The 57144-nt window shown below is 66.3% G+C and carries 50 protein-coding genes and 1 pseudogene (2 of these 51 running past the window's edge); 14 read left to right on the forward strand and 37 right to left on the reverse strand.

Annotation, left to right across the window (positions count from 1 at the left end):
• The 8 genes from D3F03_RS10355 to D3F03_RS10390 all read right to left on the reverse strand — a co-directional run.
• Window positions 1-1035, reverse strand: the 5' portion of a protein-coding gene (locus D3F03_RS10355) for an acyl-CoA dehydrogenase C-terminal domain-containing protein (protein ID WP_119109272.1). Its footprint begins 762 nt before the window's first position; only the first 1035 of its 1797 coding nucleotides appear in the window; its start codon is at window positions 1033-1035; the stop codon falls past the left edge of the window.
• A gap of 15 nt (window positions 1036-1050) precedes the next feature.
• A complete protein-coding gene (locus D3F03_RS10360) occupies window positions 1051-1743 on the reverse strand; it encodes a TetR/AcrR family transcriptional regulator (RefSeq protein ID WP_119109501.1) in 693 nt (230 codons plus the stop codon).
• Between the two features lie 98 nt (window positions 1744-1841).
• Window positions 1842-2471: a nucleoid occlusion factor SlmA gene (slmA, locus tag D3F03_RS10365; protein WP_119109273.1), complete on the reverse strand. Its 630-nt coding sequence runs from the start codon at window positions 2469-2471 to the stop codon at window positions 1842-1844.
• Entirely contained in the window at window positions 2468-3934 is a 1467-nt protein-coding gene (locus D3F03_RS10370; RefSeq protein ID WP_119109502.1) for a sensor histidine kinase, read from the reverse strand. The genes slmA and D3F03_RS10370 overlap by 4 nt, the downstream gene beginning before the upstream one ends.
• Window positions 3935-3958: 24 nt before the next feature.
• Window positions 3959-4666: a response regulator transcription factor gene (locus D3F03_RS10375; protein WP_119109274.1), complete on the reverse strand. Its 708-nt coding sequence runs from the start codon at window positions 4664-4666 to the stop codon at window positions 3959-3961.
• Between the two features lie 17 nt (window positions 4667-4683).
• A complete protein-coding gene (gene argB / locus D3F03_RS10380) occupies window positions 4684-5577 on the reverse strand; it encodes an acetylglutamate kinase (RefSeq protein ID WP_119109275.1) in 894 nt (297 codons plus the stop codon).
• Between the two features lie 73 nt (window positions 5578-5650).
• Complete coding sequence (locus D3F03_RS10385; protein WP_119109276.1) at window positions 5651-5917, reverse strand: cytochrome C oxidase subunit IV family protein; 267 nt, start codon at window positions 5915-5917, stop codon at window positions 5651-5653.
• 10 nt (window positions 5918-5927) lie between these two features.
• Window positions 5928-6560 carry a cytochrome c oxidase subunit 3 family protein gene (locus D3F03_RS10390; protein WP_119109277.1) on the reverse strand — a complete coding sequence of 211 codons (633 nt, stop codon included), beginning with the start codon at window positions 6558-6560 and terminating at the stop codon, window positions 5928-5930.
• Window positions 6561-6755: 195 nt separating this feature from the next.
• Between D3F03_RS10390 and D3F03_RS10395 the strand changes: the two genes are divergently transcribed.
• Genes D3F03_RS10395 through D3F03_RS10415 form a run of 5 tightly spaced genes read left to right on the forward strand, consistent with a single transcriptional unit; the run spans window position 6756 to window position 12468 of the window.
• Window positions 6756-7181, forward strand: a complete 426-nt coding sequence (locus D3F03_RS10395; protein WP_119109278.1) for a c-type cytochrome — start codon at window positions 6756-6758, stop codon at window positions 7179-7181.
• 47 nt (window positions 7182-7228) lie between these two features.
• Entirely contained in the window at window positions 7229-8659 is a 1431-nt protein-coding gene (locus D3F03_RS10400) for a cbb3-type cytochrome c oxidase subunit I (RefSeq protein WP_119109279.1), read from the forward strand.
• A 2-nt stretch (window positions 8660-8661) separates the two neighbouring features.
• The gene (locus D3F03_RS10405) at window positions 8662-9525 is read left to right on the forward strand and encodes a CbbQ/NirQ/NorQ/GpvN family protein (protein WP_119109280.1); all 864 of its coding nucleotides are present in this window, start codon (window positions 8662-8664) and stop codon (window positions 9523-9525) included.
• Window positions 9526-9535: 10 nt separating this feature from the next.
• Window positions 9536-10621: a 4Fe-4S binding protein gene (locus D3F03_RS10410; RefSeq protein ID WP_119109281.1), complete on the forward strand. Its 1086-nt coding sequence runs from the start codon at window positions 9536-9538 to the stop codon at window positions 10619-10621.
• Window positions 10621-12468, forward strand: a complete 1848-nt coding sequence (locus D3F03_RS10415; protein ID WP_119109282.1) for a nitric oxide reductase activation protein NorD — start codon at window positions 10621-10623, stop codon at window positions 12466-12468. The genes D3F03_RS10410 and D3F03_RS10415 overlap by 1 nt, the downstream gene beginning before the upstream one ends.
• A 221-nt stretch (window positions 12469-12689) precedes the next feature.
• Here the strand turns inward: D3F03_RS10415 and D3F03_RS10420 are convergent, their stop codons facing one another.
• Both D3F03_RS10420 and D3F03_RS10425 read right to left on the reverse strand, forming a co-directional pair.
• Window positions 12690-13790 carry an MraY family glycosyltransferase gene (locus D3F03_RS10420; RefSeq protein WP_119109283.1) on the reverse strand — a complete coding sequence of 367 codons (1101 nt, stop codon included), beginning with the start codon at window positions 13788-13790 and terminating at the stop codon, window positions 12690-12692.
• Entirely contained in the window at window positions 13787-14593 is an 807-nt protein-coding gene (locus tag D3F03_RS10425; RefSeq protein WP_245960569.1) for a glycosyltransferase family 2 protein, read from the reverse strand. The genes D3F03_RS10420 and D3F03_RS10425 overlap by 4 nt, the downstream gene beginning before the upstream one ends.
• 66 nt (window positions 14594-14659) lie before the next feature.
• On the opposite strand from D3F03_RS10425, the gene D3F03_RS10430 reads away from it, so the two are divergent.
• Window positions 14660-18454 carry a methyltransferase domain-containing protein gene (locus tag D3F03_RS10430; protein ID WP_119109284.1) on the forward strand — a complete coding sequence of 1265 codons (3795 nt, stop codon included), beginning with the start codon at window positions 14660-14662 and terminating at the stop codon, window positions 18452-18454.
• A gap of 119 nt (window positions 18455-18573) precedes the next feature.
• Here D3F03_RS10430 and D3F03_RS10435 read toward each other — a convergent pair whose 3' ends face one another.
• The 19 genes from D3F03_RS10435 to gspE form a co-directional block, all read right to left on the reverse strand.
• Entirely contained in the window at window positions 18574-19428 is an 855-nt protein-coding gene (locus D3F03_RS10435) for a class I SAM-dependent methyltransferase (protein WP_119109285.1), read from the reverse strand.
• 48 nt (window positions 19429-19476) lie between these two features.
• On the reverse strand, window positions 19477-20418 hold the full coding sequence (locus D3F03_RS10440) for a hypothetical protein (protein ID WP_119109286.1): 942 nt from the start codon (window positions 20416-20418) through the stop codon (window positions 19477-19479).
• Window positions 20419-20651: 233 nt separating this feature from the next.
• Complete coding sequence (locus D3F03_RS10445) at window positions 20652-21560, reverse strand: SAM-dependent methyltransferase (RefSeq protein ID WP_119109504.1); 909 nt, start codon at window positions 21558-21560, stop codon at window positions 20652-20654.
• Between the two features lie 87 nt (window positions 21561-21647).
• Entirely contained in the window at window positions 21648-23057 is a 1410-nt protein-coding gene (locus D3F03_RS10450) for an ABC transporter ATP-binding protein (protein ID WP_119109287.1), read from the reverse strand.
• Complete coding sequence (locus D3F03_RS10455; RefSeq protein WP_119109505.1) at window positions 23054-23854, reverse strand: ABC transporter permease; 801 nt, start codon at window positions 23852-23854, stop codon at window positions 23054-23056. The genes D3F03_RS10450 and D3F03_RS10455 overlap by 4 nt, the downstream gene beginning before the upstream one ends.
• Window positions 23855-24014: 160 nt before the next feature.
• On the reverse strand, window positions 24015-24914 hold the full coding sequence (locus tag D3F03_RS10460) for a peptidylprolyl isomerase (protein ID WP_199665440.1): 900 nt from the start codon (window positions 24912-24914) through the stop codon (window positions 24015-24017).
• 94 nt (window positions 24915-25008) lie between these two features.
• A complete protein-coding gene (locus D3F03_RS10465; RefSeq protein ID WP_119109288.1) occupies window positions 25009-26502 on the reverse strand; it encodes a cell surface protein in 1494 nt (497 codons plus the stop codon).
• A 178-nt stretch (window positions 26503-26680) separates the two neighbouring features.
• Entirely contained in the window at window positions 26681-27103 is a 423-nt protein-coding gene (locus D3F03_RS10470; protein ID WP_119109289.1) for a hypothetical protein, read from the reverse strand.
• An 11-nt stretch (window positions 27104-27114) separates the two neighbouring features.
• Complete coding sequence (gspD, locus tag D3F03_RS10475) at window positions 27115-29574, reverse strand: type II secretion system secretin GspD (RefSeq protein ID WP_245960570.1); 2460 nt, start codon at window positions 29572-29574, stop codon at window positions 27115-27117.
• Between the two features lie 114 nt (window positions 29575-29688).
• Window positions 29689-30414, reverse strand: a complete 726-nt coding sequence (locus D3F03_RS10480; RefSeq protein ID WP_119109291.1) for a hypothetical protein — start codon at window positions 30412-30414, stop codon at window positions 29689-29691.
• Complete coding sequence (gene gspM / locus D3F03_RS10485) at window positions 30411-30974, reverse strand: type II secretion system protein GspM (RefSeq protein WP_119109292.1); 564 nt, start codon at window positions 30972-30974, stop codon at window positions 30411-30413. The genes D3F03_RS10480 and gspM overlap by 4 nt, the downstream gene beginning before the upstream one ends.
• The gene (locus tag D3F03_RS10490; protein ID WP_119109293.1) at window positions 30971-32242 is read right to left on the reverse strand and encodes a PilN domain-containing protein; all 1272 of its coding nucleotides are present in this window, start codon (window positions 32240-32242) and stop codon (window positions 30971-30973) included. Before D3F03_RS10490 ends, gspM begins: the two co-directional genes overlap by 4 nt.
• 5 nt (window positions 32243-32247) lie before the next feature.
• Window positions 32248-33063, reverse strand: coding sequence for a general secretion pathway protein GspK (locus D3F03_RS10495; protein ID WP_119109507.1), 816 nt, complete (start codon window positions 33061-33063; stop codon window positions 32248-32250).
• A gap of 38 nt (window positions 33064-33101) precedes the next feature.
• Window positions 33102-33761 (reverse strand): prepilin-type N-terminal cleavage/methylation domain-containing protein, encoded by a 660-nt coding sequence (locus D3F03_RS10500; protein ID WP_119109294.1) that lies wholly within the window; start codon window positions 33759-33761, stop codon window positions 33102-33104.
• On the reverse strand, window positions 33758-34198 hold the full coding sequence (locus D3F03_RS10505) for a type IV pilus modification PilV family protein (RefSeq protein WP_119109295.1): 441 nt from the start codon (window positions 34196-34198) through the stop codon (window positions 33758-33760). The genes D3F03_RS10500 and D3F03_RS10505 overlap by 4 nt, the downstream gene beginning before the upstream one ends.
• A complete protein-coding gene (locus D3F03_RS10510) occupies window positions 34195-34671 on the reverse strand; it encodes a GspH/FimT family pseudopilin (RefSeq protein WP_245960571.1) in 477 nt (158 codons plus the stop codon). The genes D3F03_RS10505 and D3F03_RS10510 overlap by 4 nt, the downstream gene beginning before the upstream one ends.
• A 20-nt stretch (window positions 34672-34691) precedes the next feature.
• Window positions 34692-35138 carry a type II secretion system major pseudopilin GspG gene (gene gspG / locus D3F03_RS10515; RefSeq protein ID WP_119109296.1) on the reverse strand — a complete coding sequence of 149 codons (447 nt, stop codon included), beginning with the start codon at window positions 35136-35138 and terminating at the stop codon, window positions 34692-34694.
• 28 nt (window positions 35139-35166) lie between these two features.
• Window positions 35167-36420, reverse strand: coding sequence for a type II secretion system F family protein (locus D3F03_RS10520; protein WP_119109297.1), 1254 nt, complete (start codon window positions 36418-36420; stop codon window positions 35167-35169).
• Window positions 36413-38104: a type II secretion system ATPase GspE gene (gspE, locus tag D3F03_RS10525; RefSeq protein WP_425453119.1), complete on the reverse strand. Its 1692-nt coding sequence runs from the start codon at window positions 38102-38104 to the stop codon at window positions 36413-36415. Before gspE ends, D3F03_RS10520 begins: the two co-directional genes overlap by 8 nt.
• A 284-nt stretch (window positions 38105-38388) precedes the next feature.
• On the opposite strand from gspE, the gene D3F03_RS10530 reads away from it, so the two are divergent.
• A complete protein-coding gene (locus D3F03_RS10530) occupies window positions 38389-40299 on the forward strand; it encodes a hypothetical protein (protein WP_119109299.1) in 1911 nt (636 codons plus the stop codon).
• Between the two features lie 2 nt (window positions 40300-40301).
• Here D3F03_RS10530 and rfbC read toward each other — a convergent pair whose 3' ends face one another.
• From rfbC to D3F03_RS10555, 5 genes are all read right to left on the reverse strand, one after another.
• Window positions 40302-40847, reverse strand: coding sequence for a dTDP-4-dehydrorhamnose 3,5-epimerase (gene rfbC, locus D3F03_RS10535; RefSeq protein ID WP_119109300.1), 546 nt, complete (start codon window positions 40845-40847; stop codon window positions 40302-40304).
• A 5-nt stretch (window positions 40848-40852) separates the two neighbouring features.
• Window positions 40853-41743 (reverse strand): glucose-1-phosphate thymidylyltransferase RfbA, encoded by an 891-nt coding sequence (rfbA, locus tag D3F03_RS10540; RefSeq protein WP_119109301.1) that lies wholly within the window; start codon window positions 41741-41743, stop codon window positions 40853-40855.
• Window positions 41744-41753: 10 nt separating this feature from the next.
• On the reverse strand, window positions 41754-42644 hold the full coding sequence (gene rfbD / locus D3F03_RS10545) for a dTDP-4-dehydrorhamnose reductase (RefSeq protein WP_119109302.1): 891 nt from the start codon (window positions 42642-42644) through the stop codon (window positions 41754-41756).
• Complete coding sequence (gene rfbB, locus D3F03_RS10550; RefSeq protein WP_119109303.1) at window positions 42641-43720, reverse strand: dTDP-glucose 4,6-dehydratase; 1080 nt, start codon at window positions 43718-43720, stop codon at window positions 42641-42643. The genes rfbD and rfbB overlap by 4 nt, the downstream gene beginning before the upstream one ends.
• Before the next feature lie 66 nt (window positions 43721-43786).
• Window positions 43787-45772 (reverse strand): SDR family oxidoreductase, encoded by a 1986-nt coding sequence (locus D3F03_RS10555; RefSeq protein ID WP_119109304.1) that lies wholly within the window; start codon window positions 45770-45772, stop codon window positions 43787-43789.
• Between the two features lie 198 nt (window positions 45773-45970).
• On the opposite strand from D3F03_RS10555, the gene D3F03_RS10560 reads away from it, so the two are divergent.
• From D3F03_RS10560 to D3F03_RS10570, 3 genes are all read left to right on the forward strand, one after another.
• Window positions 45971-46600: a phasin family protein gene (locus D3F03_RS10560; RefSeq protein ID WP_119109305.1), complete on the forward strand. Its 630-nt coding sequence runs from the start codon at window positions 45971-45973 to the stop codon at window positions 46598-46600.
• A 193-nt stretch (window positions 46601-46793) separates the two neighbouring features.
• The gene (locus tag D3F03_RS10565; protein WP_119109306.1) at window positions 46794-47456 is read left to right on the forward strand and encodes a TetR/AcrR family transcriptional regulator; all 663 of its coding nucleotides are present in this window, start codon (window positions 46794-46796) and stop codon (window positions 47454-47456) included.
• 22 nt (window positions 47457-47478) lie between these two features.
• Window positions 47479-48252, forward strand: a complete 774-nt coding sequence (locus tag D3F03_RS10570; protein WP_119109307.1) for a tetratricopeptide repeat protein — start codon at window positions 47479-47481, stop codon at window positions 48250-48252.
• 140 nt (window positions 48253-48392) lie between these two features.
• On the opposite strand, the gene D3F03_RS10575 is transcribed toward D3F03_RS10570, so the two are convergent.
• Window positions 48393-49157 carry a type III pantothenate kinase gene (locus D3F03_RS10575; RefSeq protein ID WP_119109308.1) on the reverse strand — a complete coding sequence of 255 codons (765 nt, stop codon included), beginning with the start codon at window positions 49155-49157 and terminating at the stop codon, window positions 48393-48395.
• A gap of 190 nt (window positions 49158-49347) precedes the next feature.
• On the opposite strand from D3F03_RS10575, the gene lysM reads away from it, so the two are divergent.
• Complete coding sequence (gene lysM, locus D3F03_RS10580) at window positions 49348-49851, forward strand: peptidoglycan-binding protein LysM (RefSeq protein WP_119109309.1); 504 nt, start codon at window positions 49348-49350, stop codon at window positions 49849-49851.
• Between the two features lie 14 nt (window positions 49852-49865).
• On the opposite strand, the gene D3F03_RS17290 is transcribed toward lysM, so the two are convergent.
• Window positions 49866-50237 (reverse strand): rhodanese-like domain-containing protein, encoded by a 372-nt coding sequence (locus D3F03_RS17290; protein WP_245960590.1) that lies wholly within the window; start codon window positions 50235-50237, stop codon window positions 49866-49868.
• Between the two features lie 78 nt (window positions 50238-50315).
• Window positions 50316-51161, reverse strand: a pseudogene (locus tag D3F03_RS17295) (creatininase family protein); the annotation flags it as partial.
• A 56-nt stretch (window positions 51162-51217) separates the two neighbouring features.
• Between D3F03_RS17295 and D3F03_RS10590 the strand changes: the two are divergent.
• From D3F03_RS10590 to D3F03_RS10600, 3 genes are all read left to right on the forward strand, one after another.
• Entirely contained in the window at window positions 51218-51970 is a 753-nt protein-coding gene (locus tag D3F03_RS10590; RefSeq protein ID WP_119109311.1) for an alanyl-tRNA editing protein, read from the forward strand.
• A 180-nt stretch (window positions 51971-52150) separates the two neighbouring features.
• On the forward strand, window positions 52151-55909 hold the full coding sequence (locus D3F03_RS10595) for a DUF748 domain-containing protein (protein WP_119109312.1): 3759 nt from the start codon (window positions 52151-52153) through the stop codon (window positions 55907-55909).
• 134 nt (window positions 55910-56043) lie between these two features.
• Window positions 56044-57144, forward strand: the 5' portion of a protein-coding gene (locus D3F03_RS10600) for a protein-disulfide reductase DsbD family protein (protein WP_119109313.1). 1137 nt of this gene lie beyond the right edge of the window; 1101 of the gene's 2238 nt are visible here — the first part of the coding sequence; it begins with the start codon at window positions 56044-56046; its stop codon lies beyond the right edge, outside the window.

Raw genomic sequence — 57144 nt, forward strand, 5'->3', positions numbered from 1 at the left:
GTGCACGATGATGGGGTCGGCGGGTTTGTCCTTGGCTTTGGTGCCCGAAAGACTGCGCATCTGGATGCGGTCCTTGGCGTAGGCGAGCGCATTTTGGTAGGCCACTTCGGTCAGGCCGAGGGACTGGTTGCCCACGCCCAGGCGGGCGGCGTTCATCATGACGAACATGGCTGCCAGGCCCTTGTTGGGCTGGCCCACCAGGCTGCCAATGGCGCCGTCGATGTTGATCTGCGCCGTGGCATTGCCGTGAATGCCCATCTTGTGCTCCAGCGCGCCGCAGAAAATCGGGTTGCGCTCGCCCAAGCTGCCATCGGCATTCACCTTGAACTTCGGGACAGCAAACAGGCTGATGCCCTTGCTGCCCACCGGCGCATCGGGCAGACGCGCAAGCACCAGGTGGACGATGTTTTCCGTCATGCCGTGCTCACCGGCGCTGATGAAAATCTTGTTGCCGGTGATCTTGTAGGAACCGTCGGCCTGCGGCTCGGCCTTGGTGCGCAGCAGGCCCAGGTCGGTGCCGCAGTGCGGCTCGGTCAGGCACATGGTGCCGGTCCACTCGCCGCTGGTGAGCTTGGGCAGGTAGATTTTCTTCTGCTCGTCGGTGCCGTGCGCGTGCAGGCACTCATAAGCGCCATGCGAGAGGCCGGGGTACATGGTCCAGGCCTGGTTGGCCGAGTTCATCATCTCGTACATGCACTGGTTGAGCACGAACGGCAGGCCCTGGCCGCCGTATTCGGTGTCGCAGGAGAGTGCCGGCCAGCCCCCTTCGACGTACTTGGTGTAGGCGTCCTTGAAGCCCGTGGGGGTCTTGACTTCGTGCGTGGCCTTGTCGAGCGTGCAGCCCTCGGTGTCGCCGCTGATGTTGAGGGGGAAGATCACGTCGGTGGCGAACTTGCCCCCTTCCTCGATCACCGCGTTGATGGTGTCGGCATCCACTTCCGCGTGCGGCGGCAGGTTCTTGAATTCGTCGACAACGTTGAACACCTCGTGCATGACGAATTGCATGTCGCGCAGGGGCGGCGTGTAGGTAGGCATGTTGGCTCCTTGGGTTTACTTGTGGGTGGCAGAGGCGCCCGGCGTCGGCGCGGGGGCCGAGAAGCGGGCAAGAATGTTGTCAAAACCGGTGAGCGCCCGGCCAAGCGAGCCGGGGTTCTTCAGAAAACGTGCTTCGTAGTGCAGCGCCAGGATCAGGCCGTGGATTTCGAAAAGCATCTGGTCTTCGTTCACGTCGGCAAGCAGTTCGCCGCATTCCTTGGCCTGGACGATGGCGCGGCGCATGGCGCTGTGCCAGGTCATGACCGACTCGACCAGCGCATCGCGCACGGGGCCCGGGCGGTCGTCGAACTCAATGGCGCCGCTGATGTAGATGCAGCCAGAATCGATTTCCACCGAGGTGCGCTGCATCCAATTGGCAAACAGCGCACGCAACCGTGCGACACCGCGCGGCGCCGACAGCGCAGGGTAGAAAACTTCCTGCTCAAAGCAGTGGTGGTATTCGCGTACCACGGAAATCTGCAGTTCTTCGCGCGAGCCGAAGTGGGCGAACACGCCCGACTTGCTCATGCCCATGAGCTCGGCGAGCGCGCCAATCGACAGGCCTTCCAGCCCGATGTGGGTCGCCAGGCCCAAGGCCGCCTCGACGATGGCGGCCTTGGTCTGCTGCCCTTTTTGCAAAACGCGCGAGCCTGTGGCGCGCGGGCGTGGCGTGCGGGCAATGGGAGTGGTGGACGAAGCAGAAGGCATGGCCATAGAAAAACGAACGATCGTTCTATTCTGCAGCAAATTCTGACTGTGGTCACCTCCCCTTTAAAAAATAGAGGCGCGCACCCAAAAAAAGTAGGTCAGAGCATGTGGGCCAGGCAGGCATCGAGCTGCTCTGTCGGCAAGCGCCGAAACTGCGAGCGTGCAAAACGCTGCAAGCGGCCCTGGCAAAAGGCGATAAGGGTGCTGGCCGCGACCTGGGCATCGGCCGTAGGCGCGGCCGAGCCGCCCTGCTGCGCCGCTTCGCGCAGGCATTGGCGCAGTTGCGACTCCAGGCGCTCAAAGCATTGGCCGGCACGCGCTTGCAGGCGCTCGTGCTCCAGCAGCAGCGCATCGCCCGCCAGAACCTTCGCCAGGCCTGGGTTGCGCTCGCAAAATTGCAGCAGCAAGGTGACGATGCGCATAGCCTTGGACGCGGGCGGCTCGCCCTCTGCGGCAGCGATCTGGGCACTGCGGGTAAACAGCGCCTCTTCGATGAAATCGAGCAGCGCATCGAACATCTGCGCCTTGCTGGCGAAATGCCGGTACAGCGCCGCCTCGCTGACCGACAGGCGCGCCGCCAAGGCTGCCGTGGTGATGCGTTCGGCACCCGGCGCCTCCAGCATAGCGGCAAGCGCTTGAAGAATCTGCGCGCGCCGCTCACCGGGTTGGGGGCGGCGCTTGGGTGCAGCGGCGGCGGACTCGGGGGTATCGATCGGCATGGGGCTCATTCTCCTGGCGGTCGTGCGCCCGAAAGCGTGTCCGTGGTGAACACCAGCCGCACCCGCAAACCGCGCTGGCCGGCGCCGCTGCCAAGCTCCAGCGCAGCGCCATGGGCACGGGCGATTTCATCGGCAATCGGAAGCCCCAGGCCCGTGCCTTCCCCAGCGGTGCCGGGGACACGGTAGAAGCGTTGCAGTACCTTGTTGTATTCCGTGTGCGGCACGCCGGGGCCATCGTCTTCGACTTCCAGGTAGGGCTCCAGGGTGCCCCGGCGCATGCAGCGGCCGCAGCGAATCGTCACGCTGCCACCTGCCGGCGTGTATTTGATGGCGTTGTCCACCAGATTGGACAGCAGTTCGCGCAATAGCCAGCCGTGTCCGGTGGCATGGACGGATTCGGCCTCCAGCCCCAGGTCAATCCCCTTGGCCTCGGCTGCATCGAGGTGCAGTTCCAGGGCGGTCTCGCACAGCTGCCGGAGATCCGCGCGCTCCATGGCGGAGGCATCGACATTGCGCGCATCGGCGCGCGAGAGCGTGAGCAACTGGTGCGCGAGCTGCGAGGTGCGCCGCGTGGCAGCGCGCAGTTTCTCAATCTCTTCAACTCCTAATGTGATAGCTAGAGAGTCTTGATGAATAAGCGGTAGAGCCGAATTCTTATCAAAATTCCTGGCTCTCCCACCGGAGCGCGCAAGCAAGGCCCAGGCCTCCACCTGCGCCTGCAGCCCGGCCAGCGGCGTGCGCAGTTGGTGGGCCGCATCGGCGACGAAGCGGCGCTGGCCGTCCACCTGCGCACGGACCATGTCGAACAAATGGTTGAGTGCGTGCACCAGCGGGCGCACCTCCGCAGGCGACGTGGCCTCGTCGATCGGGTTGAGGTCGCGCGGCGAGCGGTGCTCTACCGCCGTGGCCAGGTCCACCAGCGGTTTGAAAGCATGGCCCACCGACCAGTAAATCGCCAGCCCAGCCGCTGCGATCAGCAGCAGGTTGGGCAGCAAGAGACGCATCATCAACTGCTGTAGCCACTGTTGGCGCGGATCGGACCCGTCGGCCAGTGCCACCACCAGCTCTCCGGCGTTGGTCTCCCCCCGCTGCACCGCCACCCGGTAGGTCACGCCGCCGTACTCGACGCTGTGAAACTCCGCGGCTGTCGTTGCCGGCAACGGCCCTTGCACCCAGTCGTCGCCGAGCAGCAGTTCACCATTCACCCGGCGCACGCTGAACGCCGTGTACTCGCCGCTGCGGCGCAGGAACTCCTCGACCGCCGGCGCCAGCATCAGCAGCGGCTCGGTTCCCGGCGTGGTGGCTGCCACCACCGAATCGGCCAGCCCCGGCAGCAGGCGCAGCAGGCGCTGGTCGTGCTGCACCGCGGCATCATCGGCGGAGCGAAAATCGACCCAGGCCGAGGCCAGCACCAGGGCAAAGAGGGGCAGCACCAGCAAGAGCAGCAGGCGGTTGCGCAGGTCGGACGTCAGCGCCCGCAGGCTCGGGCGTGCCATTTAGCGGGCGGTGGCTTCGACGAGTTCGAGCCGGTAGCCAAAGCCCCGAATCGAGCGCAGCGCGATGCCATGCGGTTCGAGCTTGCTGCGCAGGCGCGAGACATAGACCTCGACGGCGTTGGGCGTGATTTCCTTGTCCCAGCCGGTGAGCGCCTGCAGCAGCTTGTCCTTGCTGACGGGTTTGGGGGCATGGATCAGCAGGTATTCCAGCACTGTCCATTCGCGCGGCCCAAGCTCAATGGCCGTAGCGGCAGCGCCTTCGGTGCCGACGATGCTGGCGCGGCGGTTCGCGCTGTCGAGTTCCAGCGGGCCAAAGGAGAGCACGGCCGTAGTCGCGGCCTGCGAACGGCGCAGCAGCGCCCGCAGGCGCGCCAGCAGCTCGGGCAGCTCAAAGGGCTTGACCATGTAGTCGTCGGCGCCCAGGTCCAGCCCCTGCACCCGGTCCTGCAACGCATCGCGTGCGGTGAGGATCAGTACCGGCATGGCGGGGTTGGCCATTTCGGGCCGGCGCAGCAAACGCGTGAGTTCCAGGCCATCAATGCCCGGCAGGCCGATGTCGATCACGCCGATATCAAAGGATTCCCGCGCCAGCACCTCCTGGGCGCGCTCGCCGCTGCCCACCCAGTCCACGGCGTAGCCGGCGTCGGCGAGCCCCAGCTTGATGCCGCTGGCGACCATGACGTCATCTTCAACAAGCAGCAAGCGCATGCAGAGCCCTTTCAGCCTCAGCTGTTGCTGATCATGGTGCCGAACGCCTGGTCCGACAAAATCTCCAACAGCATGGCGTGCGGCACACGGCCGTCCACGATGTGCACCGCCTTCACGCCGGCCTTGGCAGCGTCCAGCGCGCCGGCAATCTTGGGCAACATGCCGCCCGAGATGGTGCCGTCGGCAATCAAGGCGTCGATCTCGCGCGACGTGAGGTCGGTCAGCAAGTCGCCGGCCTTGTTGAGCACGCCGGGAATGTTCGTCAGCATGATCAGCTTTTCGGCCTGGAGCACGGTGGCCAGCTTGCTGGCCACCAGGTCGGCATTGATGTTGTAGCTCTCGTTGTGTTCGCCAAAGCCGAGTGGGCTGATGACGGGGATGAAGGCGTCGTCCTGCAGCGCCTTGACCACGCTTGGGTCGATGCTGACGATCTCGCCCACCTGCCCCACATCGTGCTCCAGCGCCGGATCGGTGTGGTCCGTCATGCGCAGCTTGCGCGCCCGGATCAGGCCGCCGTCGCGTCCCGTCAGGCCCACGGCCTTGCCGCCGGCCTGGTTGATGAGGCCGACGATGTCCTGTTGCACCTCGCCCGCCAGCACCCACTCGACGACCTCCATGGTCTCGGCGTCGGTCACGCGCATGCCTTGAATGAAATGGCCCTTCTTGCCCAGGCGCGAGAGCGCCGCCTCGATCTGCGGGCCGCCGCCGTGCACCACCACCGGGTTCATGCCGACGAGCTTGAGCAGCACCACGTCTTCGGCGAAATCAGCCTGCAACTCTGGGTCGGTCATGGCATTGCCGCCGTACTTGATGACGATGGTCTTGCCGTGAAACTTTCGGATATAGGGCAGCGCCTGGGCCAGGATCTCGGCCTTGTCGCGTGGGCCAAGGTTTTGCAGCGTGTCTGTCATGGAAAAGCGCCCCGGGGCGGGTAGAGGGGAAGCGCAAATTGTGCCGCATGTGCGGCACGGCCATGGCCCAGGCTCAGGACGCGATCCAGTACGCCAGCACGACCAGCGCCAGCACCAGGGTGAGCCAGCCCAGCAGCAGCCAGCGCCACAGCCCCGGAGCCTTGCGCATCTCCAGGTATTCCAGAATGACCAGCGCGCCCTTGATGCCGGAAAACACCAGCACCAGCAGCACCGGCAGCATGGCGCCATGGCCAAAAAAACCGCCCTCGCCGAGCCCGAAGGTGAGCCCGGTCAGCAGCACCAGCAGGACCCAGGTCTTGCCAATCGTCAAGCGGAACATGGTAGGCCTTTCATCGCATCACATAGACCAGCGGGAACAGCACGATCCACAGCAGATCGACCATGTGCCAGAACGCCGCCCCGGTCTCCAGTGCGTGCAGGTCGCCACGGCCATAGTCCCCGCGCCGCACGCGCCACCACAGCCAGGCGAGCGCCAGCAAGCCGACCAGCACATGCAGGAAGTGAAAGCCCGTGAGCAGCAGGTAGAACATGTAGAAGGTGTTGGTCGATAGATCGACCCCCTCGGCCAGCTTGCCGGCGTACTCCCACAGCTTGACACCCACGAAACCACTGCCGCACGCCAGCGCGCCGAGCAGCCAGCGGGCGCAGGCCACGCGCGCATCACGCCCCATGGCTTGCACGGCGGACGCCACGCAGGCGCTGCCGGAGATCAGCAGCACGGTGTTGAGCGCGCCGGTGTGCAGGTTGAGCGTGGCCTGCGAAGCGTTGAACAGCGCCAGCTCCTGCGTGCGCGCAAAAGCGTAGCTGACGAACAGGATGGCAAAGGTCAGCAGCTCCATCAGGATCACCAGCCACACCCCCAGGTCGCCGCGCAAGCGCGGCGCTGCTCTCACGCGGGCAGTCGGTTGCGATGGGCTGGCGAGGCCAGGGAGCGGTGCAAAAACGGGGGTGGGAGACGGCATGGGTCGTAGAGGGGATAGGCACCCTCTAACAGGGAGAGCGCCTTGGAGGGCCATTCTGCAAGCGACGGAAGCAAAAACAACACGCCGAAGACAAAAGATTCACTTGAAATGAATCTTATTGATTATGATCAACAAAATCAAGGGTTAACCCGATAAGGTTTGACCCTGTAATTTCGCAACCAGAGAAGGACCACCATGAGCCAAGGCTTCACCAGCCAGACGGCGCGCAATATTTTCTACGGCGGCACGATGTTCTTCGTGCTGGTGTTTGCGGCGCTGATCTTCAATTCCGAAACCAAGATTCCAGCGCGCTCCAAGGCGCAGGAGATCACCCCGGCAGTGGTGCGCGGCAAGCACTTGTGGGAATCGCGCAACTGCATTGGCTGCCACACGCTGATGGGTGAGGGTGCTTACTTCGCGCCCGAGCTGGGCAATGTGTACGAACGCCGCGGGCCCGACTTCATCAAGGGCTGGATCAAAGCCATGCCAACGCACGCCCCCGGCCGCCGCCAGATGCCCCAGTTCAACTTCAGCGAGCAGCAGCTCGACGACCTGGTCGAGTTTCTGCGCTGGACCAACGGCATCGACGACGAGAAGTGGCCACCGAACATTGAAGGCTGAGCACCGGCACTCCCCGCTGCCACCCACCAAACCTTCACGAACTCACCATGAAAATTCCAACGCTTAAATACCAGTCGCAAGCTGTCGCCAAGCTGTACTTCGTTGCTGCGCTGTGCCTGTTCACCGGCCAGATCCTCTTCGGCCTGACGCTCGGCCTGCAGTACGTCATCGGCGACCTGTTCTTCCCCGCCATTCCGTTCAACATCGCGCGGATGGTGCACACCAACCTGCTGATCATCTGGCTGCTGTTCGGCTTCATGGGCGCCGCCTACTTCATGGTGCCCGAGGAGAGCGAGACCGAACTCTGGAGCCCGCTCTTCGCCAAGATCCTGTTCTGGGTGTTCCTCGCCGCCGCCGTGGCCACCATCCTGGGCTACCTGCTGGTGCCCTACGCCTCGCTCGCCAAATGGACCGGCAACGACTTTCTTGCCACCATGGGCCGCGAGTTCCTGGAGCAGCCGCTGCCGACCAAGCTGGGCATCGTGGTGGTCTGCCTGGGCTTTCTGTTCAACCTCACCATGACGGTACTCAAAGGCCGCAAGACCGCGATTTCGCTGGTGCTGATGATGGGCCTGTGGGGCCTGGCGATCATGTTCCTGTTCAGCTTCGTGAACCCCGACAACCTGGTGCGCGACAAGATGTACTGGTGGTTCGTGGTGCACCTGTGGGTGGAAGGCACCTGGGAGCTGATCATGGCATCCCTGCTGGCCTTCGTGCTGATCAAGACCACCGGCGTGGACCGTGAAGTGATCGACAAATGGATGTACATGATCGTTGCCTTCGCGCTGATCTCGGGCATCCTGGGCACCGGCCACCACTTCTACTTCATCGGTTTGCCTGGCTACTGGCACTGGGTCGGCGGCGTGTTCTCCGCACTCGAACCGATTCCGTTCTTCATGATGACGCTGTTCGCCTTCAACATGGTGCAGCGCCGCCGCCGCGAGCACCCCAACCAAGCCGCCGTGCTCTGGGCCGTGGGTACTTCCGTGATCGGCTTCCTGGGCGCGGGCGTCTGGGGCTTCATCCACACGCTCAGCAGCGTGAACTACTACACGCACGGCTCGCAAGTCACCGCCGCGCACGGCCACCTCGCCTTCTACGGCGCCTATGTGCTGGTGGTGCTGGCCATCATCAGCTACGCCATGCCCCTGATCCGCGGCCGCGAGGCCAACCCCATGCGCGCCCAGCGCGCCGAGATGTGGAGCTTCTGGATCATGAGCATCGGCATGGCCGTGATGGTGCTGGCGCTCAGCGGCGCCGGCATCCTGCAAGTGTGGCTGCAACGCATGCCCACGAGCGGCGCCATGGGCTTCATGGCCACACAAGACCAGCTCTCTTTCTTCTACTGGGTGCGCATCGCCGGTGGCGTGATGTTCCTGACAGGGCTCATCACCTACCTGTCGAGCTTCTTCATCGGCCCCGCTGCCGACGAGCAGGAAGTGGCCGCCATTCCCGGCAGCCGCCTGCAACGGGCCTGAGCATGGCCTACGCCGAGCACACAGGCCCATCGGCGGGCGCCCCTGCGGGGGCGCCGGGCACGGTAGCCATCCCCTCTGGCCCCTGCGTCCCCTACTACGCCGCCCAGGCAGGCGAATGCGCGCTCTTCGAGCACTGCTTCACCCAGCAACTGCCACTGCTCATCAAGGGCCCGACGGGCTGCGGCAAGACGCGCTTCGTCGAGCACATGGCGGCGCGCCTGGCGCGCCCTTTGATTACCGTCTCGTGCCACGACGACCTGAGCGCCGCCGACCTGGTCGGCCGCCACCTGATCGGCCACGGCAACACCGTCTGGGCCGACGGGCCGCTAACCCGCGCGGTGCGGGAAGGCGCCATCCTGTACCTCGACGAAGTGGTCGAAGCGCGCAAGGACACCACCGTGGTGCTGCACCCGCTGGCCGACGACCGGCGCGTGCTGCCGATCGAGCGCACCGGCGAGCTGATTGCCGCGCCGCGCGAGTTCATGCTCGTCATCTCGTACAACCCCGGCTACCAGAACCTGCTCAAGGGGCTCAAACCCAGCACCCGCCAGCGCTTCACAGCGCTCACGCTGGACTACCCCGAACCGGCGGTCGAGCGCGCCATCCTGGAGCGCGAAGGCCGCGCCACGCCCGAGATTGCCGCGCGCCTGGTGCAGCTCGCGCAGGCATTGCGGCGCCTGACCGACCACGACCTGGAAGAAACCGCCAGCACCCGCTTGCTGGTGATGGCGGCGCGCCTGGTCGCCTCGGGCCTGCCCCTGCGCGAGGCCTGCCGCGCCGCCGTGGTCGATGCCCTGAGCGACGACCACGACACGCTGCGCGCCCTCGACGAAGTGGTGCGCGCCGTGGTGGGCGACGGCGATTGACGGGCCATTCATGGGCGATTGTTCGAGCTGCGCCAGCGCTACCCACCATGGGGCTGGCACGGGCAATAGTGCAGCGCAGCCCCTGGCACGCACGCAGCAGTTGCAGCGCCGGCGCCGGTGGCTGCAGCTGTCGTTCTTTGCTGTCTTCCTGCTGGCGCCAGCGCTCAATTTGCTGCGCTTTGATCTAACCGAAACCCAACTGTGGGTGCTCGGGTTTCGCTGGTCGCTGGGCATAGACGCCTTTTTGCACGGCCAGGCCACGGCGGCGCAGACCGCCTGGTCCATCATCTGGCGCGGCATCCTGCCCGTGCTGGCCCTCATCGTGGGCTTCCTGTCGGTGGCCTACCACTACGGGCGCGTGTACTGCGGCTGGCTGTGCCCGCATTTTTCGCTGGTCGAAACCCTCAACGACCTGCTCCACCGCGCCACCGGCAAGCTGAGCGTATGGGACAAATCCCCCACGCCGCGCCCCGGCCGCCGCGCCGACAAGCGCTGGTGGCCCGTGTTCCTGGCCGCTTGCCTGGTGTTTGGCTTCTTCTGGGCGATCACCCTGCTGACTTACCTGCTGCCGCCCGCCCTGGTCTGGGGCAACCTGGTGCACGGCACGCTCTCTGCCAACCAGTTCCACTTTCTGGCCGTGGGCACGCTCGTCTTCACACTCGAATTCACGCTGGCGCGGCATCTGTTCTGCCGCTACGGCTGCGCCGTCGGCCTGTTCCAGAGCCTGGCCTGGATGGCCAACCCCAAGGCCATGGTGGTGTCGTTCACCCGCACGCGCGCCCGCGAATGCAAAACCTGTGAGGTGATGCCGGCAAGCCGCGTGCCGCTCGCACCCGCCACACCAGCGCTGGCCCGCACCGGTCCCATTGGGCGGCCCGCAATGCCCAGCGGCAGCGCTTGCGACCACGCCTGCCCCATGCGCCTGAACCCGCGCAACATCAAACGCATGATGTTTGCCTGCGTGCAGTGCGGCCAATGCCTCAGCGCCTGCGACGCCACGCAAACCCACCAGGGCCGCACCCCAACGCTGCAATGGAAGATCGGTGACGAGGCGGTGCGGGAAACCATGCGCCACAAGCGCGAGGGAGTTCACTGATGGAAGAATGGATTGGCCAATGGTGGCACCGCGCCATCACCCGCATGGCGGCGACGCCGCCCAACCCCGAGCGTGTGCTGCTCAGCGACGTGCAGCGCAGCATCGCGCTGCTCTACCGCGCCGGCGGGGGCGACGCTGCGGTGCGCGTGGCGCCCGCCGCTGCGTCGCGCCACCACGGCCCGCGCCGCTTTCTTGAGCGCGTGGCCGGCAGCAACCAGCGCTGCGCGCAAAGCCGCCTGGACCCCGAGGTGCTGGCCTTGCCGCCCGAAATCGGCGTGTTTGACCAGCGCGCCCTCAACCACGACCTGTACCTGTGGCTGGCGGCGCTGGCCGCCGTGTTTGAACCCACCGGCGACTGGATTGCCGACAACCGCGCCGCCACCAGCCGCGCCCTGCAGCGCTTTGCCGGGCTGCGCAGCCGACACGCCGCGCTGGTGCAGGCGCACCTGGCGCAGCGCCCGCCGCTGGCCAGCCTGCGCGCGGCCAGCATGCCCTTCGAGGCCGCTGTGCAGGCGGCGCTGCGCGGGCAAGACCACGGCCCGCTGTTCGTGCAGCCCGGCCACGTGGCGCCCGTATGGCTCTGGCTGGCCGCCGATGTGCCAGCGCAGGACAGTGCGGCGCCCGCGCCGGCAAGCGCTGCAGGCGCCGGCCCAGACCCCGACGCCGAGCACGACCCCAGCGCCCCCGACGAAGCCAGCGAGCGCCGCCGCCGCGCCAAGCGCGCGGACAGCGAAAGCGAACGCCCGCCCATGCTCGTCGGACCGAAGATGGAATCCGTCACCACCTGGAGCGAATTCGTGCGCCTGGCGCGCGGCAACGACGACGAGCCCGATCCCAACGCCAACGCCGCCGCCGACGACATGGACACGCTGACCCTGGCGCGCGGCAAGCAGACCACGGCGTCGCGCGTCAAGTTCGACCTCGACCTGCCCAGCGCCAGCGAGGACGACCAGCCCCTCGGCCCCGGCCGCAAGACCCCCGAATGGGACTGGCGCCGCCGCGCGCTGCTGCCCGACCACTGCGCCGTGCAGTGCCTGGTCACCCTGCCGCCAGCGCCTTTCGTGCCGGCACCGGCCTTGCGCGCCACCGCCCACCGGGTGCGCCGGCGCCTCGAAGTGCTGCGCGCCGCGCCGCGCTGCATCAAGGCCCAGCAAAGCGGCGACGAACTCGACCTCGACGCCTGGGTGCGCTTCCAGACCGAAGCGCGCGGCGGCGTGCAGCACAGCGATGCGCCCCCCATCTACAGCCGGCGCGAGCACGGCGAGCGCAGCCTCGCCACGCTGCTGCTGGCCGACCTGTCGCTCTCCACCGACGCCTACGCCACCTCGGACGCCCGCGTGATCGACGTGATCCGCGACGCGCTGTACGTGTTTGGCGAGGCGCTGTCCGGCACTGGCGACGCCTTCGAGATGCTGGGCTTCAGCTCGGTGCGCCGCCAGCATGTGCGCATCCAGCACATCAAGGGCTTTGGCGAGCGCTGGGGCGAGGCGGTGCGCGCCCGCGTCGGTGCCTTGAAACCCGGCTTCTACACCCGCATGGGCGCCGCCGTGCGCGACGCCACCCGGCGCCTCGCTGCCCGGCCCGAGCGCCAGCGCCTGCTGCTGGTGCTGACCGACGGCAAACCCAACGACCTCGACATCTACGAAGGCCGCTACGGCCTGGAAGACACGCGCCATGCCATCCAGGAAGCGCGCGAAGCCGGCCTCACCCCCTTCTGCGTCACCATCGACCACGAAGCGCACGCCTACCTGCCCCTGCTGTTTGGCAGCAACGGCTACGCCTTGGTGCGCCAGCCGCAGGAACTCACCCGCCGGCTCACGCAGGCCTGGGTGGCGCTGGCGCGCTGAAGACTATTAAAACAATAGCTTGCAGCGCATACCAGATATGCGCTAGAGGCCTAAAACACCTAAAAATTTACTTGCTTCGGGCGCGCTGTCGCAAAAGGCGGGGCCAGGCTGCAGTCGGCCGCGAACGCTGTGCCCTGTTTTCCGACCCCCCTGCCTGCGCCGCGCGCGCTGCTGACACCGTGGCCGAGCGCAGCGGTGGCCCAAGGGGCTGCTCGGCTCCCTCAGCGCCGCAGCCAGCCAGGCACCTTGAAACGCACGATGGCCAGATAGGCCGCGACGTAGCTGACGACAAACAGGCCGCAGCACACCATCAGCACCGGCGTGTTGTTCCAGAACATCACGGCCGGCGCCACCGTCAGCATGGTGAAGCCCCACAGCCACGGCGAAGTGCGGTTGTTGCGCATCAAGAGGCGGCGCGATTCGTCGTCGTGGAACACGCTGCGCACGATACGCCGGTAGATCAGTTGGTGGAAATGCAGCGCATCCGCCACGCCCGGTGAAGTGCCGCGCGCCGCCTTGCGGTAGATGGAAAACACCGTCTCCCACACCGGGTAGATCAGCAGCAGCATCGGAAACCAGGGCGAGACATCGCTGTTGCGCTGCACCAGCGACAGGCTGGCCAGCGCAATCACCACGCCCCAGATATAGGCCCCGCCATCGCCCGCAAAAAGCAGGCCGCGCGGGTAGTTCCAGACCAGAAAGCCGGCCGTCGCCGCCGCCGTGGACACCAGCAGCGCGGCCATGGCCCGGTCGCCCACCTGCATGGCGACATGGGCCAGCGCCAGGCAGACGATCAGCGCGACCATGCCGGCCAGGCCGTTGTAGCCATCGATCAGGTTGAAGGCGTGCGGCAGGCCGGCGATGGCCAGCACGGCGATGGCCATGCCCAGCCAGGGGGCGGCGAGCAGCGCCCTATCCACGTAGCCGATGCCCAGGCGGTGCACCGAGATACCCAGCAGCGCCACCGCCAGAATGCCCGACAGCGCCGTCAGCGCCAGGCGGTAGCGAACCGACAGGCGCTGGGTGACGTCTTCGGCAATGCCCCCAAGCGCAGCCGGCAACAGTGCCACGCCCCAGCCCGCCACCCAAGGCCCCAGGCGCAACGCGCCCGGGTCCCCATGCGCCGCTTGCACCGCGCCAAACGCCCAACTCCCCAAAACCCCCGCGAGCACTGCCACGCCGCCCAGGCGCGACACTTCCCCAGCGTGAAACCGCTGGGGCATGCTTTGCCCGTAGCGCCGGGCGTGGCCCGAGAGCCATCGCAGCACCAGCGCTCCGCCAACAGCCGATAACAGAAAAGCCAGCACAGACAACAAGATCATGGGGAGCCGATGCTACCTGTAGGCCCTGTGTCCGTTTGCAACAACTGGCGCGCCTGCCGGTACACCGGCGAGCGCCACAGGCGCAGCAGGCTGCGCACATGCCAGCGCAGATGCCGCCACTGGCGGCGGCTTGCGCGCGCGCCCGTGTGCAGCACCTTTGCATCGGCCCGCACCAGCGCCAGGCCGAGCAGCCGCAGCCGCAGGCACAGGTCCACGTCCTCGCAGTACATGAAATAGCGCTCATCGAAGCCGCCCAGTTGCTCCCAGGCCGCCCGCGGCAGCAGCAGGCAGGCCGCATTGACCCAATCGCGCCGGCGCTCCGTCCGCCCCAGCAGGCGGCGGCGCAGCAGCGCGCCCGGCGTCGGCAGCGCCCGCTCGCTGTCCTGAAGCTGCCCCTGTGCATCCACCTGCACGGGGTAGGCACAGCCGACACCAGCACCCGCGCCGGCACGCACCAGGGCGGCAAACGGATCGCTCCCCAACAACTGCACATCGGGGTTGAGCACGCACAACCACGGCTCGGTGGCGCCTTTCAGGGCCAGGTTGTGGTTGGCACCAAAGCCGCGCGGCCTGCTATTGCGCAGCAGCTCCAACGCAAAGGGCCAGCCCTGGGGCGGCGCCACAGGCTCGGCTTCGGGAATATTGAGCGTCAGCACCACACGGCGCACGCGCTCGGCACTGTAGTGCGCCAGTTGCTGCAGCAGCCCCTGCACACAGGCACCATGGCCATGGCTGACGATAGAGACCACCACCGCCTGCGCATCTGTGGCTGGAAAGGGCGTGTGGGCAATCGAGGGCGGCATGAAGCCGGTATTGTCACCGGTCGCTGCGGGCCATTTGCCCAACTGCGGCCAGCGATAATCCAGCGGATGACGCAATCCATCGACGACCTGCACGTCTATCTGCGCACCATTCAAGAAGGCGAACGCACCTCGCTTTCGGTGCTGGCCAGCCTTGTTCCCGAAGGGGCCCGCGTGCTCGATCTCGGCTGCGGCAGTGGCGCACTGGGCGGGTATTTGGCGCAAACACGCAAGGCCCAGTGCGACGGCCTGACCTGGAGCGAGGCCGAGGCGCAGCACGCACGCCCCCACTACGGCCGGGTGGTCGTCGACGACCTGGAGCGCTGCGACCTCACCGCCACCTTTGCCGGCGAGCGCTACGACGCCATCGTCTGCGCCGATGTGCTGGAACACCTCAGCCGCCCCGAGCGCGTACTGGCCGCCTGCCGCGATCTGCTCACACCGGGCGGCCACGTGCTGATCTCGGTGCCCAACGCCGGCTACAGCGGCCTGGTGGCCGAGCTGCTGCAAGGCGAGTTCCGCTACCGCGAAGAAGGTCTGCTCGACCGCACCCACCTGCGCTTTTTCACGCGCCGCTCGCTGCGGCGGTTTTTGCGTGGCGAACACTGGGCACTCGAATCACTGGACACCATCACGCGCGCCCTGCCCGATTCAGAGTTCAGCGTCCCCTTTGACAGCCTGCCCCCACCCGTCGCCAGCGCCCTGCTCGCCTCGCCCGATGCGCTGACCTACCAGTTCATCGCCGTGGCACGGCCGCTGGCCGTTGGCGCCATGGCGGCGGCCGATGCCGAAGCGGCCGCGGAGGAGGCAGAGGACACGCAAGACCGCGCCGCGCTCGCCGACGCCCGCTTCACCGCAGAGCTGTACCTCGGCCAAAACGGCCAGTTTGACGAGGCGCGCAAGCTCACCGCGACCGGTCGCATTGGCGCACTGGACCAGACCGTTGCCTTTGCCATTCCGGCCGGCACCGCCATCGACTGCCTGCGCCTGGACCCGGCCGACCGCCCCGGCTTTCTGCATTTGCATGGCATCGACTTGCGAAGTGCCGCTGGCGACACGCTCTGGCACTGGCAGGCCGACCCCGCAGCGCCTTCGCTGCTGGCGGGCGCGCCGCACAGCAGCATCGTCTGGCACACGCCGCTGGCGGCGCAAAGCGGGCCCAATCTGCTGCTGCTCTCGGGCGACGACCCCTGGTTCACGCTCCCCATTGCGCCCGATCTGCTCGCCCAGGCGACCGCCAGCGGCGCGGCTCTGACGCTGCGACTGGGCTGGCCCATGTCGGCCGACTACCTCGCCCTGGCGGGCGCCGTCCAGCCGCTGCATGAGATGCTGGCCCAGGAGCGCGCCGAGCATGCCCAGACCAGCCAGCAAATTGACACTCTGCGCGGCACGCTCAGCCAGGCGCAAAGCCGCAATGCGGTCCTGGAAGAAGTCGGCACGGCGGCGCAGCGGGAGCACGCGCGTTGGCAAACACAGGCCCAGCGCCTGCAGCGCGATTACGACCAACTGGCCGACCACCTGCGCACCATCGAGCAATCCACCGTCTTTCGCGCCACGCGCCCCCTCGTTCACACCAAAATGCGCATCGACCGCCTGCTGGGCCGCAACCAGACCCCTGCCCCCGCGCCTGAGCCTGTGCCGATGGCTGCCAGCCCGCACCCGGTCGATGTCATCGTGCCGGTCTACCGGGGCCTGGCCGACACCCAGCTGTGCATCGACTCTGCCCTGGCAAGCCCTTGCACCGCAGCGTGGCGGCTCATCGTCATCAACGATGCCAGCCCGGAGCCCGAAGTCACCGCCTGGCTGCGCGAACGCGCGGCCAATGAGCCGCGCATGCTGCTGCTGGAGAACGAAAACAACCTCGGCTTCGTCGGCACCGTGAACCGCGGCATGGCGCTGTCAAACGACAACGACGTGCTGCTGCTCAACAGCGACACCGAAGTCGCCAACGACTGGCTCGACCGCCTGCGCCGCGCCGCCTACAGCGACGCCAAAGTGGCCAGCGTCACGCCGTTCTCGAACAACGCCACCATCTGCAGCTACCCGCGCTTTTGCAAGGAGAACCCGCTGCCTGCGGGCATGACGACGCAAGCCCTGGACGCCCTGTGTGCCCAAACCAACGCCGGCGCCGTGGTCGATGTGCCCACCGGCATTGGCTTTTGCATGTACATCCGGCGCGACTGCCTGGCGCAGGTCGGCCTGTTCGATACCGAGAATTTCGGCAAAGGCTACGGCGAAGAGAACGACTTTTGCCAGCGTGCCTTCGAAGCCGGCTGGCGCAACCTGCACGCGCTCGACACCTTCGTGCTGCACACCGGCGGCGTCAGCTTTGGCGAGAGCAAAAGCCCGCGCGAACGCGCCGCCATGGAAACCCTGCGCCGCCTGCACCCACGCTACGAGGCGGCCGTACACCAGTTCCTGGCGCGCGACCCGGCCGCGCCCTATCGGCTGGCGCTCGATGTGGCCCGCATCGCGTCTACAGGCCTGCCTGTGGTGCTCGCCGTGCTGCACGACCGCGCCGGCGGCACCGTGCGCCACGTGCGCGAACTGGCCGCGCACCTGCACGGCCAACTGCAAATGCTCACCCTCACCCCGGCGCCCGAACGCAGCGTGCTGCTGCAAATGGCCGGCAAGGACGAAGCCTTTGCCTTGCGCTTTCGGGTGGACGACCAGTGGCCCGAGCTGCTGCAGGCGCTGCGCCAGCTCGGCGTGCGGCATGTGCACTTCCACCACCTGCTCGGCCATGACCCGCAGGTCGCTCAGTTGCCTTTGCAACTGGGCGTGGCATACGACTTCACCGCGCACGACTTCTACGCCTACTGCACCCACATCTCGCTGACCGGCAACGACAACCGCTTTGCCGGCGACCCGGCCCCCGGCACCTGCGCCTGCTGCCAGCCGGGCGACCCGGCACCAGCCGGTGGCGGCAGCGTGGCAGACTGGCGCCACCGCAACCAGCATCTGCTCACCGGCGCCCGCTGGGTACTGGCACCAAGCCGCGACGCCGCCCGGCGCATCGCCGCCTTCGCCCCTGGTGCACGGGTGCTGGCGGTACCGCACACCGACGTGCAGACTGCGCAGTTGCTGCCCACTCCCGCGCCCGCGCCCCTCGCGCCCCAAGCTCCGCTCAAGGTCGTCGTCCTTGGCGCGCTCAGCGCCATCAAGGGCGCCGACGTGCTTGAAGCCGTGGCCCTGGAAGCCGCCCGCCAGGGCGCGCCGGTGGAGTTCCACCTGCTGGGCTACGCCTACCGCAACCTGCAGACCCAGCCGCGCGCGCACCTGAGCGTGCACGGCGCTTACGAAGACGACGACCTGCCCGGCCTGCTGCAGTGGCTGCAGCCCGACCTGGTGTGGTTTCCGGCCCAATGGCCCGAGACCTACAGCTACACCTTGAGCGCCAGCCTGCAACAGGGCCTGCCGGTGGTCGCACCGGATCTCGGCGCCTTCCGCGAGCGCCTCGCTGGGCGGCCATGGAGCTGGGTCGCACCGTGGGACCAGAGCGCCCGCGACTGGCTTGCCTTTTTCACCCAGATCCGCGCGCAAAACTTCCTGCCCGGTACGCCGCCGCAAGCTCCAGCAGAACCCACCGGCCTGCCCCAGCGCGCCGACTGGCATTACGACACCCAGTACCTCGCGGGCCTGGCTGGCGCCGGCCCGCTCGGCGGTGCGGCGGCTGGCAGCCCCGCCCTGTCGCTCGCGTTCCTCGACGCGCACCGCGTGCGCAGCCAGGGCGCTGCTGCCGGCGCCCGCTCCGCGGTGCTCATGGGCGTGGTGTGGCTGCGCTCGCTGCCGGTGCTGCGTGGTGTGGCGCGGCGCATTCCGCAGCATTGGCAGACCCGGGTGAAGAACTGGCTGCGGGCCTGAGAGGGGGTTTTCGTGCCCAACATTCCGGCAGTGGGGTCAGAGCACGAGTTTCGCTGCGCGAAATCGTGATCTGACCCCACTGCCTGCGCTGAGCCCGCTGCCTGCGCCGGTCACCGGTCTCAGGCCCCGAGCAGCAGGAAGATTTCGTTGGTGCGCAGTTGCGCTTCGGGGTAACGGCCCTGCAGGGCTTCGGGAATCGGGGTGTCCACCTGCCGGCGCTCCTCGCGCAGCAACTGGAAACCGGCCTGCTGCGTGATCTCCACCAGTTCGTCGGCCGTGAGCCGGTTCAGCGCAAGGTATTCGTTGAAGACGAACTTTTTGTACCCTTCGACACCAAAATCGGCGAAACCGAAATCGGTCTCTTCCGCCGCGATGGGCCCTTGGTGCGCCTCGATGCCACGCCACAGCGCGTCTTCGGTTTCCAGCAAATGGTGCCAGGGCTGCTCGTTGTAGCGGCGCAGGTGCGAGCCGTAGGGCGAGTAGTACAGCGGCTCGATCTGCAAGAAAAACTTGCCGCCCGGTCGCAAGCAGGCGTGCAGGTCGGACAGGATAGGCAGCAACTGGTCGCGCTGCACATGCTCGAAGGTGGACCAACTGAACATGCCATCGACCTGCATGCGCCCAGCCAGCGGCGCGCTGGGCACGATGGTCTCGAAGCTCAGCGCAGCCGGCACCCGGCGCAGGCCCAACTGCTCTTTGGCAATGCGCGGCAGCTTGGCGTACTCCTGGCGAATATCCACGCCATGAATCGACGTGGCGCCGTGGCGCAGCACCAATGCAAGGTCGGTAATACCGTCGCCACAGCCGAAGTTCAGCACCTTGGCCTGCGTCAGGTCCAGCGGCTCACCCAGCCACTGGCGCACCACATCGGCCGCATAGTGGAAATGGGCGCGAAACCACTCGTCGGTGATGCGGTCGGCGTCCCACGTGGGCGTGCCAAACCGGCTTTTGAGGACTTGCAGCAGAGAGTTCATCGGGACAGTTTCAAGAGACGTGGCCGCCTGCAGCGCACAGTGCGCAAGCTACGCGGGCGGCCTGGCCCGATTGTCCACTGCCCTGACCCGCAGAAACCGGGGGGCCTGCGCCCACAGGTGCCAGGCGGCCGGCCGTGCCGCGAGCAGGCGGTCGAGCTCGGCAAACACCGCATCGCTGAGTGCCTGCGCGTCCGCGTGCACGCCCATCGGCATGATGTGCAACTGCCTGCGGCCCGTCGCCACGTCCAGGCCCATGGTGAAGACCGTCACCGGCAGGCCCAGCGCCACCGCCATGTCCGGCAGCGCCGCTGGCACGCTCACCGGAAGCTGCCGCAGGCGCGCCAGCCGCACCGGGCCGACGCGGTCTTCCGGCACGTCCATCACCACCACGAGCTGCTCGTTGCGCGCCATGGCAGCGCGCACGCCTGCCATGCCTCCCGGCACGAAGACCGTGGGGCGGCCCAGCGCGTGCTGCACCGAGCGCAGCCGGGCGCGCACGTACCAGGCGAACACACTGCGTCCGGCAAAGCCGGGGCCCTCCGGCGCCGCGAGCACCATCTGCGCCCGCATGCCAGCCTGGCGCGCGTGCAGCAGCGCCCACATTCCGGCGCCCCAATGGAAGGTCCAGAGCATGCCGGCCCGGTCGGCGTCCTGCCAGTGGCCGGTGACATCGACGTAGCGCTCCAGCCACGGACGGCCCCGGCTGCGATAGAGATAGTGATCGGCGTGGTCCACCAACTGCACCAGCCGGCGCTCCCAGGCAAACAAAGGCGCGGTTTGCGGCGTGCACAGGCCATGGGCCATGGCGTGCGCGAGCGCTTGCTCGGTGTCCACGCGGTACAGGCCGGGCCAGAGCGCCAGCCAGCGGAACACCGCGAAGGCCCACTGCCAGGGCAGTACGGCGGCGAGACCAGGCAACAGCACAAACTCCAGGGCGTCACGGCATTCGCAGGCAAGACGCCGGTACGCTGCCCTGAAGCGTGCGCGCATAGCGGCTATTCCAGGCGGTGCGGGCCATGCGCGGACCTGGGAGCAGGCTCGGACACAGGCATGCCGCGCGCCGCCCCCCATGGGGCCGGGGCGGCCAGGTGAAGCCCACCCAGGAGGGGCCCACCAATATCTGGCTGGTGCGCATTCATCGCACCGATCTTAGTGGCTTCCTGGCCTCCGGCCATGACGGAAATCATCCCGTCATGGCGCAGGACGCCGGCCGCGGCAGGGCTTCAGCTCGGCTTGACCAGCACGTAGGCGTCCTGGTGGTTCCAGAACTGCACCGGCGCCACATGAACCAGACGCTCGGCGCCCACCGTTTCGGCGATGCGTGCGCGCACGAACGCCTCGGACGTGAACGTGGTGCCGTATTCGTTGGGGTCGATCGCGTTCGATTCGCTCGATGGCGCGAAGAAGAACCCCTCGTCGTCCAGCGTCACCTTGTCGAACGCGGTCGCACGCGCACCGTGCGTGGTGAACACCAGCACGCCGCCCGGCGCCACACCGTCGTACAGACACTTGAGCCAGCGCCCCCAGGTGCTGCGCGGCAGGTGGCTGAACAGCGAGAGCACGAACACCACGTCGTAGCGCTGCGGCCAGACAAGGTCTTCTGGCGTGCTGCTGGATTGGAAGCCTGCTACGCCAAACGTGCGCCGCGAAAAATCCACCGCGTCGGGCACCACATCCGACACCGTCACCCGCTTGGCGCCCAGCGCCTTGACCAAATGCCGCGTAAAACGCCCGTGGCCGCTGGCGAATTCCAGAAAGCTGCCCGTCTTGAGCAGCGGCCGGCCCACGGCCTCCAGCAGCAGCATCAGCTCAGAGAGCGTGCGCCAGCCATCGGCCAGGTAGTCGCGCAGCGGGTTCGTGCTGGTCGGGTGCCCCTCGAAGAAATGAAAGATGTCGTCGGCCGGGGCAATTTCGCAGCGCATCGCCATCATGTCGCCGAAGGCGCCGGGCAGGTCGTTCCGCTCGATCAGGTTGTGCGCTGCCAGGCGCGTACCGGGCTCGGCCCGTGCACGCTGGAGCAGCTCGATGGCGGCGCTGCGTTGGCCCCGCTCCAGCAGCGTGGCGCCGGTTTGCAGCAGTTCGGTGGCGGGTGGGAGGGCAGAACGGTCCGTGGTGTCCTGCCATGTGTCCATGGCGAAGTCTTGCATAAAAGAAAATCCATCAAAACGCTGCGCGCACGGCCCCCATGGGACGGGCGCGCGGGGGTACGTATTGCGCCCTCAATGCCACTCATGCGGCAAGCGCACCAGGCCGGGCATCAAGGTGGGCGAAACAAAGCGGAAGTGCAGAAACTGGAACCACTGGTCGTACACCACCAGCCCGCTCTCGTCGAACAGGAAGGCGCTGACCATGTAGTCACCACTGTGCAGGGGCAGTTTCGGGAACGTTAGCACCGAGCGCCAGGTTCCGTCGGGCTGGCGCTGCGGCGCGGCACCTTCCTCGTGCGTGGCCAGCGAGGTGATGCCAACGCCCTGCGATTGCTCGATCATGAAACCGATGTTGGGCCGTTCGGCACCCCAGCCGCGCGCGCTGATGGTCACCACCAGGTCGCGGCTGTCGAGCAGGCCCGGCTCACCGTCTGACAGGCTTTCTCGCAGGTCGGCCAGCCGAACGTCCAGAATGCGCGCGCTGCCGGCGTCCTGCACGGCAGTGGCCGGCGCAGCAGAGGGCGGCGGCGCGCTGGCGCTCTCGACAGGCTCGCCCGCTGCCAGCCGGGCCGCTGCGACCGCGCCCAACGCGATCTCGCCGGCGCGGGTCTCGGCCGCCAGTTGCGCGTTGGCCGCATCGTGCGCGGCGGCGCCCTGCGCTGCTGTGGCGGTATCGGCCTGCAAGCTGCCGTCCTGCGCGTTGCGCAGGCGCGTGTGGACGTCGTAGGCGCCCAGCACGGCCTCGGTCTCGCCAAACTGCCTCACGCGGCCGCTGTCGAGCCAGAGGGCCTGGTCGCACAAGTGCCGAATGTGGTACGGGCTGTGCGAGCAAAAGAGAATCGTGCAGCCGCTGTTGCGAAACGCCAGGATGCGCTCGATGCATTTCTTCTGAAAATGCTGGTCGCCCACCGCCAGCGCTTCGTCGATGATGAGCACATCGGGCTGCACCGCCGTGACCAGCGCAAACGCCAGGCGCACCGCCATGCCCGAGGAATAGGTCTTCACCGGCCGGTCCATGGCCTCGCCCAGCTCGGAGAACTCGACGATACCGGGCTCCAGCGCCGCCATTTCCTCGCGGCCGATACCGATCAGGCTGCCGCCAAAGTACAGGTTGTCGCGCCCCGAAAAGTCGGGGTGGAACCCGGCCCCCAGCTCCAGAATGGCCGTCACCCGCCCAACGCGCTCGATGCGCCCCACACTGGGCTGCAGCGTGCCGGCCAACAATTTGAGCAGCGAGCTTTTGCCTGCGCCGTTGTCGCCAATCACCCCAATGCACTGCCCGCGCGCCAGTTCGAACGACACGCCCTGCAGCGCCCAGTGGCTGCGGTGCGTGGCCCTGCCGGTCACCAGGGCCTTCAAGCGCGCGCGCGGCGTGGGGTAGAGCTTGTATTCCTTGCCCAGGTCCAGCACGCGCAGCACCGGCGCGGCGGCAGGGGCCACCACGGCAGCCACGGCGCGGCCTTCTGGTCCAGCGCCGCTCATAGCCAGTCCACCAACTGGTCGCGGCTGCGGGCGACCAAGACGTTCAGTGCCAGTGCCAGCACGGCCAGCCACACCAGGCACACCACCCACACGCTGGCGGGGGGCCAGGCGCCCAGCAGAAACACCTGCTGGTAGCCAAGCACCAGGGCGGTCATGGGGTTGAACCACAGCACCCAGCGCCAGCGCTCGGGGAACAGGGTCAGTGGAAACAGAATGGGCGTGAGGTAAATGCCGACCGACAGCAAGAAGCCCACCAACTGCACGGTGTCGCGCAGCGCCGCCGCCAGAATGGCCAGCAGGTACGACAGCAGCAGGCACAGCACCAACTGAATGGCCAGCAGCGGGAACACCGCCAGCACCGCCGGGGCAAAGCGGTGCAGCGGCGCGTAGGCCAGCGCGACCAGCAGCATCAGCGGGCCGAAAATGACGCTGCTCGCCAGCACCGCGCGGGCAGTGAACAGCACCGGCGGCAACGGGTTCTTTTGCAGCAGGCCGCCCGAATCGATCAAGCTGTTCATGCCGCGCGAAATGGCGTCGCAAAAGGCCATCCAGGGCAAGGCGCCGACCACCAGGAAGGTGCCCACCGCATGCGTGGGCGCGCCAGCGCCCAGGCGCATGGAAAACACCACGTCGAACACGAGGTAGTAGGCCGCCACGGTGAGCAGCGGCTGCAAATAGGGCCAGAGCACGCCCACGGCGGTGCCGGCGTGGCGCGCGGCGACTTCGCGCCGGGTCAGCACCCAGACAAGCGAGCGCGCGCTCCACAAGGAACGCGCTTCTTGGAGCAAGGCAGTCATGCAATCTGCGGCACGGTGGGCCGGCTTTGGGAATTCGGTCAGGCCGGCATTGTGCCCGCCCTGGCCCATGGTGGCCTTTGGCGGAGCTTGGGCCGGCAGGGGCTTGGCGGGCCCCTGCACAACAGGGCACAGCACCTGCTCAGCCGCCCCCTGCCCCAGCCTATTTCTTGGGTGCGTAGCCCTTGGCAAAGGCCTCGATGGCCTCGGTTTGCGGCTTGGCCGCGGCGGAAATTTTCTCGGCTTCGGCGACGCGGGCATCCTGCGCTGCCTTGGCACGAATCTCGGCAATCAGCGCGTCGCGAATGTCATCAAACGGCTGCACGCCGGCGGGACGCTTGCCTTGCAGTTGCAGGATATGGTAGCCAAACTGCGATTTCACGGGCTCGCTCAGGTCGCCGACATTCTTCAAGGCAAAGGCCGCTTCCTCAAATGAAGGCACCATGCGGCCATGGGCAAAGAAGCCGAGGTCGCCTCCCTTGGCGGCGCTGCCGGTGTCGGTGGAGTACTTCTGTGCAAGCGCAGCAAAATCGCCCCCGGCACGCAGCTCTTTCAAAACTTCTTCTGCTTTGGTCTTGGCGGCCTCGTCCGTGCCGCCGATCAGGATGTGGCGAATATGCACCTGCTCGGTGGATTTGAAGCGCTCGGGGTGCGCGGTGTACATCGCGTGCGCCTGCTCCAGCGCTACAGCATCACTCAGCGTGTGCTGGCTGTCGATACGCTGCAAATACGCGTCGGACAGCACCTTGTCGCGCGCCACACGCAGCTCGGCTTGTACAGCGTCGGAGTTCTCCAGATGCAGCTTGCTGGCTTCGTCGGCCATGACGCGACGCACATACAGGTTGTTGGCAATTTGCTGCACCGATTGGGGGCGGGTCAGCACCTGCACCCGCATCTGTTCGGGCATACGCTGCGAGTCGGCATGGATATCGGCAGCGGTTATCGCCTCATTCGGCCCTTGCAGCAGCACCGGCTCGGCAGCAAACGCAGCGTGCAACGGCAGGGCTGCCATACAGGCCAGCACGGCGGCTGGCAGCGAGAAGGAAAATCGATTGGTACGCATGGGTCTAGGAGTTTTCACTAAAGTCGGAAATAAAAAAAGGCGGGATCGCTCCCGCCTTTTTTGAATCACGTTGCCGTGAAAAGTGCCGTAAGAATTACTTCTTGGCGTGGGGCCACGTGATACCGTAGGTGCCCGAGGTGCCAGCGTTGGCGTTGGGGTTGCTCAGCTTGATGAACGAAGCGCCAATGACGGGAACGCCAGGAGCCGCAAAGTTCACTTGGCCCCAACCGTTGGTGTACACGCCGGACACGTTGGAACGTGCCACCGAGCTACCCAGAACGGACATGCCAGCGTCAGCGAAGCTCAGCACGCTAACTTCACCGCACAGTTGCGTCTTGCTGATCGTGCCAGGCGAGAACACGGCACCCGAGGTCTTGCTGGTTTCTTCACGGTCATAGAACACTTGGCCCGTGGCGCTGGTGCAAATCTGACCGATGCTGTTGACCGACGTGTTGGCTACGTTGCTGAAGAACAGGGCCACATCCGAGTTGATGTAGCGGTATGCCGTAGCTGCCGTAGCACCACCGTTGTACGTAATGACACCGGCTTCCGTCGTGCTGGCGCTGGCTTGGCTGATTGGCGCAGCGTAGTTGGCGGCAATGTTGTAACGGCGGGTGGGCATGGAGAACACCCAGTCGGTCTTGGCGGTGATGGAGGCATCATTCGCGTACTGGTTGATCACGCTTTGTGCAGCCAGCGTCGTTGTCAGGGCCGTTGCCTGTGCCGAAGCGGTGGCGTACGTGGCATCGTAAGGCGTGGACAAGTCAGGCACGTCATACGCTTGCTTGACCAACACACCTGCATCGAACAGCGGGTCAGCGCTCAGCAGAGCGGTAGCGCCGGTAGCCTGGGGCGAGAACACGTTGTTGGTTGCTGCATCCGACTTGATGGCCGTCATGGCGCCAGCGTACGTGGTGGTTTCAGGCACGTTGATGATGTACCACGAACCCGTCAGACCGGTCGTAGGAGCCAACAGACCCGTCGTTGCAGCGCCAGTGGTCAACGTGCCATTCAGAACGGAGCTGGTGCAAGGAGCCACGCCATTGACGTGCTTTGTAGCAACGTACAAGGGAGCTTGCGACGTGTTCAGCGGAGGAACGTAGATCGCAGCATTGTCGATGTCAGCCATGTTGAAGATTTCAACGTAGCCTTCACGGGTGTTGTTGGCCTTGTCGGCAGCGTTCAGCGCAGGCGACAGACGGTCTTGAACGAACGAGACCGGCACGCCGCTGCTGATGGAAGGCAAGGTGCAGGTGTTGTCAGCCGTGACCAGTTGGGCAACGCCGTCGGAACCTTGGGTCACTGCAGCCGTCCACACGTCGCCAGGCGACATGAAGACTTGGAAGTCAAGCACGTCGTCGGAGTTGGAGGCACCGCGGAAGCGCACCTTCATGGCCTTGCCATGAGCGGTGTCGGTGTTGACCACGTGCAGCACGGTCATGTTGCCGTTCTGTGCGGTGTAGTAGGGCACCAACAGCATGTGACCGGCGCCGCTTTCGGCAACCGTCAGGGCTGCGGAAGCCGAACCCACAAAGCCCAGGCCACCAATCATGGCAGCAATGCTCAGGGCCAGAACATTTTTCTTCATACGAGAACTCCAGTTAAAAAAGTTGGTAAGCGCAACTACCACGATTGATTACGCTAGGGGATGGTAGCACAGGGCCCCAAGAGAAACGACGGTCAGAAACCTGCAAAAACACCGTTTGTTGAAGAAACGCAACACCGATAAAACCGGTGCCGCCCGCCAGCAAACAGCACATCAGTGCTTACGTTCCCTGGAACCGCCACCACGCCCCGTCTTCAAGCAACCAGACATCCGTCAAATAGGAAGTGACAGTGCCCAGGCCGAGTGAAGGCAGCCCCGTCTTGACACCCAGCTTGACCTGCGCTTCGCAGCGCGTGGCTTCGCAGGTGACTTTGGTCACTTCGGCGCTGGCGATGCTAGCGCCTTCACCGAATTGCTGACGGAACTGCTCGTCAGTGCGTATCTTACGGTAGGACGGCACCAACAGGGTATAGGCTTTTTTGTAATCGTTGGCCACCCGCGCCTTCCAGTACTCGGCGGCTTTGGCCTGCACCTGCTGCTCGGGCGTCTTAGGCGCCAGCATGGCACAGCCAGACATGGCCAACGAGGCCGCCAGCAACAGCCCCAGGCTGGTTCGGCGGCGGCCAGAAGCGGGATTTGTCATTAAAGGTCCTTTCATTTCGAAACAGAAGAGGCCGGCTGGTTTGCCGGAAAAACAACAGATGGTGCATCGATCACGTCGTGCGGCACTGGAATTACCGGGTGCGCACGCAGGTTTTCGCGCAGTTCAATCGCCTTGAGGCCTTGCATCTTGTTGCGCAGGTCGTCGCTGACCTGGCGGATGTCCAGGTCGGAGCGCACCACGCGCGGCGTGATGACGACGATGAGCTCGGTGCGTGCGCCCCCGTCTGTGGTGGAGCCAAACAGGTTGCCCAGCACGGGAAGGGTGTGCAGGAAGGGTATGCCCGACTTGGTGGTGGTGCTGCGGTCCTGGATAAGGCCGCCCATGACGATGGATTCGCCCGAGCGCACAGCCACCTTGCTGGAGAGCTGGCGCTGCATGAACGAAGGCTGGCCGGTGGTGGCGTCCTTGGCGCCCACATCGGTGACGGATTGGTCCACCTGCATGGTGACGACGTTGCCCGAATTGACCGACGGGGTGACCACGAGCTGCACACCGGCGTCTTTGTACTGGGTGTTGACGGTGGTGACGATGCCCGTGCCCGTGCCCGTGGTGGTTTCACCCGCCTGAATGGGCGTTTGCGTGCCGACGTTGATGGACGCTGCGTGGTTGTCCAGCACCATGAGCGACGGGCTGGCGATGACCTTGACCGAGGTTTTGGTGGACAGCGCCTTGAGCAAGGCCGTGATGTTGCCCGCCGGGTTCTTGAGCGCATACGAAAAGCCATTGGTCAGCGGCGTGAGGGCGGTGCCGCTGGCGCCAGCGGCCAGCAGGGTGCCGGCGCCGGTGTAGCCCGTTGTGGTGCGGCTGTCCTTGAAGGCCCATTCCAGTCCGTATTCAAGATCGTCGTTCAGGGTGACTTCGACAATGGAGGCCTCGATGAGCACTTGGGTAAGAGGCAGATCGAGCCGCTTCAAGGTGGATTCGATCTTGGCGTATTCGCTCTTGGTGCTCCAGACCAGCACCGAATTGTTGAGCTGGTCGGCAATGACGCGGATGCCGCCCAGGTCAACGGCAGCAGCAGACTGGGTGTTGCCAGCCTGCCCGGCGCTGTTGCCGCCCATCTGCTGATTGCTGCCGCGCAGGCCGCTGGAGGCACCAAAACCGCCCAGCGAGCTGCCAGAGCTGCCAAAGGTGTTGTTGCCGCCAAATGCGCTGGTATTGCCGAACGCGCTGACCGAGCCGAAGGCGTTGTTGTTACCGAACCCCTGGCCAAAGGACGAGCCGCTGGCGACACCCAAGCCAGGCGCGACGCCATTGTTGGCCGCAGGCGTGGCAGCGGCCTTGCCTTGCCCGCCGAAAATGCCGCCGAGCACGGTGGCCAGGTGCTGGGCGTTGACGTTCTGCACCTGGTAGATGAAGAGCTGGCGTTCGTTGCCGTTGTCGTTGGGCTGGTCGAGCCGCTCGATCCAGCGGCGGGCTTCGTCGAGGTATTCGGCACGCGGGGTGACGACGAGGATGCTATTGAGCCGCTCAATAGGCACGATTCGCAGGGCGCCGAACAGCGGGTTGCCTTCGCCCAGCCCCACGGCCGCAGCCGCCGCGGCGCCTGCCGAACCAGCGGCCTTGGAGGTGGTGCTTCCGGTGCTGCCGGTACTGCCCGTGTTAGCGCCTGCTGGCGCGCCGCCACTGACGATTTGCAAGGCCGCCTGCACTTCCTGAATCGAGGCGTATTTGAGCGGGAACACGCCGACCGACATGCCCTTGAGCAGGTCCACGTCGAAGGTGTTGACCAGTTCCATCCAGCCCTCGGCCTGGGTGCGGGTGCCGGCCAGCACCAGCAGGTTGCGGATGTTGTCCACCCGCACCAGCGCGTCGGCCGGCAGCATGGGCCGCAGGATGGTGGCCATTTCCCCGGCGCCGATGTATTGCAGCGGCACGATGATGGTGCCGTAGCCGGGTGCCAGCGGCACGCCGCTGACCGCCTGGCGCACCGCCCCGCCGATGCTGCGCAGGGCGTCGGGGCGGCCGACGTGGTAGGTGCCGCGGGCGTCGCGCATCAGGGCCAGGCCATTGGCCTGCAAGGCGCTTTCAAGCAGAAACACGGCCTGGTCGGGCGGCACCGGGGTGCGCGTGGCCAGTGTGACGGTGCCGGCGAGCGGCGGGTGCAGCACGTAGCTGACCTTGAGCAGGTCGCCCAGAACGGTGCGCACTACTTCGGCGACCGGGGCTTCCTCGAAGTTGAGCGAGACCGAGGGGCCTTCGAGCGCAGGCACCGGGGTGGGCGTCGCAATGACGCGGTTGTTGCCGCGCAGGATGCGGGGAGCGCTGGCGTCCTTTTCAGTCTTTTCGGATGCGATCGGCCCGGCGGGCTTGCCGGGGCCGCTGGATTCGCCGGCAGCTTCGCCTGCCAGGGGCAAGGGGGCGGCCCCGGTGAGGGGCGGGACGGCCTGGTCGCCTTCGGTGGCGAACGGGGCGGGCACAGTGTTGGCCGCGCCAGTGGGAACGTCCATAGCCTGGGACGGTACACGCGGCTCAGTCTGGCAACCAGCCAGCGCAAGCAGGGTAATCAAAAAGTAACGTGTAGGGATCATAGGGTCAGCCAGGTTGGCAATGAGAACCGTGCTCTAACGGCGAGTTCCACCGAATACGGCACGCGGCCCGCTGGAGGCAGCAGGTACGCCTTCACCGGCACCAGAACTGGGGCCGTTGCTGGCAGATGAAGGCACGGCAGAGGTTGCAGCCTCTGCACGTTCGGAATGAGGGGCGGGCACGGAGACAGGAGGTGGAAGAAAGGGCAATCGCCTTGCAGCAACGCCCGCCGCCGCACTTGCGGCCGGCGAACCCGGCGCTGCTTGCGAGACGTCGGCCCGCTTGAGCTGGAGCACGCGGGTCTGGCCGCCGCTGGCAAACGTGGCCTCGCGGTCGGTCAGGGACTTGAGGGTCCAGCCGTCCAGCGACTGGTGGAGCTGCACCCGCATGTCTTTGTCGCCCATGTGCATGATGAGGCCGCTGGCGCCCGCGCTATTGAAAATTCCGGTAAGTTTTGCGGTGCTGAAGTTATCGGCCTTGGCTGCCGAGGTATCTTGCGGCGTTGCGGCAGGAGGGCGGCGCGTAGGAGAAAACAGCGGTCTTTCGAGCAAGCCGACAAAGGCGGTGATGTCGGCGGGTGCAGGGCCGGGCAATGCTGGGAGCTGCGAGGCGAAATCGGTCAGACGTGGGGCGGGCGCAGCCCAGGTGGCACCGCGCAACGCGCCACTTGGCGTGACCCAGCAAGCCACCAAAATACCAAACAATACGACGTTGAGGCCTACGAGTAGCTGCAGTGCGTGGCGCTTGAGGGATACGGTCATGAAAGCTCCCGCAACACACTCAGGTTGAACTGAATGCTCAGCCGCGTGGGTTTTTTGCCGTTGTCATTCCCATTGCCAAAGTTCTGGGACTGCACGTTGATGGCGTCGAGCAGGATGGCCGGGGTCTGGCCCGAGAGGCCGACCAGCGCCGCTTGCAGCGCCAGGAGATCGCCCTCGGCCCGCACCGACAGCGGAATGCGCTCGACATCTTTTTCGGTCTTCGCCGGGAGCACCTGGCTGCTGATGATCTGCAGGCCGGCACTGCTGAAGATGTCGCGCACATGCTGCTGGGCGGCATTGCCTGTCTGGGCAGCATCGTCAGTGGCCGGGTGGACATACTCGGAGCGCTGGGCCTTGGCTTGCTCAAGGGCGGCGTCAAGTGCGGGGCGCTGCTGCTGCAGGCCAAGCATGCGGGCATAGCGCGGCTCGGTGTCGGCGAGGTACTGCTGGGCCGCCTGGTGTTTCTGGAACACGACCAGCACCACCAGGCACACAGGAAGCAGTACCGCCAGCACGGTGAGCGAGATGGCCGTTCGGTGGCGCAGCGTGATCTGGTTCATGGCTTCCCTCCGGCGCCTGGACGCGGGGCAGGCTGGGCAGGCTTGGCGCTTGTGCCACCGAAGACGGCGCCGCCGGGCGCCGGGCGAGCAACCGCAGGGGGTGCGGGCGCAGGTGCGGGGGCCGTCGTGGACGCCGGCACAGAGACTGCGGCGGGCACCGAGGGGACCTGGCTCGGCGCAGCGACCACCGGAGATGGCGCAGCAGCGGGGACACGCGAGGCGACCCGCACACCGAGTTGCGCGGGGTCTGCCGTGAATTCAATGGTGAAGGCTTCTTTCTCGGCCCCAGGAACTCGCGTAGCGGCACCGGGGGCGCGCACGTCGCGAAACCCTGGCTGGTTGCCCAGCAACTGCATGAGCGTGGAGGCGTTGGCCGTGAACCCTGTGACCGTGACCTTGGTGCCCACGAGCTGAAGGCTTTGCAGGGCGGTGTCATCCGGCAGGATGCGGGTGAGTACGTCGAGCAGGCGCAGGGGTTCGATACGGTCTGCGAGCCGCTGCTGCAGCGCGGTGGTCTGGTCGGCGGCACGCAGCAGCGCCTCGCGGCGCGCAATGGCCGGCGCCGCCGATGCGGCAAGCGCCGCGTAGGCCGCCCGGGCCTCGTTGGCACGCAATTTAAGCTGCAGCGATGGCGTCAGCGCTATCAGGCAGGCAATTGCGACAGCGCTGGCCAGCAGGACAAGCCCCGTGCGGCGGCGGCGCGCCGCGAAAGCCAGCCGCCGTGCCTCACCAAAACCGCCCAGCACCAGCGGGCGATCAGGCGCCTCAAACACCCAGAATTCAGGCACCGAGCCGGCCGGCACGCGGTTGCCCAACGTGCTTTGGTAGGCCAGCAACTGTTTGCGCGATGCCAGCACCAACGACAGCGGGCTGCCTGCCGAAGCGGGTGAGGCGGCGCCCCATACCAGGTCGTCGGAGGCAAAGGGGCTGGCGGTGCGGGCCTCCAGTGCCAGGGCGCTTGCATGGTCGGCGGCCCCCATGGCCGGCAGGCGGACGCTGCGCCGCAGCAGCAGGTCTTCAGGAACTTCAATCGCGGTGAAGGCTGCCGCCCCTGCTGAAGCCGGAGCGGTTGGAGAGGCGTAAGTGCGCTGGCCGTCTGCCCAGAGGGCATCCCGGCCATCGGCCTGGACAAGCCAGACGGGCGTGACGGGATTCAGCCAGGAAAAGACGGGCCAGGTGCTGGCGCCGTCCCACGGCTCGCGCAACTGGCGCGCCAGATCGTGCAGGTCGAGGCCGAAGAAACGGGCATCCGAGGAGAGAGATGGCATCGGTTTCAGGGGTTGGTGGGGGCCGGTACGGCCCGCTCGCTCGCATGGAATATCTGCCAGGGCGCACCACTGCGCCGGTCGGGCGTCAGGTCCACATCACGCAGAACCTCGACCGCGGAGCCGTCGGCATTGGGCACCCGGGCCACCATGCGCAACTGCCTGCCGGCGGTCTGTTGCACAAAATTACCGTCGAGGGCTGTCATGTCGATTCCTTCGCCCCCTGTGCGCCTCGCGCCGGCGATTTGGTCGACCACGCCCTGGCTGCCGTTGGCCAATACCGCTAGAACGCCGGGCGGCGCTGCCAGAGGGTTGACCCTGCCAGAGCCGCGCAGGTCGGCGGTGATAAGGCCGGCGAGTCTAGCATAGAGGTCATAGCCAAAACCGGGCACCTGGAGCAGGTCTTCCGGGGCTTCGAAACGCGCGGGAACGCCACGCGCGTCTCGGCGCTCGCGGGCTGCGACCGTGGCCTGGGCCAGGGTTTCCGCGGCGGCCGGCGGCAAGCCGCCCGCTACCATGTAGAGCTTGGCGAGCAGGGCCGGCGGCGCGGTATTGATATCAATCAAGCCCGTGAGTGGGGCTACGCTGACACCAATGGTCTGCCCCTGGAACTGCACCGGCGCCTCCCGCCACTCGCCTGCCGGCTTACCGGCGGCCACCATTTGCTGCAGTGCCAGAGCTATGGCGGCTTCTCCCAGGGCGGTGGCCTGCAGGTTGCTGCGTGCAACGCCTAGTAGCGCGGCCTCCTGCCGCACCGAGCGGGTCAGGCCTGTGACCGCAATGGACAGGGCCGCGACAATCCAGAGCACGGCGATCAACACCATGCCGGCTTGCCGATGCTGCGGCTGGCGCGCGCCCGTGCTCACCGGCTGCCCCCAAAGACCGCACCGCCCGCCGATGCCCCGCTGCTGCCGGGCAACACCCGCAGCGGCACGACCATGGTGGGCCAGGGCCTGCCGCCCTCCGACATGTTGATGCGCACGCGTGCGGGCAAGGCATCGGTTGACGCCCAGACAGGCGCCCATGCCGGGGGCTCGGGGGCGGCGTCTTCGTAGGCGAAATCGAGCGTATCCACGGACGTGGCCAGCACATGGCGGTTGGCGGATGACCAGTCGGGCACGGTGCCATCGTCCGCCCAGGGCGCATAGCGCAGCACCAAGGCACTGTGGCCGGCCTCGCCTTCAAGGGCCAGGCGCAGGAAATAACGCCCACCGGCTCCGTAGCGCGCGGGCATGACGCCAATCCAGGCGATTTCGTGGGCCTGGCCACTGAACAGGAACGGGTTTTCACCGGCCTGCAGCACACCGGGTTTTCGATGCTGCGCGACGCGGCCGAGAATACCCTGCAGGAAACTGCTGGTGACGCGCAGATCGTCGGTGCGGGTCAAGCGGGCATCGAGCCGCTCCTGGGTTTGCGCCATGGATTGCAGTGCCGAGCTGAGCGCCAGGACGATGAGCGAGAGCAGGGTCATGACGACCAGCAGCTCGACCAGGGTAAAGCCTGCGTTTGTGCGCCGCGTCATGGCGTGCGACCCGGCTCAGGCGGCTTGCGTTCGGGACGCAGGGTGTGCAGCACCAGTTCGCGCCGGGGCTCACCCCAGCCGACCACGATCTCAACCGCATGCAGCGGCGGAACATTGGGGCCGGAGAGCCCCGTGGAAAACGGGGCGCTGCTGACACGCCAGGCATAGTCGCCATCGGTACCGGCGTCGTTCCAACCAGCAGCAGGCACGGTGCTGCGCAGGTCCAGCAGCGACTGGCCCACGATGACGGCGCGCTGGTAGGCTTCGAGGTCGGCCACATTGCGCGCGCCGCTGCCGCTCGCACGGTACAAAAGACCGAGCGACATGCCCAGGATAGCAAGCGCCACCAAGACTTCGAGCAAGGTGAAGCCCTGCAGGCGCGACGGCCGGGGCGGCAGTGGGGGCGACACCCGTCGGACGCAATGCCAGCGCGTCATGGCAGGAGAGCCTCTTGCGTGACGCGACCCGAGAGCCAATCCACCCGCAATCGGATGCCGCTGCCAGGCGCGCGCAGCACTTCGATGCTGCCGCCACTCGCGCCACCGCTCGGCAGGAAACGAATACCGGCCTGCTGGCCGCTGCTGCCCGCTTCCTGAAGGCCCTCGGCCACGGTGGTGCGCAGCTCAATGCCTTCGGGGATGGCATGGGGCGGTTTTCCGGAAATACCGAAGTTGCGATCGGCCAGGCGCACGACGAACAAGATGTCGTGCCCTTCGCTTTGCGCCAGAAAACGCGCGCTGCGAAGCTCGCTCACCAGAGCACGCACCGTATCGCTGTATTTGGCGGACGCACTCAGCCGATCAAAGGCGACAGGCACCACGGCGATTAGCAGCGCCATGATTGCAAAGACAACCAGCAGTTCGATCAGGGTGAAGCCGCGAGCAAAGGCTCTTGGCCGCAGGGACGACACCACCGTGTCCAGCCGCTGCGTCAGGGCTTGTTGCGCACGTCGGCGTCTTCGCCCTCGCCGCCCGGAGCGCCATCGGCGCCCAGCGAGAGAATTTCGATCCCGCCGTTGGGGCCGGGGTTGGCGTAGCGGTATGGGTGGCCCCAAGGGTCCGAAGGAACATTGCCTTTGAGATAAGGACCGGTCCAGCCGTTGACGCTGCCTGGGCGCTTGACCAGCGCTTCGAGGCCTTCTTCGGTGGTGGGGTAGCGACCGACATCGAGCTTGAAGAGTTCAAGCGACTTGTCGAGATCGGCGATCTGCACGCCCGCCGTCTTGGACTTGGCGCCGCCGAGCTGGTTGAGCACGCGGGGGCCGACGAGGCCGGCAAGCAGTGTCAGGATGGCCAGCACCACCAGCAACTCAATGAGGGTAAAACCACGGGATGGGGAGGCGGTGCCGCGGGTGCGGCGCGCAGGGAAAGTCACCATTCGGGACGGCTCCTTGGGCAAATGAAAATTATACGGCGAGGTCATTGATGGACAGGATGCCGAGCAGGATGGAGACGATGATCGCGGCGATGACGATACCCAGGACCAGAATCAGCACCGGCTCGACCAGCGTGAGAAGGCGTTTGATGCCCGTTTCCACTTCACGGTTCAATATATCGGCCAACTCCAGCATCATCGGGCCAATGCGGCCGGTTTCTTCCCCGACGCGGATGAGGTTGATGGCCAGCGGCTCAAAGATACCCGTGGCGGCGATGGCAGAGACCACCTTGCCGCCTTCCTTGACGATAGGGGCGACGCCTGCCAACGCGCGCCGCAGCACGACGTTGCCTACGGTTTCTGTGGCGATGTGCAGCGCTGTCAGCATGGGCACGCCGTTGCCAAGCAAGGTGCCGAGCGAGCGCGAGAACAAGGTGAGCTGGTACTTGCGCGCCAGCGGCCCGACCAGCGGGGCACGCAGCAAGCGGGCCTGCCACCAGCGCTGGCCCGCTGGGGTGCGCCACCAGCGCAGCACCAGGCTGCCGATGCCAAACACCGCCACGGCAATCAGAATGCCGTAGCTGCGAAAAACATGGCCCAACGCCATGACCCAGCGGGTGGGCAATGGCAGGGCGTCGCCCATGTCGGTAAAGAGTTTTTCGAACTGCGGCACGACGAAGCCCAGCATGACGATGAGCGAGAGCACCGCCACCCCCAGCAAGATCGCGGGGTAGATGGTGGCGGAGACCACGTTCTCGCGCAGGTCGCGCTGGCGCTCCATGTGCTCGACCAGCCGGTCGAGCACGCCGGACATCTGCCCGCTGGCTTCGCCCGAGCGCACCATATTGATATAGAAGTCACCAAACAGCGCGTGGTGCGCGGTGAGCGCCCGGCTGAGCGGCGTGCCCCCCTTGACGGCGTCGAGCAGGCCTTGCACCAGCACGGCCACGCTGGGTTTGTGGCTCATGTCGATCAGCACGCGCAAGGCGTTGTCGAGCGCCAGGCCGGCGCGCAGCATGATGGCGAGCTCAGACGTCAGCGCCAGCACGTCAGCCGCGTTGACCGGGCCCCGCGCTTTGCGCCCGCCGCGCACAGGCGCCCGCACGCCGAGGGCCCCTTCGGCAGCGGCCATGCCTGCTACGCCCGATTGCGCCGCCTCAATGCTGAGCGGGGTCAGCCCGAGCGAGCGCAGATGGCGCACCACGGCCGCCTCGCCGGAGGCAGCGAAAAGCCCGGTTTCCAACTTGCCCGCGCTGTTGGCTGCGCGCCAGGCGAAATCAGGCATCGGCCTGGTCCTGCGTCACGCGGGCGAGCTCGTCGAGCGTGGTGACCCCCGCGGCGACCTTGCGCAGACCGTCTTCGTACAGCGTCAACATGCCGCTTTGTGCCGCGAGCGCGTTGAGCGCATTGGCGTCCCGCCCTTCGATGATGGCGCGGCGCATGGGTTCGTCGAGCAGCAGCAATTCGTGAATGCCCGTGCGGCCCCGGTAGCCGGACTGGCGGCATTCAGCGCAGCCCACGGCACGGTACACAGGCGTGTCGTTGCTGCAAAAACGTGCCAGGCCGGTGCGCTCGCGCACGTCGGCGCCGGGTTCGTAGGCCTCTTTGCAATGCGGGCAGAGCGTGCGCACCAGACGCTGGGCCAGTACGCCATTGACAGCCGAGGTGATGAGGTAACTTTCGACGCCCATGTCCTTCATGCGGATCACAGCGCCTGCAGCGGTGTTGGTGTGTAGCGTGGAGAGCACGAGGTGCCCCGTGAGCGCCGATTGGACGGCGATTTGCGCGGTTTCTCCGTCGCGCATCTCACCGATCATGATGATGTCTGGGTCCTGGCGCAGGATGGAGCGCAGGGCATTGGCGAAGGTGAGGTGGATCTGCGGATGCACCTGAATCTGGTTGATGCCGTCGAGCTGGTATTCCACCGGGTCTTCGACGGTGATGATTTTCTGCGCGCTGGCGTCGATCTTGGCCAGCGCCGCATACAGGGTGGTGGTCTTGCCGGAGCCGGTGGGGCCGGTGACCAACAGGATGCCGTGGGGCCGGGCGAGCAACTGGTTGAAGCGGTGAAGCGTGTCTTTCTCGAAGCCCATTTTTTCGAGTTCGAGGCGCACGCTGGCGCGGTCGAGTACCCGCATAACCACGCTCTCGCCGTGCACGGTGGGCACGGTGGAGACGCGCAGATCGAGTTCGCGCCCTTTCACGCGGGTCTTGATGCGTCCATCCTGCGGCAGGCGGCGCTCGGCGATGTCCAGATGCGCCAGGAGCTTGACCCGCGAATTGACGGCCGCGCTGAGCCTTGGCGGCACCAGTTCGCCGGCATGGATGACGCCATCCACCCGGTAGCGCACATGCAGGCCGTCGTCGAAGGGTTCAAGGTGAATGTCGGAGGCACGCAGATCGATCACGCGGCTGATGATGTTGCCAACCAGGCGAATCACCGGCGCTTCGCTGGCGAGGTCTTTGAGATGTTCGACGAAATCGCCACTGTCGGCGCCGTCGCCGAAGCCGTCGTCGGCAGCCTCCTGCGGATCGTGCTCGGGCTCGTCCAGGGCCTTTTCGATATCGGTTTCAAGCGCCAGGTGAGGGGCAATGGCCAGGCCTGTGGCCAGGTGCAGGCCTTTGAGAACGAACGCGTCCTGTGGGACAGCCATGGCCACGTGCAGCACGCCCGCTTCCTGGCGCAGCGGGTAGACCGCATTGGTTTGTAGAAAGCCCAGTTGCAAGCCTTCGATTTCGGGCATGAGATCAGGAAAATCGCTGCCGGCAACCAGGTTGACGCCGAGTTGGCGCGACAAGACCTGCGCCACGTCGATCTCCGACACCAGGCCCAAACGCACCATGACACGGCCGAGCATGTTGCCCATTTCTTCCTGCGCCGCGAGGGCCCGCTCTAGGTCACGGGCGCTAAGCTTGCCGGCCTGGACCAGAAGGTCGCCAATGCGCGGGCGTTGCACGTCGGGGTGCATGGTGGGTTCGGCCAGTGCGGGAGAAGCGTTGGAGGTCATGTCGATCGGAATGAAAGGCGGCGCGGGGTCGCGGCTGCGTTCCCGTACCACGGCTCTTGCGCTTTTGCGTTTTGCGGGGCCTTGGCGCGTAGGGGAGAAGTGTAGCGGCGTGCCTGAAGCCGCCGCAGACAGGTCCAGGCACGATTTGCAACAATGGGAACGGCAGGCGTCACGTCCAAGCCTGCGGGACCACCTGTTCGCGCTACAGTCAAAGTCGTCCCTCTGTGCCCCACTGCCCCACACGCATGTCCCTGTACCGCAATCGCCGCGCAGCCGCGCTTTTTGCTTTCAACTGCTTGGTTGCCTGTGCGCTTCTGGCTGCAGGTGCCGTCGGCGTGCAAGCTGTGCGGGCGCATACCGCCACCCTCACCGCAACCAAGGCGCCCCTGTTGTTGGCGCCTCTGGTGGGCGTCAATGACAGTTGCATCGAACAGTCCGAGGGCTCGCCGCCCTCGCCTGCCTCAGATAAGCCTGAAGATTTGGCAGCTTCCTGCAGCGGCGCACAAGGCTCGGCTGCAACGCTGATTGAATCGACACTGACGCAACTGGCGCCTGCAGGGGCGGCCGCATCGCCCTATACCCTTGGCTACACCCTGGCAGTCCCGCTGCTGACTCTCTTCAAGCGCGCACCGGATGGCTGGGAGGTTGACCACGAGCGCGTGGCCCACGTGGCCCGCACTGTGGCGCTAAGCAGCCGGCCGGCGGTGCTGTACCTGTTTTCGACCCATTTTTCGGTGGGATCGAAGCTGGAGGAAGATCTGGCGTCCAACCCCGCCAATCTGGCCCAAACCCGGGACGGACCACTTCCCACGGGCCGCTATTACGGAGCTCCCATTTACAACTGGAGCGTGGCGCGCACCGACAACACGCTGACCGCACGGCGCGAGCAGGCGCTCGCCGCCGTGCTGGCTGCGGTGTGCACGCTGCCGCAGCCAGAACGCGCGCGGATTCGCGCCGTCACGGTGCTGGGCGAGACACACCAGTTGTTTCCGGATTTTGAGGCCGGCATGGGATATGGCGGAGCCTATCGAATCACCGACTACAGCCCAGCCTCGGTGCGAGGGTTTCAAGCCTATCTGCGCCAGCAGTTTGGGTCTGTATCGCAACTCAATCGCACCTTGGGCAGCCGCTACGCAGAGTTCGGCGATGTAGCGCCGCCGTCACGCGACATCCGCACCGAAGCGCTGACGCGCTATACCGAGCATATTGACGCGTTCGCGCAGGGCAGCCTGCCGATTGCCGGCTGGGCCTTCGTTGCGCAGCCAAAGCGTCCGGGACAGGCAAGGCCCGCACCTTGGGTGCATATCTATCTCGACGGCGTTTTCATCAAGAAAGTGCGGGCAGACCGTGGTCGGCAGGACGTGGCGCAGGCCTTGCCGGAGGTACGGCATGCAGATACCGGCTGGCGAATGGACCTGGATTTTCGCCAGGTGGCGCCGGGTCTGCACCGCGTGGACGTGCTGCTGGAGCAGCGCCCCGGGGAGCTGACCTCCATCGGTTCGCGGCAAATTGCCATCATGGATGCGCGCCAGCAAACGCCGCAGCCCACGCCCCAGAAGCCCTTGCCCACCACTGCCACCAAGCGCTCTGGCGTGCTGGGGCACATCGATCAACCGCTGGAACAGGCGTCGTACTATTTCAACCCGCTGGTGCCCTACTGGCACAGGTTTCGCGGCCAGCAGGTGGCTGACTATCTGGCGCATTTTTCGCAGCAAGTGGCGCGCTCATGCCTGGCCGATGTGCCGCGCTACACGCACCAGATCGTGCCGTTCAGCAACCCTGGCTGGGACGAGAACAAATTCGCCATCGGCCGCAGTCTGCAGCCTGGCACTGGCCTGCGGTTGGGGGTCAGCCTGTATGGCGATGCAGCGTATGGCGCGCGTTTCCCCGCGTGGCTGCGAACCACCGGGCAGACCACGTATGGCGTGACGGAATTTCATCCGCTGCGCGCCATGGATGCTCAGCAGTTGAGCGATGTGCTGGCGTCACACGCGGCCCACGGCGCTCAGTTTCTGTCGTTCTTTCTGGAGCCGCGCTGGCAGGGAACGTTGGTGCCACGCGCAGTCCACAACCCCTTTTCATTTGACCCCGACAACCAGCAGTTCGGCTCGGACGTTCTGTACCGCGCCATGCAGCAGGTGCTGCACCCTGGGTGAGCTCAGGCGAACACCTCGGCGTGCGACAAGGCAAGGCCTTGTGCATCCTTCGCAGAAAGGCATGGTGTTTCGGTTAGGCGCCAATCGATGGCCAGGCTAGTGTCATTCCACGCAATGCAGCGCTCGTGCTCGGGCGCGTAGTAGTCGGTGGTTTTGTAGAGGAACTCGGCCGTTTCGCTGAGCACCACAAAACCGTGCGCAAAGCCGGGCGGCACCCACAACTGGTGGTGGTTGTCGGCACTCAGCTCCGCGCCCACCCATTGGCCGAAGGTGGCGGAGCTTTTGCGGATGTCCACGGCCACATCGAACACACAGCCCTGCACCACGCGCACCAGCTTGCCCTGGGGCTGCTGAATCTGGTAATGCAAACCCCGCAGCACCCCGCGCGCAGAGCGGCTGTGGTTGTCCTGCACAAACTGGAAGTCGGTGCCGGTGGCTTCATTGAACGCGCGCTGGTTGAAGCTCTCATAAAAGAACCCGCGTGCGTCGCCAAACACCTTGGGTTCGATCAGCAGGACGTCGGGGATGGCAAGGGGCGTGGCTTGCATGACGTTCAATACACTTTCTCTTTGAGCAGGCGCATCAGGTACTGGCCGTAGCCGTTCTTGGCCAGCGGCTGCGCCAGGCGTTCGAGCTGGGCGTCGCCGATCCAGCCGCTGCGCCAGGCGATCTCTTCGGGGCAGGCAATTTTCAGGCCCTGGCGGCGCTCCAGCGTGGCGATGAACTGGCCGGCGTCGAGCAGGCTGTCGTGCGTGCCGGTGTCAAGCCAAGCGTAGCCCCGGCCCATGATTTCCACGTGCAAGGCGTCTTGTTCGAGATAGAGGCGGTTGAGGTCGGTAATTTCCAGTTCGCCACGGGGTGAAGGCGCCAGGTGGCGCGCCAGTTCCACCACGCGCTCGTCGTAGAAGTACAGGCCGGTGACGGCGTAGTTCGACTTGGGAACCTGGGGCTTTTCTTCGATGGAGAGCACCTTGCCGGCGCCGTCGAACTCGGCGACGCCATAGCGCTCGGGGTCGTGCACGTGGTAGGCGAAGACTGTCGCTCCGCTCGTGCGCTGGCCGGCGCTGGAGAGCAGCTCGTGGATGTCGTGGCCGTAGAAAATGTTGTCGCCCAGCACCAGGGCGCTGGGGTGGCCGCCCAGGAATTCCTCGCCGATCAGAAACGCCTGCGCCAAGCCGTCGGGGCTGGGCTGCACCGCGTACTGGAGCTTGAGGCCCCATTGGCTGCCATCGCCCAGCAACTGCGCAAAGCGCGGCGTGTCCTGCGGCGTGCTGATGAGGAGGATGTCGCGGATGCCGGCGAGCATCAGGGTGGCGAGCGGGTAGTACACCATGGGCTTGTCGTACACCGGCAGGAGCTGTTTGCTGAGCGCCAGCGTGGCAGGGTGCAAGCGGGTGCCGGAGCCGCCGGCAAGCACGATGCCTTTGCGGGTGGGGGTCGTCATGTCGGGGCTTTCAAAGGATTTCGCGCAGCATGCGGGCCACGCCCTGCTGCCAGGGCGGGAGTGTGAGGCCGAAGGTATTCCGCAGGCGCGCGGTGTCCAGGCGCGAGTTGTGGGGCCGGGCGGCGGGCGTGGGGAAGGCGCTGGTGGGCACGGGCGCCACTTCGGTTGCTTTTAATTTGATAGCTGGTTGCGCAATAGCAGCCTGCGCTAGCACCTCTTTTGCATACAAATTCCAGTTCGTTTCGCCGGCTGCCACGCAGTGGTACAGGCCGCCGTCCTGGGGGCGCGCCTGTAGGTGGCGAAGGGCGTGGGCGGTGACGTCGGCGAGCAGGTCGGCGCCGGTGGGCGCGCCCCACTGGTCGTCGATGACGGTGAGGCGCTCGCGCTCCTGCGCCAGGCGCAGCATGGTCTTGGCAAAGTTGCTGCCGCGCGCCGCATAGACCCAGCTGGTGCGCAAAATCAGGTGCTTGGCGCCCGATTGCTGGATGCGCTGCTCACCTTCCCACTTGGTGCGGCCATAGACGGAGAGCGGTGCGGGCCGGTCGGTTTCCACCCAGGGGCGAGTGCCGCTGCCGTCAAAAACGTAGTCGGTGCTGTAGTGCACCAGCCAGGCGTTCAAGCGCGCGGCCTCACCCGCCAGCACGCCGGGCGTGGTGGCATTGAGCAACTGCGCCAGCGCGGGCTCGCTCTCGGCCTTGTCCACGGCCGTGTGGGCGGCGGCATTCACGATGATGTCGGGCCTGAGCGCGCGCACGGTCTGGGCGATGCCGTCCGGGTTGGCAAAGTCGCCGCAATGCTCCTGGCTGTCAAAGTCGAGTGCGGTGACCCGGCCCAGCACCGAGAGGCTGCGCTGCAGCTCCCAGCCGACCTGGCCGCTTTTGCCGAAGAGCAGGATGTTCATACCTTGCCTGCCGTGACGCCCGGTGCGTACTGCGTCTGCACCCAGTCCCGGTAAGCACCGGTCTGCACATCGGCCACCCATTGCGGATTTGCCAAGTACCACTCCACCGTCTTGCGAATGCCGGACGCGAAGGTCTCGGCGGGCTTCCAACCGAGTTCGCGCTCGATCTTGCGCGCATCAACGGCATAGCGGCGGTCGTGGCCGGGGCGGTCTTGCACGTAGCTGATCTGCTCGGCGTACGGCTTGCCATCCTCGCGCGGACGCAGCTCGTCGAGCAGGCGGCAGACGGTGTGCACGATGTCGATGTTGGTCATTTCGTTCCAGCCGCCGACGTTGTAGGTCTCGCCCGGCCGGCCGGCTTCGAGCACGCGGCGGATGGCGCTGCAGTGGTCGGCCACGTAGAGCCAGTCGCGCACCTGCATGCCGTCGCCGTACACCGGCAGGTTCTTGCCGGCCAGAGCGTTGACGATCATCAGCGGGATGAGCTTTTCCGGGAAATGCAGCGGGCCGTAGTTGTTGCTGCAGTTGGTGGTGAGCACCGGCAGGCCGAAGGTGTGGTGCCAGGCGCGCACCAAATGGTCGCTGGCGGCCTTGCTGGCCGAATAGGGGCTGTTGGGCTCGGTGGCGTGCGTCTCGGTGAAGGCCGGCGCATCCGCCGAGAGGGTGCCGTAGACCTCGTCGGTGCTCACATGCAGGAACCGGAACGCTTCTTTTTCGATAGCTGGCAGCGCTTGCCAGTATTGCCTTACAGCCTGCAAAAGCCTGAAAGTTCCGACCACATTGGTCTGGATGAAGTCTTCGGGGCCGTGAATGGAGCGGTCCACATGCGACTCGGCGGCGAAGTTGACCACGGCGCGCGGCCGGTAGCTGGAGAGCAGGCGCTCGACCAGCACGGTGTCGGCGATGTCGCCTTGCACGAAGACGTGGCGGGCGTCGCCCTCCAGCTTCGCCAGGTTGTTCCGGTTGCCGGCGTAGGTGAGCTTGTCGAGGTTGAGAACAGGCTCCTCGCTGGCGGCCAACCAGTCGAGCACGAAGTTGGCGCCGATGAAGCCAGCACCGCCAGTAACGAGGATCATGGAGTTGCGAGGGGGCAGAGAAAGATGGCGCCGATTATCCATCCCCCCCCGCAACCGCCCGGCGCCTCAGAAATGGATGCCGCGCATCATCTGCTGCAGTGCCACCGCCTCGGCCGAAAGCTGGGGCTTGGCGCCCTTGTCACCCTTGGCCGCGGTCGAATCCGGGAACATGCGAAAGCTGGTGTTCATGGTGATCTGCGCCACGCGCGGCAGGAAGGCATGCAGCACCTGGCCAACGACACCGAGGCGGGTGGCGATGCGCACCGGCTTGAAGATGCAGGCCTGGGCGATCATGTCGGCGGCTTCTTCCGGCGCCAGCGTGGGCACGTTGTTGTAGATCTGCGTCGGCGCGATCATGGGGGTGCGCACCAGCGGCATGTTGATGGTGGTGAAGGTGATGCCCTGGTCGGCGAACTCGCTCGACGCGCAGCGCGTCCAGGCATCGAGCGCGGCCTTGCTGGCGACGTAGGCCGAGAAGCGTGGGGCATTGGTCAGCACGCCAATCGAGCTGATGTTCACCACATGGCCCTTGCGCTTGACGGCCATGCCGGGGAGCAGCCCCATGGTGACGCGCAGGCAGCCGAAGTAATTGAGCTGCATGGTGCGCTCGTAGTCGTGAAAGCGGTCGTAGCTCGACTCGATGGCGCGGCGGATGGAGCGGCCGGCGTTGTTGATCAAAAAGTCCACGCCGCCATGGTCCGCCAGCACCTGCTGGATGAACCGATCGCAGTCCTGCATGTCGGCGATGTCCACCGCGTAGGCGATGAAGCGGTTGCCGCGCGCCTCGGCCTCGGCGCAGGCCTCGTCGAGCTTGGCCTGGTCGCGCCCGCAGATGAGGGTGGTGGCGCCGGCTTCGGCGAACTTGTGCGCGGCGGCAAGGCCTATGCCCGAGCTGCCGCCCGTGACCAGCACCACCTTGCCGGCCACCGTGCCCTTGAGGCTGCGGTCGATGAAAAGCTCGGGGTCGAGGTGGCGCTCCCAGTAGTCCCACAGGCGCCAGGCATAGTCCTTCAGGTTGGGGCAGGTAACGCCCGTACCCTTGAGCGCCGCTTGCGCCTCGCGGCTGTCGAAGCGCGTGGGGTAGTTGACGAAGGTGAGCATGTCCTCGGGCAGGCCCAGGTCCTTGAGCACGGCGTTGCGCACGCGGCGCACCGGCGCCAGGGCCATCAGGCTTTTCTTGATGCCGCGGGGCAGAAACCCCAGCAGCGCCGCATTGACAAACAAATTCATGCGCGGCGCGTGCGCGGCGCGGCTGAAGATGTCGAGCACATCGCCGACGCGGTAGCCGACCGGGTCGACCAGATGAAAGCACCGGCTGGCGATACCCGTCTGGTGGCTGATGGCGTCGAGCGCATCGACCACGTAGTCCACCGGCACGATGTTCACACGGCCGCCTTCCAGGCCCACCGAAGGCATCCAGGGCGGCAGGATCTGGCGCATGCGCTGAATCAGTTTGAAAAAGTAGTAAGGACCGTCGATCTTGTCCATCTCGCCGGTCTGGCTGTCGCCCACGACCATGGCGGGGCGGTACACCGTCCAGGGCAGCTTGCAGTCTTCGCGGACGATTTTCTCGCTCTCGTGCTTGGTGCGAAAGTACGGGTGATCGAGCCCTTCGGCCTCCGCGAACATGTCCTCCCGGAACACGCCTTCGTACAGGCCGGCGGCGGCGATGGACGAGACATGGTGGAAATGCCCGGCGCCAATGGCCTTGGCAAACTCCACCGTGTTGCGCGTGCCGTCGATGTTGACGGCGACCTGGCTCTCTTCGTCGGCCGACAGGTCGTACACCGCGGCGAGGTGGTGGAAATGGTCGATCTGGCCCTTGAGGCGCTTGACGTCTTCCGCGGCCACCCCCAGGCGCTTGGCCTTGAGGTCGCCAAACACCGGCACGGCACGTGCCGCCCCCACACCCCAATAGCGGCGCAGTTCGGCCACCTTGTCTTCGCTCTCGCGTCGCAACAGGAAATGCACCACCGAGCCCTTGCGTGCCAGCAGCTTTTTGACCAACCGCCGACCGATGAACCCCGTTGCGCCCGTAACGAAATACTGCATGAATCTCTCCCTTTGCGAAGGCCTCCATTCTTGCCCAGCATGGCACCGGTCGGTTCAGCGAAAACCCGTGTCAGGACTGGAGCGCTCAGTCTAGGTTTTTAGGAGCGCGCCCCTACACCTGACCCTGCGGCGCGCGTACAGTGGCTGCATACGCTCTGGCCCCCTGCCGCGGCGTCCAATCAACCCTTCGGAGGAACCATGGTCAAGAAGCTTCAAAAAATCAGCAACGACAAGAAAAAAGGCGGCGCACAGCTCGCAGGCACGGTGAAAGAATCGGCTCAGCAGATCTGGCTGGCCGGCCTGGGCGCGTTCTCGAAAGCGCAAGAAGAAGGCACCAAGGTTTTTGAAGCCTTGGTCAAGGAAGGTCTGTCCATGCAGCGCAAGACGCAATCGGCCGCCGAGGAAAAGCTCTCCGAAGCCACCAGCCGCATGACCAACATGGCCAGCGACATTGGTTCGCGCGCTGCTGGCCAGTGGGACAAGCTGGAAAACATCTTTGAAGACCGCGTCGCCAAGTCGCTTGCCAAGCTGGGCGTGCCCTCGTCGCGCGACCTGGACGTGCTGAACGCCCGCATCGACGCACTGGCCAAGAGCATGGGCAAGAGCGTTCCTGCTGCTGGCAAGCCTACGGCGAAGGCAGCCGCCAAGTCCAGCGCCAAGCCTGCCGCCAAACCCGCTGCCAAGGCTGCCGCCAAAGCGCCTGCCAAGAAGGCTGCTGCAAAGGCGCCCGCCAAGAAGGCCGCCGCCAAGCCGCGCACCGCTCGCGCACCTTTCCCCAAGGCAGCACCGCGCGCTGCAGAAGCGCCTGAAGCAGCAAGCGCCTCCTAAGCCCGAACGCACTGCGCCGGCCAATTCCGGCGCGCACGGCCGCCACACCCACCGAGGGTCTGGCGGCCGTGGCGTTTGCGGGGCATCAAGATGGTGCACCGCAGCATCAGAAAGACACTTGCGCGTCGGTTAAAGTGGCCTGCACACCCCCCAACGCCCCGCCCGAATCGCCCGACGCAACAGACCGCACTCCATGGTGAAAAAAGCGCCACGGCGCACCGCAGAACGCATTCTTGAGGTCACGCTTGAACTCTTCAACCGGTTCGGCGAGCCCAACGTCTCGACCACGCTGATCTCGGCCGAGCTGCGCATCAGTCCGGGCAACCTGTACTACCACTACCCGGCCAAGGACGAGCTCATCAACTCCTTGTTCGAGCGCTACGAGCGCGCGCTGGGCGAGTTGCTGGCGGCTGCGGGATCGGTCCGCAATGTCGAAGATGCGTGGTTCTTCATGCACTCGCTGTTCGAGCTCATCTGGCAGTACCGCTTTCTGTACCGCGACCTGAACGACCTGCTCTCCAAGAACCGCTTGCTGGAGACGCATTTCCAGACGGTGCTCGCGGACAAGACACGCGCGGTGCGCAGTCTGCTTGTGGGCATGGAGCGCGCTGGTGCGCTGCAAATCGACTCGCGCGAGGCTGGGCCCACGGCGACCAGCATGGTGGTCGTGCTCACCTACTGGCTGAATTTTGAATACGTGCGCGACCCGCGCCGAGCACTGGAGCCGGAAAGCGCACAGGCCGCCCTGCTGCGCGGCGCACACCATGTACTGAACCTGCTCATGCCCTACCTGCACGCCGACCAGCGCCAGCATCTGCTCGCCCTGGCCGATGCCTACCAGGACAAGGGCGATTGAACCCTCTCAAACGGAGATCCCCATGGCGAAATGGACCCCTTTCCCGCATGCAGGCCAGTACCACTACGACGCGGCACAGTTGAAGAAACACTGGGCGCGCCTGCATACCGGCGACGCCGAACCCCTGCCCAAGGATGCCAAGGTGCTACAGGCGTGGACACATTTTCACAACGGCGAATTTCAGGAGGCCGCACAGCTCGGCCTGGCCGCCGGTGGCGCTGGCGTGACCGCGGCCAACAAGGCCACGGCCATCTACGCCAACTATCTAGAGAAAAAGGAAAAGACGCGCCTGGAACTCTTCATGCAGGTCGCCGAGCAGGCCCAGGCCCAGGCCCAGGAAGACCCGGACAACGCCAACGCCTGGTACTGGAACGCCTACGCGCTGGGCCGCTACAGCCAGGGCATCAGCGTGGCCAAGGCGCTGGCACAGGGCCTTGGCAGCAAAATTCGCGAATCGCTGGAAAAGGCCATTGCCCTGGCACCCGCGCATGCCGATGCCCACATTGCCCTCGGCGCCTTCCACGCTGAAGTCATCGACAAGGTGGGGGCACTGATCGGCGGGATGACCTATGGCGCCAAAAAGGACAAGGGGCTCAAGCTGTTCCAGGAGGCGCTGCGCCTGAACCCTGATTCGGCCATTGCCATGATCGAGTACGCCAACGCACTCGTCATGCTCGAAGGCGACCGCAAGATGCGCGAAGCCACTGCCTTGTACGAGAAGGCTGCTGCCTCCAAGCCGCAGGATGCCATGGAACAGCTGGACGTGGACCTGGCCCGCGCCGAGCTGGAGGAATAGGGGACAACCCCCTGCGCGGCTTCGCCGCCTCCCCCTTCTCTTGCATCGCTGCGCGATGCGGAAGGGGGATACCGCCCAGCGCGGCGGGGCGGCCCTTGCGCGGGGGCCGCTGAACAGGGCGGTTCTGGGGCGCAGGCCAGTCAGGCGAAGCGCCGGGCGGCGATTTCCAGCAATCCGTCAAAAATCAGGTTGTCCACCAGCTCGAACGGTCGCGTCATGCTGGGCGCCATTTTCCAGCCCGCGCCACCAGTCATCATGCAGGCCGGCTCGCTGCCGCAGTGCGCCATCACGTGCTGCACCATGCGCTCGACCGCCCCGGCAATGGCGTAAGTGCCGCCGCTGGTGAGCGCATCGCTGGTGTTGGTGGGAAACAGGCAGACCTCCCCCGTCGGCACGTGCAGACCTGCCGTGCCCGATTCAAGCGCCCGCAGCATGATGCCGTGGCCCGGCAGGATCAGTCCGCCCAGAAACCGCCCGTGCGCGTCGATGGCTTCCACGGTAACGGCCGTGCCCACCATCACCACCACCAGTGGACGCTCGGGGCCCTGGGCAAGCATGCGGTGGCGCGCGCCAATCATGGCGACCCAGCGGTCGCAGCCCAGGCGCGTGGGGTGGTCGTAGCCGTTGATGAGGCCCGCCTCCTGCGCGCTGGCCACCACCCATTGGGGGGACACGTCCCACAATTCCATCTGTTCTTCGACACGGCGCTTGACAGCGTCGCCCGCCACCACGCAGCCCAGCATGCGTGCCGGGTGCGGCAGCTTCGCCCACGCCCCTTCGGCGAGACGTTCGATGTGGTCCAGGAATTCCGCGCCCTGAGCCAGCAGCGCGGCACCAGGACCGGGGGCTTCGTACAAGGCCCACTTGAGCCGGGTGTTGCCCACGTCGATCGCAAGAAAGGTCATGGCGGGAATTATGCGGAGTTTCGTGGCACGTGGGCGCTACACGGGAGACACGCCCAAAACCGGCATGATGCCGCGTTCGCGGCCTCCTCCCACAAGCGGGCAAGCATGAGCGCATGTATGGTGTCGTTGGCGCGCACGCGGCGCGCCAACGACAGACCGATTCAACACCCAACACCAGGGAGCTCACACCATGGGTCTTTTCAGTTTCATCAAGGAAGCCGGCGAAAAACTGTTCGGCGGTAAAGAAGTCGAAGCCGCTGTCACGAAAGCCGCCACCGACGCAACGGCCAAGCCGTCGCTCGACGCGCTCAATGCACAGGCAGCACGCGCCATTGAGACCTACATTGCCAGCCAAAAGCTCGGCGTGGAAGGCGTGCATGTGGACTACGACGGCGCGACCGGCACGGTGAGCGTCAGCGGCCAGGCGCCATCGCAAGAAGCCCTGGAAAAAGTAACCCTCTGCTGCGGCAATGTTGCCAGCGTCAAGCAGGTGAACAACCTGATGGCAGTCGCTGCGCCGGCGCCCGAAGCACAGTACCACGACGTGGTGCGCGGCGACACGCTCTCGGCGATCGCCAAAAAATACTACGGCGACGCCAGCAAGTACCCGAAAATCTTCGAAGCCAACAAACCCATGCTGAGCGACCCGGACAAGATTTATCCGGGCCAGAAACTGCGCATTCCCGCGCTGTAAATTTCAGAAACAACTCAGGTCTGCCGCCAAGGCAGACCGCGCGCACGCCAACCACCGCTGTGGTTGCGCTGTGCACTGGCATCGGGGTCGCCCTCGAAGCCTTCCAGCACATTCCAGGCTTCGATGCCCAATTGCGTAGCCCGCTGCGCCGCCGCAATCGAGCGCACCCCGCTGCGACACAGCAGCACGGCCCGCTGGCCAGCGGGCACCGCAGCGCGCAATTGCGCATCGAAATCGGGGTTCGGCAGCATGCCGGGCCACTGCTTCCAGGCCACGGCTGCCGCACCCGGCACTTCGCCAACCCAGGCGCGCTCGGCGTCGCTGCGCACGTCCACCAGCACCGCTTCCCCCGCGCTGACCCAACCCCATGCCTGCTCGGGCGTCACGTCGCCCGCATAACCTTGGTCGGGGCGCGTGAACGTGGTGGGTGGGGCCGACGTAGGCGCGGCCTGCTGGTGGACCTGAGGCGTATCGCACAGTGTGTCGCCGGGCAGGTCGGCAATTTCCTGCAGCAATTGGGCAAGCCCCGCCCCGGCGGCTTCCACCAGCGCGCGTCCCTTTTCTGCTGTCGCCGCGGCGGCGTTGCCCACTGCGCCCACGGGGTTGTAGTCCTGCATCTGCCAGCCGAGCTTGGCCGTCTTGCCATTGCCCAGCAGCGGGTAGCGCGCGGCGCGGTCTTGCGAGGTGGAGTGAAAATGCCGCGCGTGCTCCATGTGCACCGTGTGCGGCGCAAGGTGCAACATCATCGACGTCTCGATATCGCCTGCGTGGATGCCAAAGCGGTGCTCTTCGGCACTGAAGCGCGCGCTCACTTCTTGCGGTAGCGGCAGACTGAACCAGCTGGCGCTGTAAACCAGCAGGCCAGAGCGGGTGCGCAGCTCGCGCGCGACGATGTCCATCACGCTGACCTGGCCGCCATGGCCGTTGAACAACAGCAGCTTCTTGATACCGGCGCGCGCCACGCCCTCGCCCAGCTCGGTCCAGAGCGCGATCAACGTGGCAGGGGCAAGCGTCAGCGTACCCGGAAAACGGATGTGCTCCGGGCTGAGGCCGACGTTCTGCGGCGGCAGAAACAGCACCGGCAGCTCGGGAGGCAGCCGCGCAAGGGCCGCGTCCATCACGCCCTGCAGCAGGGTGGCATCGACCGATACCGGCAAATGCGGGCCATGCTGCTCCGTGGCGGCCACGGGCAAGACGGCCACTGTGCGTTCCAGGCCGGAGGCGGCGGCGAGTTGCGCGAAATCGCGCGTCCCCAGCTCCGACCAGAAACGGGAGGGCAGCGCGGGAGGGGAAAGTGGTTCGGTCGGCATGGCCGCATGGTAGCGGCGCGAAGACAGGTTCGGCGTTGCGCTATACGATTCGCCCCATGACAGAAGAGCTTTTTCGCAAGGATGCGCGCCTGGCCATGTGCAGTGCGCAGGTGGTCGACACCACGCCGCAGGGCATCGTGCTGGATCGCACGGTGTTCTACCCACTGGGGGGTGGCCAGGCAGGCGATGCCGGCATGCTGCTGCTCGAAGACGGCAGCGAAATCGCCATTGCCGATACCCGCAAGGAAAAGGACGACGCAGGCACGCCCACCGGCCGGATCGTGCATGTCGCTGCGCCCGGACAGGAGGCGCTGGTGGCGCAACTGCAGCCGGGCGATGTGGTGGCTGCGCGCATCGACTGGGAGCGGCGCCACCGCATGATGCGGCTGCACAGCGCCACGCACCTGCTGTGCCACCTGGTGCCGCAACTGGTCAACGGCTGCTCCATCACACCCGACTACGCACGCATGGATTTCGCCATGACCGATCCGCTCGACAAGGATGTGTTGACGCAAGGCCTGGCGGCTTTGGTAGCCGCCTCACTCCCTTTTGCGGTGGAGTCGATCAGCGACGAAGATCTGGATGCAAACCCGCAGCTCGTGAAAAGCATGAGCGTGCAGCCCCCGCGCGGCACAGGTCGCATCCGCACCATTCGCATCGGCGGTGCGGAGGGCGCGCCGCTGATTGACCTTCAGCCCTGCGGCGGCACACATGTCGCCAATACGGCGGAAATTGGACGCATCGCGGTCACGAAAATTGAGAAGAAGAGCGCCACCACCCGCAGGGTGGTGCTCGGCTTTGCCGAGTGAGCAAAGCGAAATGCGTTTTTTTTTGAGACAGCCTCATAGGCGCGCAGTGCATGTGACGACTGCACATTGAAAAGTGCCACGATACGGAGGATCGCCCCGAGCCTTGTCTGAACACGACTGCCACCCACGTGGCGCCTGGTGCGGATAATCGCCTCCCCGTCTTTGCTCGCAGCGCTCCCAATGCCCCATTCCCTGTCTTTTCCTGCGCTAAGCCGTCTGCACAAGCACCGCTGGGTGCGCCGCGCTGTGTGGGCCGCTGTGGCCTTGCTGCTGCTGTGGCTGCTGAGCTGGCTGCTGGTGCCGGTGCTTGCCAAGGGGCCGCTGGAGCGCAAGGCCAGCGAACTGCTGGGGCGGCCGGTCACGGTAGGCGCCATTGAATTCAAGCCCTGGACGCTGGAGATCACGCTGCGCGACCTCGTCGTTGGCGGTCTCAATGGCGCAGCGCCGCAATTGGAGATTGCGCGGGTGTATGCCGATGCCGAGCTGCAATCGCTGGTGCGCCTGGCGCCGGTGGTGGACGCTTTGGCCATTGACAACCCCCATCTGCGGCTGACCCTGCTGGCGGACGGCCACTACGATGTGGACGACATCCTGGCGCGCTTTGCCACCCCTGCCGATGCGCCCAGCACCGCCCCCGCACGGCTGGCGCTGTACAACCTGACGCTGACGGGTGGTGCCATCGACTTCACCGACCGCACGGTGAACCAGAGCCATGCCGTGCGCCAACTGACTCTGAAAGTGCCCTTCCTCAGCACCCTGCCCTCGCAGCGCGATATCAAGGTGGAGCCCCACCTGTCGTTCGATCTGGGCAGCAGCCACTTCAGCTCATCGGCCCAGGCGACACCGTTCGCACAAACCGGCAAGGGCGAAGCGACGATCAAATGGAGTGGTCTGGACCTGGCGCCGTATCTGGCTTACCTGCCCGCCAGTCTGCCCGTGCGATTGCAGGGCGCCGTGCTCGACCTGGACCTGAAGCTCGCTTTCGAGCAAAAGCCGGAAGTTGCCGTGAAACTGACCGGCACGGCCCAGGCGCGCAAGGTGCAGATCGCCGACCGCAGCCAACAGCCTTTGCTTGCCTGGGACCGCCTGAGCGTGGCGCTGGACGACGTGCGGCCGCTGGACCATGTGGTGCGCCTGGGCAGCATCGAACTGGATGCGCCGGTGCTGAGCGCGGCGCGCGATGCGGCTGGCGCCGTCAATCTGGCGCAACTGGGCGCGCCCGCGCCTGCCCCGACACCCGCTACAAGCGCCCTTGCAAGCACCCATGCCTCCGCTCCACCTGCACCCGCAGCCAGCCAGGCGGCGAGCAGCGCCAAGGCGCATGCAGGTGCTACCGGCAAGGCCCCTGCCTGGTCGGTCTCCGTCGCGCAAATCGCCGTGCGCCAGGGCACGGTGCACTGGGCCGACCAGAGCACGCGTCCGGCCGCCGCGCTGGAGGCCACGGGGCTCAGCGTCGATGCCAGCGCACTGGCGTTTCCATTTCAGAAGCCGTTTCCGTTTCACGGCGCGCTGGGCCTCCAGGGCAGCACGCTGTCCTTCGAGGGCCAGGCCAGCGACCAAACTGCGCAGCTGAAGCTGTCGGTCAAGGGCCTTGCCCTGCCACTGGCAGCGCCCTACCTGGCCCAGGTGCTGGAGCCCGCACTCGTCGGACAGATCGACGGTGACCTGGGTGTGCAGTGGGACGCAGCGGGAGCCGGAAAGCCAGGCGGGACGGGCGTCACGCTAGACGTAGGGCCGCTGACCGTCTCGCAGCTCGCGCTCAGGCAAGGCAAGACCAGCCTCGCAAGCGTGGACCAGATCGCGCTTGAGGGCGCCAAGGTGGACCTCGATGGCCATACGGTGGGCATTGAGCGCCTCGCCATTTCCCAGCCCCAGGCCAGCGTGGAACGCAGCGCGGACGGGCGCTGGATGTTCGAGCGCTGGCTGAAAGGCGCTTCTTCCGACACCCCCCGTCCCAGCGCTCCCCCCGATGCCGCCGCGCACCCATGGCGCGTGCAGATCACAGAAGCCAGCGTCGAAGGCGGCAAGCTTGGCTTTGCCGACCGCAGCCAACCGCGCCCGGTGGCGCTCAACGTCTCGGCCCTGGACCTGCAGGCCAGCAACCTGGCGCTCGATGGCAGCAAACCCGAAGCCTTCGCAGTCTCGGCTCGCGTGGGTGCGGGCACGGGCAAAGGCAAAGGGGAGGCCGGCAAGCTCAGCTACAAGGGCACGCTGACGCCCCAGCCCTTTGCCACCCAAGGCCAGCTCGACGCCAGCCGCCTGCCATTGCAAGCGCTCGACGGCTACCTGGCCGACCGGCTGGCGATCGAGCTGCTGCAGGGCGAAGCCGGTTTTCGCGGCACGATGGCCTTTGCGCAAACCGGGCGCGGAAATACCTTGGGCCTGAACGGCGACGCCGCCATCGACCAGCTGCGGGCCAACAGCACCGGCGCCACCACGGCCAAGACCGCCTCGCAAGTGGGCGAAGAGCTGCTGGCCTGGAAGAGCCTGGGCCTGCGCGGGCTGCATGTGGCGCTGGCCCCCGGCACCGCGCCGCGCGTGGAGGTCAAGGAAACCAGCCTGGCCGATTTCTACGCGCGCCTGTCCATCGACGAGACCGGCCGCATCAACCTCGACCAACTGGTGAAAGCACCGGGCCAGGCGGCAATACCACCCGCTGCCGGGGCGGCTGCACCGACGAACCCTGCTCAGGCGCAGGCCACTCCCGCCGCGCCCGCAGCACCTGTCACGGCCCAGGCCGCCGCGCCAGACCCGCTGGCCCCGGTGCTGCAGTTCGGTCCGATGAGCCTGGTCAACGGCAAGGTGCTGTTCTCGGACTATTTCATCAAGCCCAACTACTCGGCCGACCTCAGCGAGCTGACCGGCAAACTCAGTGCGTTTTCATCGCAGCCCGCTGGCAGCGAGCCCGTGCTGGCCGACCTGGAGCTGCGCGGGCGGGCCGAGGGTTCGGCCTCGCTGGAAGTGACCGGCAAGCTCAACCCGCTGGCCAAACCGCTGGCGCTCGACATCCAGGGCAAGGTGCGCGACCTGGAGCTGCCACCGCTCTCGCCCTACGCCGTGAAATACGCCGGCCACGGCATCGAGCGCGGCAAGCTGAGCATGGACGTGGCCTACAAGGTGCTGCCCAATGGCCAACTGACCGCCAGCAACAAGCTGGTGCTCAACCAGCTCACGTTTGGCGAGCCCGTGGCGGGCGCCCCCAACAGCCTGCCCGTCAAGCTGGCCGTGGCGCTGCTGTCGGACAGCCATGGCGTGATTGACCTGGACCTGCCGATCAGCGGCTCGCTCAACGACCCGCAGTTCAAGCTCGGCCCGGTGATCTTCAAGATCATCGTGAACCTCATCGGCAAGGCGATCACGGCGCCGTTCAGCCTGCTGGCGAGTGCACTGGGTGGCGGTGACGAGCTCAGCAGCGTGGCCTTCGCCCCAGGCAGCGCCGTGCTTTCGCCCAAGGCGCAGCAAAGTCTTGGCAAAGTGGCGAAAGCCCTGACGGACCGCCCGGCGCTGAACCTGACCGTCACTGGCACCGCCAGCCTGCCGCGCGAGCGCGAGGCCATGCAGCGCGAACGGCTGCAGCAACTGGTGCTGGCGGAAAAGCGGCGCGCCAATGCTGAAGACGACTCGCCTGTGCAGGCCGCCGAATACCCGGCTCTGCTGAAAAAGGTCTATGGCCGCGCCGACATGCCCAAGCCGCGCAACCTGGTCGGCATGGCCAAGGACTTGCCGGTGGCCGAGATGGAGGCCCTGCTGCTGGCGCACCTGCCCGCCGCAACCGAAGCCCAGGCCACCGCACTGGCGGCCGAGCGCGGGCAGGTGGTCAAGCAGTACCTGGCAGCGCAAAAGCTACCCGAAGGGCGGCTTTTTCTCGCCGCGCCCAAGCTGGCTGCGGACGGCGCAGGGTGGACGCCGCAGGCCGAATTGAGTCTGGCGGCAAAATAGGCGGCTTCGGACCCTGTCGGACTTGGAAATCGTCGGCTGCAAATCCGACAGGCTCCTAGGCAAGCGACTTCAGGCTTTGGATTCGCTGCCGCCGCTGGAACCCCACAGGCTCCCGGCACTCACACTCTGGGACCATGCGCACCATTTTCTCGCCCCGGCAACTTTTTGCTCTGCTTTTCATAGCTGTATGCGCTTACGCATCAAGCGCTAGCGCCCAAATAAGCTTCAAATCTGGCGCCATGGGCAGCAGCCTTGGCAGCGCCAGCAACGTGGTCACCACGCCGCGCGTGCGGGCAGAACTCGTGGCACACGCCCCGGACGGCCTGGCGCCCGGCGCATCCGCCTGGCTGGGCCTGGTGCTCACGCACCAGCCTGGCTGGCACACCTATTGGAAGAATGCCGGCGACTCCGGCCTGCCGACCGAGCTGCGCTGGACGCTACCCGCCGGCATGGACGTGGGCGAGATTGCATGGCCGGTGCCGCACCGCATCCGCGTCGGCCCGCTGGCCAACTACGGCTACGAGGGCGAGGTGCTGCTGGCCGTGCCGCTGCAGGTCTCGCAGGCCTTCAAGCCGCCACTGCTTGCCGGCGCGGCCGACGCGCTCACGGTGCGCCTGCACGCCAGCTGGCTGGTGTGCCGCGTGGAATGCATCCCTGAAGAAGGCGATTTCGAACTGGCGGTGCCCCTGCGCGGCTCCACGGCGGGCGATGCGGCCCGCTTTGCCCAGGCAGCGGCGCAGCAGCCCGTCGCGCTTGCCGGCGCGAGCACCGTGCGCGCCGACGGCGAACGCCTGCACTGGCGCATCGCCGGCCTGCCCCCGGCCCTGCAGGGAAAGGCGCTGGATTTGTTTGCCGAAACCCCTAGCGTGCTGGTGCCTGCCGCCGAGAGCGGCAAGGACTGGACGCAGCGCTGGGACGGCGCCGTGTGGACCGCCGACACCCCCCTGTCGCCAGAGCGCGATGCCGCCCCGCGCAGCGTGCCGGCCGTGCTCACGCTCGCGGACGGCAAGGCGCTGGGCGCCGCCGCCGGCTGGCGCGCCGTCGCCACGGTGGAGGCCGGCTGGAGCACCGGCGCGCCGCGCGCCGAGGTCTCGCCGGCGCTCGCCGCCGCACTGGAAGCCAACCGCACCGCAGCGCCGCCGCCCGCGCCCGCTGCGGCGCCCTCACTGGCCGGCCTCGCCACCGCGCTGCTCGGGGGCTTGCTGGGCGGGCTGCTGCTCAACCTCATGCCCTGC

Source organism: Simplicispira hankyongi, from assembly GCF_003570885.1.
Lineage (GTDB): Bacteria > Pseudomonadota > Gammaproteobacteria > Burkholderiales > Burkholderiaceae_C > Simplicispira > Simplicispira hankyongi.

Coding starts and splice junctions, on each gene's coding strand:
- D3F03_RS10360 (WP_119109501.1), bottom strand. CDS start 1,743: ATGCCTTCTGCTTCGTCCACCACTCCCATTGCCCGCACGCCACGCCCG.
- slmA (WP_119109273.1), bottom strand. CDS start 2,471: ATGAGCCCCATGCCGATCGATACCCCCGAGTCCGCCGCCGCTGCACCC.
- D3F03_RS10375 (WP_119109274.1), bottom strand. CDS start 4,666: ATGCGCTTGCTGCTTGTTGAAGATGACGTCATGGTCGCCAGCGGCATC.
- argB (WP_119109275.1), bottom strand. CDS start 5,577: ATGACAGACACGCTGCAAAACCTTGGCCCACGCGACAAGGCCGAGATC.
- D3F03_RS10385 (WP_119109276.1), bottom strand. CDS start 5,917: ATGTTCCGCTTGACGATTGGCAAGACCTGGGTCCTGCTGGTGCTGCTG.
- D3F03_RS10390 (WP_119109277.1), bottom strand. CDS start 6,560: ATGCCGTCTCCCACCCCCGTTTTTGCACCGCTCCCTGGCCTCGCCAGC.
- D3F03_RS10395 (WP_119109278.1), top strand. CDS start 6,756: ATGAGCCAAGGCTTCACCAGCCAGACGGCGCGCAATATTTTCTACGGC.
- D3F03_RS10400 (WP_119109279.1), top strand. CDS start 7,229: ATGAAAATTCCAACGCTTAAATACCAGTCGCAAGCTGTCGCCAAGCTG.
- D3F03_RS10405 (WP_119109280.1), top strand. CDS start 8,662: ATGGCCTACGCCGAGCACACAGGCCCATCGGCGGGCGCCCCTGCGGGG.
- D3F03_RS10410 (WP_119109281.1), top strand. CDS start 9,536: ATGGGCGATTGTTCGAGCTGCGCCAGCGCTACCCACCATGGGGCTGGC.
- D3F03_RS10415 (WP_119109282.1), top strand. CDS start 10,621: ATGGAAGAATGGATTGGCCAATGGTGGCACCGCGCCATCACCCGCATG.
- D3F03_RS10420 (WP_119109283.1), bottom strand. CDS start 13,790: ATGATCTTGTTGTCTGTGCTGGCTTTTCTGTTATCGGCTGTTGGCGGA.
- D3F03_RS10425 (WP_245960569.1), bottom strand. CDS start 14,593: ATGCCGCCCTCGATTGCCCACACGCCCTTTCCAGCCACAGATGCGCAG.
- D3F03_RS10430 (WP_119109284.1), top strand. CDS start 14,660: ATGACGCAATCCATCGACGACCTGCACGTCTATCTGCGCACCATTCAA.
- D3F03_RS10435 (WP_119109285.1), bottom strand. CDS start 19,428: ATGAACTCTCTGCTGCAAGTCCTCAAAAGCCGGTTTGGCACGCCCACG.
- D3F03_RS10440 (WP_119109286.1), bottom strand. CDS start 20,418: ATGCGCGCACGCTTCAGGGCAGCGTACCGGCGTCTTGCCTGCGAATGC.
- D3F03_RS10445 (WP_119109504.1), bottom strand. CDS start 21,560: ATGGACACATGGCAGGACACCACGGACCGTTCTGCCCTCCCACCCGCC.
- D3F03_RS10450 (WP_119109287.1), bottom strand. CDS start 23,057: ATGAGCGGCGCTGGACCAGAAGGCCGCGCCGTGGCTGCCGTGGTGGCC.
- D3F03_RS10455 (WP_119109505.1), bottom strand. CDS start 23,854: ATGACTGCCTTGCTCCAAGAAGCGCGTTCCTTGTGGAGCGCGCGCTCG.
- D3F03_RS10460 (WP_199665440.1), bottom strand. CDS start 24,914: ATGCGTACCAATCGATTTTCCTTCTCGCTGCCAGCCGCCGTGCTGGCC.
- D3F03_RS10465 (WP_119109288.1), bottom strand. CDS start 26,502: ATGAAGAAAAATGTTCTGGCCCTGAGCATTGCTGCCATGATTGGTGGC.
- D3F03_RS10470 (WP_119109289.1), bottom strand. CDS start 27,103: ATGACAAATCCCGCTTCTGGCCGCCGCCGAACCAGCCTGGGGCTGTTG.
- gspD (WP_245960570.1), bottom strand. CDS start 29,574: ATGGACGTTCCCACTGGCGCGGCCAACACTGTGCCCGCCCCGTTCGCC.
- D3F03_RS10480 (WP_119109291.1), bottom strand. CDS start 30,414: ATGACCGTATCCCTCAAGCGCCACGCACTGCAGCTACTCGTAGGCCTC.
- gspM (WP_119109292.1), bottom strand. CDS start 30,974: ATGAACCAGATCACGCTGCGCCACCGAACGGCCATCTCGCTCACCGTG.
- D3F03_RS10490 (WP_119109293.1), bottom strand. CDS start 32,242: ATGCCATCTCTCTCCTCGGATGCCCGTTTCTTCGGCCTCGACCTGCAC.
- D3F03_RS10495 (WP_119109507.1), bottom strand. CDS start 33,063: ATGGTGTTGATCGCCGTGCTCTGGATTGTCGCGGCCCTGTCCATTGCG.
- D3F03_RS10500 (WP_119109294.1), bottom strand. CDS start 33,761: ATGACGCGGCGCACAAACGCAGGCTTTACCCTGGTCGAGCTGCTGGTC.
- D3F03_RS10505 (WP_119109295.1), bottom strand. CDS start 34,198: ATGACGCGCTGGCATTGCGTCCGACGGGTGTCGCCCCCACTGCCGCCC.
- gspG (WP_119109296.1), bottom strand. CDS start 35,138: ATGGTGACTTTCCCTGCGCGCCGCACCCGCGGCACCGCCTCCCCATCC.
- D3F03_RS10520 (WP_119109297.1), bottom strand. CDS start 36,420: ATGCCTGATTTCGCCTGGCGCGCAGCCAACAGCGCGGGCAAGTTGGAA.
- gspE (WP_425453119.1), bottom strand. CDS start 38,104: ATGCACCCCGACGTGCAACGCCCGCGCATTGGCGACCTTCTGGTCCAG.
- D3F03_RS10530 (WP_119109299.1), top strand. CDS start 38,389: ATGTCCCTGTACCGCAATCGCCGCGCAGCCGCGCTTTTTGCTTTCAAC.
- rfbC (WP_119109300.1), bottom strand. CDS start 40,847: ATGCAAGCCACGCCCCTTGCCATCCCCGACGTCCTGCTGATCGAACCC.
- rfbA (WP_119109301.1), bottom strand. CDS start 41,743: ATGACGACCCCCACCCGCAAAGGCATCGTGCTTGCCGGCGGCTCCGGC.
- rfbD (WP_119109302.1), bottom strand. CDS start 42,644: ATGAACATCCTGCTCTTCGGCAAAAGCGGCCAGGTCGGCTGGGAGCTG.
- rfbB (WP_119109303.1), bottom strand. CDS start 43,720: ATGATCCTCGTTACTGGCGGTGCTGGCTTCATCGGCGCCAACTTCGTG.
- D3F03_RS10555 (WP_119109304.1), bottom strand. CDS start 45,772: ATGCAGTATTTCGTTACGGGCGCAACGGGGTTCATCGGTCGGCGGTTG.
- D3F03_RS10560 (WP_119109305.1), top strand. CDS start 45,971: ATGGTCAAGAAGCTTCAAAAAATCAGCAACGACAAGAAAAAAGGCGGC.
- D3F03_RS10565 (WP_119109306.1), top strand. CDS start 46,794: ATGGTGAAAAAAGCGCCACGGCGCACCGCAGAACGCATTCTTGAGGTC.
- D3F03_RS10570 (WP_119109307.1), top strand. CDS start 47,479: ATGGCGAAATGGACCCCTTTCCCGCATGCAGGCCAGTACCACTACGAC.
- D3F03_RS10575 (WP_119109308.1), bottom strand. CDS start 49,157: ATGACCTTTCTTGCGATCGACGTGGGCAACACCCGGCTCAAGTGGGCC.
- lysM (WP_119109309.1), top strand. CDS start 49,348: ATGGGTCTTTTCAGTTTCATCAAGGAAGCCGGCGAAAAACTGTTCGGC.
- D3F03_RS10590 (WP_119109311.1), top strand. CDS start 51,218: ATGACAGAAGAGCTTTTTCGCAAGGATGCGCGCCTGGCCATGTGCAGT.
- D3F03_RS10595 (WP_119109312.1), top strand. CDS start 52,151: ATGCCCCATTCCCTGTCTTTTCCTGCGCTAAGCCGTCTGCACAAGCAC.